Origin of the sequence: Desulfobacter sp., from assembly GCA_028768525.1 — a bacterium.
In the GTDB taxonomy this organism is placed as follows: Bacteria; Desulfobacterota; Desulfobacteria; order Desulfobacterales; family Desulfobacteraceae; genus Desulfobacter.
In genome coordinates this window covers 2,899,386-2,957,056 of the sequence record CP054837.1, presented here as the reverse complement: position 1 = coordinate 2,957,056, position 57,671 = coordinate 2,899,386, and the positions used below count along the sequence as shown (strand labels likewise).

The 57,671-nt window shown below is 54.6% G+C and carries 42 protein-coding genes and 1 tRNA gene (2 of these 43 cut by a window edge); 12 read left to right on the top strand and 31 right to left on the bottom strand.

Translation table 11 applies throughout. The annotated features are described in order from the left end of the window. From HUN04_13395 to carA, 8 genes are all read right to left on the bottom strand, one after another. A protein-coding gene (locus HUN04_13395; protein ID WDP90633.1) for a hypothetical protein crosses the window boundary here: on the bottom strand, positions 1–66 show its 5' portion. It extends 918 nt beyond the left edge of the window; the window shows 66 of its 984 coding nt (coding positions 1–66); its start codon is at positions 64–66; its stop codon lies off the left edge, out of view. Between the two features lie 407 nt (positions 67–473). Then, positions 474–2,687, bottom strand: coding sequence for a cache domain-containing protein (locus HUN04_13390; GenBank protein WDP90632.1), 2,214 nt, complete (start codon positions 2,685–2,687; stop codon positions 474–476). A gap of 166 nt (positions 2,688–2,853) precedes the next feature. Further along, positions 2,854–3,045, bottom strand: coding sequence for a hypothetical protein (locus tag HUN04_13385; GenBank protein WDP90631.1), 192 nt, complete (start codon positions 3,043–3,045; stop codon positions 2,854–2,856). A 286-nt stretch (positions 3,046–3,331) separates the two neighbouring features. Then, positions 3,332–5,443, bottom strand: coding sequence for an acetate--CoA ligase family protein (locus tag HUN04_13380; protein ID WDP90630.1), 2,112 nt, complete (start codon positions 5,441–5,443; stop codon positions 3,332–3,334). A gap of 35 nt (positions 5,444–5,478) precedes the next feature. After that, positions 5,479–6,474 (bottom strand): radical SAM protein, encoded by a 996-nt coding sequence (locus HUN04_13375; GenBank protein WDP90629.1) that lies wholly within the window; start codon positions 6,472–6,474, stop codon positions 5,479–5,481. 1 nt (position 6,475) lies between these two features. Then, positions 6,476–7,912, bottom strand: coding sequence for an amidophosphoribosyltransferase (locus HUN04_13370; GenBank protein ID WDP90628.1), 1,437 nt, complete (start codon positions 7,910–7,912; stop codon positions 6,476–6,478). 36 nt (positions 7,913–7,948) lie between these two features. Continuing rightward, a complete protein-coding gene (gene carB, locus HUN04_13365; GenBank protein ID WDP90627.1) occupies positions 7,949–11,179 on the bottom strand; it encodes a carbamoyl-phosphate synthase large subunit in 3,231 nt (1,076 codons plus the stop codon). Next, complete coding sequence (gene carA / locus HUN04_13360; protein ID WDP90626.1) at positions 11,166–12,308, bottom strand: glutamine-hydrolyzing carbamoyl-phosphate synthase small subunit; 1,143 nt, start codon at positions 12,306–12,308, stop codon at positions 11,166–11,168. The genes carB and carA overlap by 14 nt, the downstream gene beginning before the upstream one ends. Before the next feature lie 257 nt (positions 12,309–12,565). Between carA and glnE the strand changes: the two genes are divergently transcribed. Both glnE and HUN04_13350 read left to right on the top strand, forming a co-directional pair. Beyond that, complete coding sequence (gene glnE / locus HUN04_13355) at positions 12,566–15,481, top strand: bifunctional [glutamate--ammonia ligase]-adenylyl-L-tyrosine phosphorylase/[glutamate--ammonia-ligase] adenylyltransferase (GenBank protein ID WDP90625.1); 2,916 nt, start codon at positions 12,566–12,568, stop codon at positions 15,479–15,481. Positions 15,482–15,555: 74 nt separating this feature from the next. Next, entirely contained in the window at positions 15,556–17,844 is a 2,289-nt protein-coding gene (locus tag HUN04_13350) for a response regulator (GenBank protein WDP90624.1), read from the top strand. 169 nt (positions 17,845–18,013) lie between these two features. Here the strand turns inward: HUN04_13350 and HUN04_13345 are convergent. The 7 genes from HUN04_13345 to HUN04_13315 all read right to left on the bottom strand — a co-directional run bounded on the left by HUN04_13345 (position 18,014) and on the right by HUN04_13315 (position 25,157). Then, positions 18,014–18,088, bottom strand: a tRNA-Val gene (locus HUN04_13345). Positions 18,089–18,190: 102 nt separating this feature from the next. Further along, on the bottom strand, positions 18,191–19,840 hold the full coding sequence (locus HUN04_13340) for an acyl-CoA synthetase (GenBank protein ID WDP90623.1): 1,650 nt from the start codon (positions 19,838–19,840) through the stop codon (positions 18,191–18,193). Between the two features lie 171 nt (positions 19,841–20,011). After that, positions 20,012–21,421: a sigma 54-interacting transcriptional regulator gene (locus HUN04_13335; GenBank protein ID WDP90622.1), complete on the bottom strand. Its 1,410-nt coding sequence runs from the start codon at positions 21,419–21,421 to the stop codon at positions 20,012–20,014. A 79-nt stretch (positions 21,422–21,500) separates the two neighbouring features. Next, complete coding sequence (locus HUN04_13330) at positions 21,501–22,784, bottom strand: TRAP transporter large permease subunit (GenBank protein ID WDP90621.1); 1,284 nt, start codon at positions 22,782–22,784, stop codon at positions 21,501–21,503. Beyond that, positions 22,781–23,263: a TRAP transporter small permease gene (locus tag HUN04_13325; protein WDP90620.1), complete on the bottom strand. Its 483-nt coding sequence runs from the start codon at positions 23,261–23,263 to the stop codon at positions 22,781–22,783. Before HUN04_13325 ends, HUN04_13330 begins: the two co-directional genes overlap by 4 nt. A 4-nt stretch (positions 23,264–23,267) precedes the next feature. Then, positions 23,268–24,290 (bottom strand): TRAP transporter substrate-binding protein DctP, encoded by a 1,023-nt coding sequence (dctP, locus tag HUN04_13320; GenBank protein WDP90619.1) that lies wholly within the window; start codon positions 24,288–24,290, stop codon positions 23,268–23,270. Positions 24,291–24,341: 51 nt separating this feature from the next. Further along, positions 24,342–25,157: a hypothetical protein gene (locus tag HUN04_13315; protein WDP93285.1), complete on the bottom strand. Its 816-nt coding sequence runs from the start codon at positions 25,155–25,157 to the stop codon at positions 24,342–24,344. A gap of 304 nt (positions 25,158–25,461) precedes the next feature. On the opposite strand from HUN04_13315, the gene HUN04_13310 reads away from it, so the two are divergent. The 5 genes from HUN04_13310 to HUN04_13290 all read left to right on the top strand — a co-directional run bounded on the left by HUN04_13310 (position 25,462) and on the right by HUN04_13290 (position 29,352). Further along, positions 25,462–26,952, top strand: a complete 1,491-nt coding sequence (locus tag HUN04_13310) for a serine protease (GenBank protein WDP93284.1) — start codon at positions 25,462–25,464, stop codon at positions 26,950–26,952. Next, complete coding sequence (locus tag HUN04_13305; GenBank protein ID WDP90618.1) at positions 26,952–27,437, top strand: serine protease; 486 nt, start codon at positions 26,952–26,954, stop codon at positions 27,435–27,437. Before HUN04_13310 ends, HUN04_13305 begins: the two co-directional genes overlap by 1 nt. 26 nt (positions 27,438–27,463) lie before the next feature. Further along, positions 27,464–28,447, top strand: a complete 984-nt coding sequence (gene floA / locus HUN04_13300; GenBank protein WDP90617.1) for a flotillin-like protein FloA — start codon at positions 27,464–27,466, stop codon at positions 28,445–28,447. Between the two features lie 11 nt (positions 28,448–28,458). Further along, entirely contained in the window at positions 28,459–28,980 is a 522-nt protein-coding gene (locus tag HUN04_13295) for a hypothetical protein (protein ID WDP90616.1), read from the top strand. Positions 28,981–29,103: 123 nt separating this feature from the next. Continuing rightward, on the top strand, positions 29,104–29,352 hold the full coding sequence (locus HUN04_13290) for a hypothetical protein (GenBank protein WDP90615.1): 249 nt from the start codon (positions 29,104–29,106) through the stop codon (positions 29,350–29,352). Positions 29,353–29,694: 342 nt separating this feature from the next. Here HUN04_13290 and HUN04_13285 read toward each other — a convergent pair whose 3' ends face one another. The 9 genes from HUN04_13285 to HUN04_13245 all read right to left on the bottom strand — a co-directional run bounded on the left by HUN04_13285 (position 29,695) and on the right by HUN04_13245 (position 44,128). Further along, entirely contained in the window at positions 29,695–33,009 is a 3,315-nt protein-coding gene (locus HUN04_13285) for an AAA family ATPase (GenBank protein WDP90614.1), read from the bottom strand. A gap of 25 nt (positions 33,010–33,034) precedes the next feature. After that, positions 33,035–34,006: an SPFH domain-containing protein gene (locus HUN04_13280; GenBank protein ID WDP90613.1), complete on the bottom strand. Its 972-nt coding sequence runs from the start codon at positions 34,004–34,006 to the stop codon at positions 33,035–33,037. Positions 34,007–34,215: 209 nt separating this feature from the next. Then, complete coding sequence (locus HUN04_13275; GenBank protein WDP90612.1) at positions 34,216–36,666, bottom strand: PAS domain S-box protein; 2,451 nt, start codon at positions 36,664–36,666, stop codon at positions 34,216–34,218. An 82-nt stretch (positions 36,667–36,748) separates the two neighbouring features. Continuing rightward, positions 36,749–38,944, bottom strand: coding sequence for a transporter substrate-binding domain-containing protein (locus HUN04_13270; GenBank protein WDP90611.1), 2,196 nt, complete (start codon positions 38,942–38,944; stop codon positions 36,749–36,751). A 42-nt stretch (positions 38,945–38,986) separates the two neighbouring features. Next, the gene (nadA, locus tag HUN04_13265) at positions 38,987–40,033 is read right to left on the bottom strand and encodes a quinolinate synthase NadA (protein ID WDP90610.1); all 1,047 of its coding nucleotides are present in this window, start codon (positions 40,031–40,033) and stop codon (positions 38,987–38,989) included. Positions 40,034–40,037: 4 nt separating this feature from the next. After that, entirely contained in the window at positions 40,038–40,637 is a 600-nt protein-coding gene (metW, locus tag HUN04_13260) for a methionine biosynthesis protein MetW (GenBank protein ID WDP93283.1), read from the bottom strand. A gap of 8 nt (positions 40,638–40,645) precedes the next feature. After that, positions 40,646–41,806 (bottom strand): homoserine O-acetyltransferase, encoded by a 1,161-nt coding sequence (locus tag HUN04_13255; GenBank protein ID WDP90609.1) that lies wholly within the window; start codon positions 41,804–41,806, stop codon positions 40,646–40,648. A 36-nt stretch (positions 41,807–41,842) separates the two neighbouring features. Then, positions 41,843–43,105 (bottom strand): O-acetylhomoserine aminocarboxypropyltransferase/cysteine synthase, encoded by a 1,263-nt coding sequence (locus HUN04_13250; GenBank protein ID WDP90608.1) that lies wholly within the window; start codon positions 43,103–43,105, stop codon positions 41,843–41,845. A gap of 201 nt (positions 43,106–43,306) precedes the next feature. After that, positions 43,307–44,128 carry a crotonase/enoyl-CoA hydratase family protein gene (locus tag HUN04_13245; GenBank protein ID WDP90607.1) on the bottom strand — a complete coding sequence of 274 codons (822 nt, stop codon included), beginning with the start codon at positions 44,126–44,128 and terminating at the stop codon, positions 43,307–43,309. Positions 44,129–44,399: 271 nt separating this feature from the next. On the opposite strand from HUN04_13245, the gene HUN04_13240 reads away from it, so the two are divergent. The 5 genes from HUN04_13240 (at position 44,400) to HUN04_13220 (ending at position 49,252) form a co-directional block, all read left to right on the top strand. Continuing rightward, positions 44,400–44,906: a hypothetical protein gene (locus HUN04_13240; GenBank protein ID WDP90606.1), complete on the top strand. Its 507-nt coding sequence runs from the start codon at positions 44,400–44,402 to the stop codon at positions 44,904–44,906. A gap of 122 nt (positions 44,907–45,028) precedes the next feature. Beyond that, a complete protein-coding gene (locus tag HUN04_13235; protein ID WDP90605.1) occupies positions 45,029–45,661 on the top strand; it encodes a DUF4126 domain-containing protein in 633 nt (210 codons plus the stop codon). A gap of 115 nt (positions 45,662–45,776) precedes the next feature. After that, the gene (locus tag HUN04_13230) at positions 45,777–46,814 is read left to right on the top strand and encodes a 23S rRNA (adenine(2503)-C(2))-methyltransferase RlmN (protein WDP90604.1); all 1,038 of its coding nucleotides are present in this window, start codon (positions 45,777–45,779) and stop codon (positions 46,812–46,814) included. A 15-nt stretch (positions 46,815–46,829) separates the two neighbouring features. Further along, a complete protein-coding gene (locus HUN04_13225) occupies positions 46,830–48,074 on the top strand; it encodes a diguanylate cyclase (GenBank protein WDP90603.1) in 1,245 nt (414 codons plus the stop codon). A 143-nt stretch (positions 48,075–48,217) separates the two neighbouring features. Continuing rightward, positions 48,218–49,252: a GGDEF domain-containing protein gene (locus tag HUN04_13220; protein WDP90602.1), complete on the top strand. Its 1,035-nt coding sequence runs from the start codon at positions 48,218–48,220 to the stop codon at positions 49,250–49,252. 6 nt (positions 49,253–49,258) lie between these two features. Here HUN04_13220 and HUN04_13215 read toward each other — a convergent pair whose 3' ends face one another. The 7 genes from HUN04_13215 to fabG form a co-directional block, all read right to left on the bottom strand. Then, positions 49,259–50,188, bottom strand: coding sequence for a glyoxylate/hydroxypyruvate reductase A (locus HUN04_13215; protein ID WDP90601.1), 930 nt, complete (start codon positions 50,186–50,188; stop codon positions 49,259–49,261). 17 nt (positions 50,189–50,205) lie between these two features. Continuing rightward, on the bottom strand, positions 50,206–50,550 hold the full coding sequence (locus HUN04_13210) for a DsrE family protein (GenBank protein WDP90600.1): 345 nt from the start codon (positions 50,548–50,550) through the stop codon (positions 50,206–50,208). An 18-nt stretch (positions 50,551–50,568) separates the two neighbouring features. Continuing rightward, a complete protein-coding gene (locus HUN04_13205) occupies positions 50,569–52,440 on the bottom strand; it encodes a GNAT family N-acetyltransferase (GenBank protein WDP90599.1) in 1,872 nt (623 codons plus the stop codon). A gap of 5 nt (positions 52,441–52,445) precedes the next feature. Then, complete coding sequence (locus tag HUN04_13200; GenBank protein ID WDP90598.1) at positions 52,446–53,318, bottom strand: hypothetical protein; 873 nt, start codon at positions 53,316–53,318, stop codon at positions 52,446–52,448. Continuing rightward, positions 53,311–55,044 (bottom strand): YcaO-like family protein, encoded by a 1,734-nt coding sequence (locus tag HUN04_13195; protein WDP90597.1) that lies wholly within the window; start codon positions 55,042–55,044, stop codon positions 53,311–53,313. The genes HUN04_13200 and HUN04_13195 overlap by 8 nt, the downstream gene beginning before the upstream one ends. 92 nt (positions 55,045–55,136) lie before the next feature. After that, positions 55,137–57,434: a PAS domain S-box protein gene (locus tag HUN04_13190; protein ID WDP90596.1), complete on the bottom strand. Its 2,298-nt coding sequence runs from the start codon at positions 57,432–57,434 to the stop codon at positions 55,137–55,139. 186 nt (positions 57,435–57,620) lie between these two features. After that, positions 57,621–57,671, bottom strand: the end of a protein-coding gene (gene fabG, locus HUN04_13185; protein WDP90595.1) for a 3-oxoacyl-ACP reductase FabG. It continues 696 nt past the right edge of the window; 51 of the gene's 747 nt are visible here — the last part of the coding sequence; the start codon falls outside the window, past its right edge; the stop codon is at positions 57,621–57,623.

The window sequence follows — 57,671 nt, the reverse complement described above, 5'->3', positions numbered from 1 at the left end:
AAGTTCACCAGAAAAGGATAAAGATGGCAAAATCAGTAATGCAATTAAATAAATCCGTAGCTTCATATAAACTCCTACTCTTTTATTATAACGACATAAAGTATTTATTATCAGAACAATTCTCTTGAATATCCGATATTGACGGAAAAACTGGTCGATGTCTCCCTGTGCAAATTCAAATAGAGTGATAAAGCACCTCTTTTAGCGAAAAGCAAGAGTAAATTTTATGCCCTGTTAAATTTATTTCCTGAAGATAACAAAAAGCCATATTCTACATTACTATTCTTAGTTTTCCAGAAAGCCAATCGATGGAATACACGCATTTTCATATTGCTTATTGTAATTTTAAAATGGCAGGTCAATTTGTTTAAACCTCCCCGTTCAAGGCCGGCGTTTAGGTATTCCTATCCCTTCTTTTGTTCCGATGCTTAACTGCGTTATCCCCGAAAACGGCAGCGTTTGGGCGCCTGACTTCAATTGTCCGAATCCGTGAGCGCCCCCAGGGGCATGGTCAGTTTAATGCGGGTGCCGGTTTCCGGAGCCGAAGAAATCACAAGGGAGGCACCCACAATTTTAGCCCTGTAGTTCATGATACGCAGCCCCATGCCCTTTGCCCCGTTATTCGGGGCGATGCCGGAGCCGTTGTCCCCAATGCAGAATTCAAGCTGGTTCTCCCTGAGGGCCATGGTAATACGGATTTTATCGGCATGGCCGTGGCGGATGGCATTGCGCACCGCCTCCCCGGCGATGTGGTAGAGGTTGATTACGGCCATGTGGTTGGTCACCTTGATGCCTTCCTGGATATCGAGGCGGCAGTCCACATCGTGGATCATCCGGGTATTGGTGACCAGGTCCTCAAGGGCGGCCTCCAGCCCCTGGTTGAAGTAAACCGGGCAGAGCCCCCTGGCCAGCCGCCGGGTTTTGGCGATGGCTTCTTTTATCAGTTCGGTGATGTTGACCGACAACCGTTCCACCTCCGGAAGTTGGTCGCCGGCTTTGCGTTTGAGCACCTTGACCAGGCCTTCAATGCCGATGAGGTGGGGGCAGAGATCGTCGTGGAGATCGTTGCCGATGGCCTGGCGCTCCTTTTCGCCGGTCTCCATGATGGCCTTTTCCAGCCGCTTCACCTCGGAGATGTCCCTGTGGATGATCACCGAACCCAGGGGATCGCCGTTGCGGTTCCGGTAGACCGACCCCCGTGTGGTCACATCGATGAGCCGGCCGTCCTTGGCCTTGCGCTTGGTCTCAAGCCTGGGGATTATTTTTCCGTCAAGGATGGACCGGATCCCTTCCATGGTCTCTTTCCAGTGGGCCCTGGGAACAAAGTGGTCCATCTTGCTGCCCAAACTGTCTTCCAGGGTATAGCCGAAGACCTTGGTAAAGGCCGGGTTCATATAGGTGACCTTCCCGTTCATGTCGTAGACCACGATGGGATCGGGCACCGATTCCATCACGGACCGGTATTTTTCCTCGCTTTCGGTGAGGGCCTCCTGGACCTGCCGCCGTTCGTTGATTTCCGTATTCAATTCACGGTCGTAGGCGTCCAGCCGGTCCATGAAGGAATTATAATAAAATGCCAGCTGGCCCACCTCATCCCTGGAGGCCATGGAAACCCCTCGGTTTTTGAACCCCCCGGCAATGTCCTGTTTAAACCGTGTCATGAGGGAGTGCAGCGGCTTGGTAATGGTTTCGCTCAAAAAGGCCGTAATGGGGATGAATAGTACCAGGGCGGCCATGCCCACCAGCACAATGATCTGTTTGATGGCATAAAGGGGGGAGCGGATTTCATCCATATAGGAGGATGAGGCCACAATCCACTCATACTCGGGAATATAGTTGAAAAAGACCAGTTTTTCCCGGTACCGGATTTCGCCGGGGTTTTTCCATGAATATATGAGCTTTCCGTTTTTTTTCTCCAGCATCTCCCTGAAAAAATGCCCGGAAAACCGTTTGTCGGTAAATACGTTGACGCCTGTCAGTTCCGGATGGATGATGATATCCCCGTTTGTGTTTATGACATATGCATACCCGGTTTTCCCGAATGTCAGGCTTAAAATCCCTTCCTTGAAATCGTTGATTTCCACCAGCTTTAGGAATTCCTTCCGATAGGAGGATACCGTGATCATCCAGTTCCATGGCTTGAAATAATTCAGGTACAGGGCTTTTGGGCGTGGGGCCGGATCCCCGGGATTTTGCCATTCATATTCAATGTACCCGTTTTTAATGGCGATCATCTCCTGGACAAACTGGTGGTCAGAGATGTCCAGCCCCTCCAGTGATTTTTTAGGGTGACGGACAATACTGCCGTAACCGTCTAGAATACAGATATACCCGGTGGTACCGATACTCTGGCTTAGAATGATATCTGCGGCCCGGTCCATGGCCTCTGATTCACTTATTTTTCCCTGGCGGGACCTTTCGTAAAGGTGCTGGATAATCTCATAATTCTTTTCCGCGACGCCCCTGAGCCGGTTTTTTATGGATACGGAAACTGCTGTTTTTACAGAGTTGTAAATGGCTGATGTGGAATTTTTAAGCTCGCTTTCAATACTGCTTTCGACATTCTGCCGCACAATGGAATAGATGATAAGGCTGGATAGGCTCATGATCACCATAAAGCAGGATGAGTAGATAAATAAAAGTTTGTAGCGGATGGGAAAATTTTTGATCAGATCAAAGGGATTCATGCCGGCTCCTGTCTGATTTTATACAGTATAAAACAACGGGATTGCAGCGGGGCAGATGCCTTGCTGCCAGGAAACAGTTTCAGAAAGTCTTTAATTTGTCAATGGAATAAACGTCATAGAATTACCAATAGGCAGAATGGTGGGTATGGCGGTCTGAACCGCTAAGCTATTTGTTACGGTATTTTCTTTTTCCCAGGCCGGCCAGCCCGATCAAACTGAACCCGAAGACAAGCATGATTGAAGCAGGATTTGTATTTGATAAATTCAGAGGGCCTGAATCAAAAAAATAAACCGGAGTCGCAATGGAAATACCGGAAAATCCAATTATCATGGCTAACAGCAAGATGAAGTACTTCATGTTTTCGCTCCATATTTAAAAAAAGGGGCAGGCGTTTGATCTCTGGTTATCTGCATTAAGTTGTATTTTATATGGGCAGCAATAATAGTGCCAGTTATAGATATCCTTGACCGGCCCGGATCGAGCACTGGAAAAAGAATGCCATAGCAAAAAAATGTTATAAAAACTCGTAAAAATTACCGTTGATTTGTACAAAAAAGTGATACGAAATATCGCGGATAGGCATGGACCGCAGGAACTGCCTTCCCCATTCGTCGGGCAGTTCCTTGAATAGATATCGCAGAGGTTATTCCATAAAGGAGATATTATACTTTTTCCATATATCCAGGGCGATGCGCAGGGGTTTCATCATGGGCACCGTATAGGTGTGCAGCTTTTTATCCGCCATATAGGTCCGGCACCGGTCCACATATTCCGAAAACCCCCTGGGCGAGATAATCAACGGTTTGGTAAGCTCCTGTTTCAGCTCCACCAGGCGTTCGGGCAGGTATTCGGAGAGCAGGGGAACCTGGAGGTAAACGGCGGCGATAATGACATCGGTGTTGGGGTCCCGGTCCACGATGCGGATGGATTCCAGGAGACGGTCGTCCCGGCAGTTGCCGAAAAGGTCGATGGGATTGTTGCCGACGTTTTTAAGGATCTTGCCCTTTAGGGGCGCCTGTTCCGGTTTGAGGTCCTTGGCAATGAGATCCTGCATCTGCTGCCTGGTTTCTGGTGCGAATTCGGCCAATGCCATGCCCTCTTCCGTGACCTGGTCGGCCAAAAGGATGCCGGCCCCGCCGCCCACGCTGACCACGGCGATGCGGGTGCCGTCGGTTTTGGGCTGGCTGGTGAGAATGGAGAGAACATTGACAATGATTTTGGGATCTTCGGTGAGTTCTTCCACCAGGTAGAACCCGGCCTGGTCACAGCAGGCCTTGAAGGCCTCGTGGGATCCGGCCATGGAGGCCGTATGGGAGAGGGCTGCCTGGGCCCCGCCCCCCATGCCCCCCTTGATGATGAGCACCGGTTTTTTCTTGGCCACCTCTTTGCCGACGTTCATGAGCTTGAGGCCGTCGGCCACCCCTTCAAGGTAAATGGCGATGATTTTGATCCTGGGGTCATTGCCCATGTGGGAGAGAATTTCAGGAACCCCTGCGCTGGCGGCATTGCCGATGGATACCCATTTGCCCAGGTTCTGGTTGTCCGCCCCGAACATTTCAAGGAGCTCCAGGCCGATACCACCGCTCTGGGAGATCACCCCCACGCAGTTGGAGGGGGTGGGGGGAACCGAGCGCTGTACCGGGATGTAATTGGTATTCAGGCCGGAAAAATTGTCGATGACCCCCATGCAGTTGGGGCCGATAAAGGCCACCTTGTATGTTTCGCTGAGATGGGTCAGTTTCTCTTCCAGGTCGCTCCGGCCCATTTCCGCAAAACCGTCGGAAAAGATGATGGCACCTTTGCCCCCCAGCCTGCAGAAGTCCTCGAAAATGGCCACGGTCCGTTCAGAACTGACGGCAAATACGCAGACTTCCGGGACTTCGGGCAGGTCCTGGAGCGAGGGATAGCAGGTCAGGCCGTGGATGGTTTTCAGTTTGGGATGGACCGGATAAAGCTTTTTTATCCCCATGCAGTTTTTCAGGATGACTCCGCCCTGGGTGCCGGGCCGCGATGCGCCGATGACGGCCACGGATTCGGCGTTGAAAATGGCATCAACGCTTTTCTGTTTCCAGCCGGCCACCGCCTCGGAGAGGGGGCGTTCATGTTCCGGGTCCCGGATGAGCCTGGCGTCCACCACCGCATACCCTTTTTCATAAACAATCACGGGATTGAGGTCCAATTCGCTGATGTCCGGGTGCTGGGCCATGAGCCGCGATACATTGACGGCCAGGTCGATGACGGCGGCCTTGTCATAATTCTGGCCGCGGAAACCGTCAAGCACCCGCCCTGCCCTGGTGTTTTTCAGCATCCGTTCCACCTCACCGGCGGATAATACGCCGATACCCATGGCTGCATCTGAAAAAAGTTCCACAAAGATGCCGCCGATGCCGATCATGGTGATGGCGCCGAATCCCGGGTCCTGTTTGGCCCCCACCAGCAGCTCAAAGCCCTTGTCCACCATTTTCTGGACCAGGAGCCCTTCCCTGTCTCTTTCCGAGAAACCGCCCATTTTATTTTCCAGTTTCCGGCAGGCAGCCTCCACTTCCTCAGGGCTTTTCAGGTTGAGGAATACTGTGCCCTCATCTGATTTATGGATGATTTTTTTGGATACGGGTTTGACCACTGCCGGGTATCCCATCTCCCATGCCGCGCCCAGGGCATCGGAGATGGAATAGACCTCTTTTCCGGCGGACCGGATGTGGTATTGGCTGAGCAGTTCCGCACTTTCCTTGAAATTGAGCTGGTGGGCAGTCATGGTCGTATCCTTTCAGAGCGGTTGAGATGGAAAATTTAAGGAGTGATCTCCTCTTTGAGCATGCAGCAGGCGATTTTATGGCGGGGTCGGCCCTGGTCGTCATGGGCCAGGTTCCCCGGCTGGATCATTTTGTTCATGACGCAACCTTCGGGAATATCCAGGGCAAAGAGATCCTGCTCGTTGATTTTCGGCCGCTGGATCAGGCGGTTCTCCTGTATTTCAAAGGAATGGAGGGGAAAATCCTCGCAGATGGGGCATTGGTAGACCCGCCCGTTGGGGAAGATAAAGTGGTTGCGGGCCACATTGGCGGCACATTGAAACACCTCACCCGGTTCCAGGAATACCTTGGGGTAGGTGACAATGATGCCGTTTTCTGCAATCTCTTCGGCCACCGCCGGAATGGTGGTCATCCAGGTCTTTTTATCCACCTGGTGCCTGGCATCGGAATCCTTGGATTCCCCTCGGATGCCCACCACCTGGATGAAGAATCGGTCAAGGCCTAGGTTTTTCACCAGGCCGGGCATGCGGTCCAGTTCATGGATGTTTTTTTCAGACACCGTATAGATCATGGAGCAGGAAAATCCCCTGGATTTGCACTGCCCGATCCCCTCCATTACGGCATCCCAGCATCCCTGCCCCCGGATGGCGTCGTTGGTTTCCCTTGTGGCGCCGTCCAGGGAGAAGGAAATGAAATCCACATCATCCGGGCTGATTTTGTCCAGGATATTATGGAAGAGAAAGCCGTTGGTGTCGATGGTGATGGATTTGAACCCCATGGACTTTGCCGTTTTTATTGCCGGCGCCAGGTCCGGGTGGAGGGTGGGTTCTCCCCCCAGAAAGATCAGATTGGTCCGTGGGGCATCCTGGGCAAATATGTTCAGCCAGTTTTTAATGGTGGCTAAATCAAGGGTGATGTCCCCGTGCTGCGCCCGGTTGATGTAGCAATGGGCGCAGCGCAGGTTGCATTTTGTCAGAATGTGGAAGAAGAGGTTTGAACTCTCCTTTGAGAAGGCAACGGTCTGTTTGCGCATTTTATCCCATGCATTGTTTGGTGAAATTGGGGTCAAAGGGGACAGGATAGGAACCGTCAAAGCAGGCCTTGCAGAAGTTGCATTCCGGATTTTCCACGCCTGAAGCCTCCAGCATTCCTTCGATGGAAAGGTAATGCAGGGAGTCCAGTTCCAGGTATTCAGTCAGGTCGTCCAGGGGCATCCTGGAGGCGATGAGTTCCCCTTTGGAAGAGAAATCAATGCCGTAATAACAGGGGAATTTATGGGGGGGGCAGGAGATCCGCATGTGGATCTTTTTGGCCCCCAGTTCCCTCAGGGCCCGGACGCGGGTCTTGGCCGTGGTTCCCCGGATGATGGAATCCTCGATGATGATGATGTCCTTGCCTTTGATCAACTCCCGCACGGGGTTGAGCTTTACCCTTACGGCAAAATCCCTCATGCTCTGGGTGGGCTGGATAAAGCTGCGGCCCACATAGTGGTTCCGGATCATGCCCATTTCAAAGGGGATGCCCGATTCGGCGGCATAGCCGATGGCGGCATAATTGCCCGAGTCCGGAAAGGGCATGACCAGGTCGGCGTCCACGTGGGATTCCTGGGCCAGGCGCCGGCCGTGGGCCTTTCTCATTTCATAGACATTTTTGCCGTCAATGGTGGAATCGGGCCGGGCAAAATAGATGTATTCAAAGATGCACAGGGATTTGTTGGGCGCGGCTTTGGGGTGCATGAAACTGGTGATCCCGTCTTCGTTGATGATGACGATCTCCCCGGGTTCCAGTTCCCGGATGAACTCCGCCTGGATCAGGTCGAAGGCGCAGGTTTCCGACGCCAGAACATAGTGGCCGTTGAGCTTGCCCAGTGCCAGGGGGCGGAATCCGTTGGGGTCTTTCATGCCGATGATCTCTCCCTTGCAGGTGAGCAGGATCATGGAATAGGCGCCCTCGATTTTAGCGGCAGCCTTGATTACGGCGTTTTTGATATCCCCTTTCACCAGGTTTTTAATGAAGAGGTGGAGGAAGACTTCCGAATCCATGGTGGTCTGGAAAATGGATCCCTGTTCCTCCAGCTCCTCCCGGATGAGGTGGGCGTTGACCAGGTTCCCGTTGTGGGCCAGGGCGTAGGAACGGTGGCGGTGGTTGACCTCGAATGGCTGGGCATTGGCCAGGCAGGAGTCCCCTGTGGTGGAGTAGCGGACATGGCCGATGGCCGAGCCCCCTTCAATTCGCTCCAGGTCCGCCATGTCGAATATGTCCGGCACCAGGCCCATGCCCTTGTGGGAGAAGATCCTGTCGTTGATCCCTCTGTTAACGGAGATGCCGGCGCTTTCCTGGCCCCGGTGCTGGAGGGCGTAGAGCCCGAAATAGGTTATTTTTGCCGCTTCCGGGTGCTTGTAGAGGCCGAATACGCCGCATTCGTCCTTGGGCCGTTCACTGGGGGTGAGTAAATGATCGCTTGTATCCATGTTTAATTTTCCCGATCTTGAATTGATTGATTTCAATTATCCGATCTTATTCTCCTTATGGTAATGCTGGATGGGGTTGACGGAAAGGCTTTCCCGCTTCATGGCCTGGATGGCCGAGCAGATGGCCTTGGTGCCGTCGGTGGTGGTGGCATAGGGGATTTTGTACTTGATGGCCGCACGGCGGATTTCATACCCGTCCCGCTGGGTCTGGCTGGAAGCACCGGTGTTGAGGATGAGCTGGATCTCATTGTTTTTCACCGCATCCACAACATGGGGCCGTCCTGCCGACACTTTTTTGACCACATTGGCCGGTACGTCGTTTTCCGCCAGGAACTGGGCGGTTCCCCGGGTGGCCATGATGGTGAAGCCCATTTCATGGAAACTCCTGGCCACGGGCAGGGCGGCATCTTTGTCCTTGTCCTGGACGGAGATGAACACCGTGCCTTCCTTGGGCAGCCGTTGTCCTGCGGCGAACTGCGCCTTGGCCACGGCGGCGCCCAGGTCCTTGTCAATGCCCATGACCTCGCCTGTGGATTTCATTTCAGGGCCCAGAACGGGATCCACATTGGCAAACCGGTCAAAGGGCATGACCGCTTCTTTTACGCAGTAATATGGGGGAATCACCTCACGGGTCAGGCCCAGTTCCTTGAGGGTCTTGCCCAGCATGACCTTGGTGGCCAGCTTGGCCAGGGGCACGCCAATGGATTTGGAGACAAAGGGAATGGTCCGGGAGGCCCTGGGGTTGACCTCAATGATGTACACCGTATCGTTCATGATGCCGAACTGGATGTTCATCAGGCCTTTGACCTTCAGTTCCTTGGCAATGGCCCGGGCTGCTTCCGCCATTTCATCAATGTGGTGCTGGGCAATGGAGTAAGGGGGCAGGACGCAGGCGGAGTCGCCGGAGTGGATGCCGGCCTCCTCAATATGCTCCATCATGCCGCCGATGATGGTGTCTTCGCCGTCGGAGATGGCGTCCACATCAAGCTCAAAAGCCTCTTCCAGGAATTTATCAATGAGTACCGGCTTGTCCGGTGAGGCCTGGACCGCCAGGTCAAAATATTCTTCCAGGTCGGCTTCATCGTAGACGATCTTCATGGCCCGGCCGCCCAGGACAAATGAGGGCCTGACCATGACGGGGTATCCGATGTCCCGGGCCACGTTGCGCGCCTCTTTATAGGAATGGGCGATGCCGTTTTCCGGCTGGCGCAGGCCCAGCTTTTCCAGCATGGCCTGGAACAGGTCCCTGTCCTCTGCCCGGTCAATGCTTTCCGGGCTGGTGCCGATGATGGGGACGCCGGCCTTCTGAAGATCAGTGGCCAGGTTCAGGGGGGTCTGGCCGCCGAACTGGACAATGACGCCGAATGGTTTCTCTTTCTCCACGATGTGAAGGACATCCTCCCGGGTCAGGGGCTCGAAGTAGAGCTTGTCCGAGGTGTCATAGTCTGTGGATACGGTCTCCGGGTTGGAGTTGACCATGATGGATTCCACCCCCTCTTCCCTCAGGGCGAAGGAGGCGTGGACGCAGCAGTAGTCAAACTCAATGCCCTGGCCGATACGGTTGGGGCCGCCGCCAAGGATGATGACTTTCTTTTTATCTTCCACCCGGGCCTCGCACTCGGTTTCATAGGTGGAGTAATAGTAGGGCGTGGATGCCCTGAATTCTGCGGCACAGGTATCCACCAGCTTGTACACGGGGACGATGCCAAGGTCTTTTCGGTTCTGTTCGATCTGCTTGTCCGTGAGGCCGGAAAGCGCTGCCAGCTGCTTGTCTGAGAATCCGTATTTTTTGGCCTGCTCAAAAAGATCCCGGGGCAGGTGCTTGCCGGCCAGCTTCAGCTGCTTTTCCAGGTCCACGATCTGTTTGAACTGATAGAGGAACCAGGGATCAATGGCTGTCAGCTCATGGATCATGGTGATGGGCATGCCGTGTTCAATGGCGTATTTAATATAGAACAGCCGCTGGGAGTTGGGGGTGGAGAGCATGTATTCAAGGTCATTGCCGGCGACAGATCCGGGTTCGGGATCCTTGCCGTCGGCGCCAAAACCGGCCCTGCCGATTTCAAGGGAGCGCATGCCCTTCTGGAAGGCTTCCTTAAAGGTCCGGCCGATGGCCATGGTTTCGCCCACCGACTTCATGGCCGTGGTCAGAATGTCATCGGTTTCCGGGAATTTTTCAAAGGTCCATCTTGGGATTTTCAAGACGCAATAGTCGATGGAGGGCTCAAAGCAGGCCATGGTTTCGCCGGTGATGTCGTTGGGGATTTCGTCCAGGGTATAGCCCACGGCCAGTTTTGCCGCAATTTTGGCAATGGGAAATCCTGTGGCCTTGGAGGCCAGGGCCGATGAACGGGAGACCCTGGGGTTCATTTCAACAACAATGATATCCCCGTTTTCCGGGTTCACGGCAAACTGGACATTGGAGCCGCCGGTATCCACCCCGATTTCCCGGATAATGGCGATGGAGGCATCCCTCAGTTTCTGGTATTCCTTGTCCGACAGGGTCTGGGCCGGGGCCACGGTGATGGAATCTCCGGTGTGCACCCCCATGGCGTCGATGTTCTCAATGGAACAGATGATGACCACGTTGTCGGCATGGTCCCGCATCACCTCCAGCTCGTACTCCTTCCAGCCCAGGACCGATTCCTCCAGCATGACCTGGGTGATCAGGGAGGCGTCCAGGCCGGCCTTGGCCAGCTTGGCCAGTTCTTCGGAGTTATAGGCCACGCCGCCCCCGGTGCCGCCCAGGGTGAAACTGGGCCGTACGATGATGGGAAAGCCGATGCGCTTGGAGACTTCCTCCACCTCGTACATGGTGGTGGCAAACCCGCTTTTGGGAATCCGCAGGCCGATCTTATTCATGGCGTCCCGGAAAAGTTCCCGGTCTTCGGCCTTGTTGATGGCATCAATGGAGGCGCCGATGAGTTCGATGTTGTATTTTTCAAAGATGCCGGTTTTTGCCGCATCAATGGTGGTATTCAATGCGGTCTGGCCGCCCAGGGTGGGCAGAACGGCGTCGGGCCGCTCTTTTTCGATGATTTTGCACAGGGTTTCCGGTGTCACCGGCTCAATGTAGACCCGGTCCGCGGTTTCGGGGTCGGTCATGATGGTGGCGGGGTTGGAATTGATGAGCACCACCTCGAATCCCTCTTCCTTCAGGGCCTTACAGGCCTGGGTGCCGGAATAGTCAAACTCGCAGGCCTGGCTGATAATGATCGGACCTGCACCAATGATCAGGATTTTCTGGATATCGTTACGCTTTGGCATTTTCCATCACTTTTGCAAACTGGTTAAAAAGATAGGCCGCATCGTGGGGGCCGGGGGAGGCCTCGGGGTGGTACTGGACGGCAAAGGCCCGGATGGAATCGTTTTTTAATCCTTCCAGGGAATCTTCGTTCAAATTGATGTGGGTAAGGGCCGAGGCCTCTTTGTCCAGGCTGGTGAGGTCCACTGCAAACCCGTGGTTCTGGGAGGTGATTTCCACCTTTCCCGTATCCATGTTTTTCACGGGCTGGTTGCCGCCCCGGTGGCCGAATTTGATTTTCATGGTCTTTCCGCCCATGGCCAGGCCCAGAAGCTGCATCCCCAGGCAGATGCCGAAGATGGGGGCATGGCCCAGCAGTTCTTTAATGGTGGACACGGCATAGGTCAGGGGTTCGGGGTCCCCCGGGCCGTTGGAAAGGAAAATGCCGTCGGGCTTCAGGGCTTTGACGGTTTCAGCGGATGTGGTTGCCGGTACCACCAGGACCTCGCATCCGGCCTGTTCCAGGCACCGGATGATGTTGTACTTGATGCCGAAGTCCAGGGCCACCACAGAATATTTCTTGCCCCGGTGCCGCCAGATCAGCGGATCGTTGAGTTTGTCGATATCCACATAGTCGGGCTGGTTGTACTTCCAGAAGTAGGGCTTTTTGGTGGTGACATAGCCCACCAGGTCGGAGCCCTCCATGGAGGGGATGGCCTTGGCCTTGGCCACCAGGGAATCGGGATCCAGGTCTGTGGTGGAAATCACCGCCCGCATGGCCCCGGATTTTCTGATATGCCGGGTCAGGGCCCGGGTATCCAGGTCTTCAATGCCCAGAACATGGGATTTGATCAAGTAGTCTGCCAGGGTGCCCTTGGATCTAAAATTGCTCGGGAATTCCTGGTACTCTTTAATGATAAAGGCTGCCACCTGAATCCGGTCGGATTCGGTATCCTCGGGGCAGACCCCGTAATTGCCGATAAGGGGATAGGTCATGGTGACCATCTGGCCGTAGTAGGATGGGTCTGTCAGGATTTCCTGGTACCCGGTCATACTGGTGTTGAAGACCACTTCTCCGGATGCTTCCCCCGGTCCTGTAAAACTCTTGCAGGGGAAGGTTCTGCCATCTTCCAGGGCTAGTAATGCTTTCATAATGGATTTTTACCTGTCCGTGCTCTGGGTTGATATAAACGCGTTGTCTTTATACAAATCGAACCTGTCTTGATACCATAAAAAGGCCCTGATTTTCAAGCCCGGATTTGTTTCTGCCGCCGGATACAGGTATGGGAAAATACGGACAGATTCTCCGGCGAACGGTCCCAGCCCTTACCGATATTGATTGATTTGGAACTGAACTATGGGGTATATCATCCAAAGTTGCTATAATTTTGGAAAAATAAGGCCATGCCATGACCCCAACATCCCTGACACCTGTTATCCGTTCAACTTTTCCGGATCTTGCCCCGGACCTTGAAGCCCTTTTAATCCAAAGGCTTGAAGCCTTTTATGCCGCAGTGGACGCCCGCCATGCCGGGAAGCCGGTGTGGGGCAGTGCAGGATTCTTGAAGCTGATGCTTTTCAGCGAGTTTGCCGCAGAACAGATGGCCCGGGACCCGGAGATGGCGGCCTGCCTTGCTGAATCAGGGGACCTGGAACGGGCCTATTCTCCGGCTACCCTGGAGAGCAGGCTCAGGGGAAAACTCGGGGAAAAGAAGGAGCCGGCAGAGGTAAAAGAGATACTTTTCCGGTTTAAATTGTATGAACTCATCCGTATTGCCTGGCGGGACCTGAGCGGCGCCGCCGGCCTGGAAGAAACCATGGCGGATCTCTCCGGACTGGCCTCTGCCTGCATATCCGCGGGTATGGATTATTTATACACGGCCATGTGCCGTCGCCTGGGAACGCCCACGGATGCCCAGGGGAATTTCCAGCAGATCATTGTGCTGGGCATGGGCAAGCTCGGCGCCGGAGAGCTGAATTTTTCTTCAGATATCGACCTGATTTTTGCCTATCCCCAGGAGGGATATACCAACGGGGAGAGCCCCGTTTCAAATGATGAATTCTTTACAAAACTCTGCCGTGAATTTTTAAAACTCTTTAAGTCCGGGCCCGGCGCACATTTTTACCGGGTGGATACACGGCTGAGGCCCTTCGGCGACAGCGGGCCCCTGGTCATGAGTGCGGCGGCCTTTGAAGAGTACTACCAGTCCCAGGGCAGGGAGTGGGAACGCTACGCCATGATCAAGGCCCGGCCCGTGGCCGGAGACCTGGCCGCCGGGGAGGCGCTGCTCGGTGACTTGAAACCCTTTATTTACAGGCGGTACTTTGACTACGGGTCCTTTGATTCCTTCAGGGACATGAAGCACCGGATCACCCTCCAGGTGAAAAGCGCAAAGCTGAAAAACAATATCAAATTGGGGGCCGGGGGGATCCGTGAAATCGAGTTCTTCGGCCAGCTTTTCCAGCTCATCAGGGGCGGTGTGGAACCGGACCTGCAGGTCCGGCCCATCCTCAGGGTACTGGACCTGCTGCTTGATCAAAAATGTATCAATGCCAAAACCTGTGAGGAATTAAAGTCTGCCTATTGTTTCCTGAGGATGGTGGAAAACCGGCTCCAGGAATACCAGGACCGCCAGACCCATGATATTCCGGAAGATCCGGTTCAGCGACAGGTACTGGCCTTCTCTGCCGGGTTTGCATCGGTTGAGGCCTTCTATTCAGAACTCGGCCGGGTGCTGGGCCTTGTACACGGCCATTTCTCCCAGCTTCTGGTGGAAGAGGACCATGACGAGGGGGAAGACCGCAACAACCAGGACCTGAGCCGGATCTGGGAAAATATCAATGATCCCCAGTTTCTGGGCGATGCCATCTCCATTGCCGGCTACGAGGATCCCGGCCAGGTTTTAAGCCTGCTGCGCTCCCTGGCCGGCCACCCCAATACCCAGCGCCTCTCCCCGGGGGGGCGGAAAAAACTGGCCAGGCTGGTGCCCCGCCTGGTGAAAAAGGCCGGCCGGGCCTCGGATGCCCAGGCTGTACTCAACCGGCTTCTGGACCTGGTGGTTACCATTGAGCGCCGCACCACTTACCTTGGCCTGCTCATCGAAAACAAGGGGGCATTGGATACCCTTGTGGTACTGGCCCGGAAAAGCCCCTGGATCATCAATTTTCTGAGCCGCCACCCTGCCCTGCTGGACGAACTCATGCATCCGGCAACCCTGTACGCCCCGCCCAAGCGGGATGCCCTGGAAAAGGAGATGGCCCGGCGCATGGAACGGACCCCCAAGGGGGATGTTGAATTCCTGCTGGAGGAACTCAATATGTTCCGGCAGATCAACACCCTGAGGGTGGCGGCCGCCGATGTCAGCGGCAACTATCCGCTGATGAAAGTCAGCGACCATCTTACCTGGATTGCCGAAACCGTTCTGGTCCAGGTGCTGGCGTCGGCCCTGGATATTGTTACGGCCAAGTACGGACTTCCTGAAGGGATACCGGATTCAGGCATCAGCGGGTGCCGGTTTGCCGTTGTGGCCTACGGCAAGGTCGGGGGCCTGGAAATGGGGTACAAGTCAGACCTGGACCTGGTTTTTCTCTTTGATGCGGAGCCCGGCTATACCCAGGGCGGTGACCGGTCCATTGACACAGTCCGGTTCTACTCCAACCTGGGCCAGCGGGTGATCCACGCCCTGACCATGCATACCGCCGCCGGCACCCTTTACGGGGCGGACATGCGCCTGCGGCCCGGCGGCGATTCCGGGACCATTGTTTCCCATGTGGAGGCCTTTGAGGACTACCTGGAGAACCAGGCCTGGACCTGGGAGCACCAGGCCCTGATCCGGGCCCGCCCCGTGGCAGGAGATCCTGCCCTGTTCAAACGCTTTGAGAAAATCCGGCATAAGGTGCTTACCCGAAGTCGGGAGCCGGATACCCTGCAAAAAGAGGTGGGGGAGATGCGGGAAAGGATGCGGAAGCAGCGGCTTGAGTACGAACCGGGTGTTTTCGACTTGAAGCAGGGCCGTGGGGGGATTGTGGATATTGAATTTCTCGTGCAGTACCTGACCCTCCGCCACGCCCATGCCCATCCCGATGTGGCGGTATGGACCGACAATATCCGGCTTATGGAAGGGCTGAGTGTGGAGGGGCTGATTTCAGCCGGAGAGAGCCAGATGCTGCAGGAGGCCTATGTGGCCATGCGCCGGGTGATGCACCGGTTGACCTTGCAGGAAAGGCCGCTGACGGTTGACGATGGGCAGTTCAGGGAAACCACCGAAGCCGTGGCCGGGTATTACGATGCATACCTTCGCCGGGAGCAGGAAGCCTCAGGTTAAAGTCTATGTTTTTTTAGGTGCTTATGGTATGGTTCCGTGCTGAGATATGAACCCGTTTTCCAGGAAAGGGGCGCGTGGTGACCATAAAAGCAAAATTCGTTTTTGTTTTGCTCTTCTTTTTCGTATTTTTCGGGGCGGCGACCCTGGCGGTCAATACCTATATTTTCCTTCCCAGTTTCCAGTCCATCGAAGGTGACGAGGCAGTGAAAAATGCCAAACGGGTCAGCCGGGCAGTGGCCAGGGAAATTCATCATCTGGATTCCCTGCTCCACGACTGGTCGGCCTGGGATGAAACCTACACCTTCATCACATCAGGCGCCGGGGAGTATATAGAAACGAATCTGCCCTTAAGCACCTTTAAAGATAATGCGGTCAACCTGATTTATTTCATAGACACCAACAGAAAGGTTGTTTACGGCAGGGCCGTTGAACTGGATACCGGCCGGGATATTGTGCCCCGGCTTTTCCCCGGTCCGAGCTTCCCGGAAAATCATCCGGCACTCAATTATCGTACAGAGGGTATGGCGCTTTTCCGCTCCGGCCTGTCAGGCATTTATACCACCTCCCGCGGCCCCATGATCCTGGCCGCCCGTCCCATCCTGAACAATCATAACCAGGGGCCTGTGCGGGGGACGGCTGTGATGGGCCGCTTGATCACCCCTGCCCTGCTTGCCCTGCTCAGGGAGCAGACCCAGGTGGATTTTGTCCTGCTCCCCCCCGGTTCGTCCGAGGCCCGGCCTGTTCTGGCGGACACCGGGGAACAGGCGTCCCGGCGGGTTGTAAGGGATAAAGAGGACCGCATGGTGTATGTGTATGAAGCCTATCCGGGCATTGAAGGCGATACCGCCTTTGTGATTAAATCCAGGATTCCGGACAAAATTTCTGCCAGGGGCAGGAACGCCATGGCCACTTCCCTTGCTTATATTCTCCTGGCCGGGGCCGGGGCTGTGGTGGTGGGCCTTCTTTTTTTGAAGCGGCAGGTCTTTATCCCCCTGAGGCGGCTTGTATCCAAAACCGGTCGGATGGGTCCTGGAACCGGAAAAAAAATGCCTGTGATCCCTTCAGAAAAAAATGAGATAAAGCTGCTGGAAACCACCTTGGACGATATGTTCCGGCGGCTGAACCGCCAGGCCGATGAATTGAAGATGACCAACCGGGAACTAAAAGAGGAAATTGAACGGCGCCAGTGGGAGGAAGAAGAAAAAATCCGGGTGCAGAATCTTGTGGCGGAGCAGAAAAAATACGCCCTGGTGGGCCAGATTGCTGGAAAAATGGCCCATGATTTCAACAATGTCCTTGCCGTGATCATGGGCAGTGCCGAACTGCTTATCGAAGATTTCGACAATATGGATGTTAAACGCACAATGCGGTTGATTTTCGACCAGTCCCAACGGGGGAAAAATCTGACAAAAAACCTGGTGGCCTTTGCCAAGGACCGTTCCCCCAAGCCTGAATTTTTCAACCTCAACGGGAAAATTGAGCAGGTGGTCCGCCTCATGGGAAAGGATGCGGACAAGGTGGTTTTCAGGTTTGAGGCGGAAGAGGCTCTTCCCGAATTGTTCGCAGATCCCGGGATGATTGAGCATGCCCTTGTCAATCTGGTTCAGAATGCACTCCACGCCGTTGAGTTGACCGGGGAGCCTGAAATCCGGATACGGACCTTTAATGACAGGGGCATGATTTGTGTCGAGGTGGCAGATAACGGCTGCGGCATCCCCGACGCCTACCTGGACCGCATTTACGATCCGTCCTTTACCTTGAAAGGAAGCAGGGACAAAATAGATGCTTACGGCCCGGATACAAAGGGCACGGGCTACGGCCTGGCCAATGTCAAAAAATATGTGGAACAGCACAGCGGCAATATCCGGGTTCGCTCCGGCGCCGACGGTGGCGCCACTTTTATCCTCTGTTTCCCGGCCATGGAAAAGGAACTCACCGAAGAGGAAAAAGAGGCATTGAACCACAGTGTGCTGCACACAGGAAAACGCATTCTAATTGTGGAAGACGAGAAAGAAATTTCGAGTATCCAGAAACAGATACTGAGCCGCCCCCCTTTCAACCACAGGGTGGATGTGGCACCGGACGGCCGCCGTGCCGAGGAATTGATTGGAAAAAATGCCTATGACGGTATCTGTTTGGATTATATCCTGACCGGCGGAATGAACGGGATGGATGTGTACCGCTTCATCAGGGAAAAGGACAAAACCGTTCCCGTACTGTTTGTCTCAGGGAATATTGAGTTTCTGGAGTCTTTGGCCGGATTGCAAAAAGAGGACCCGAAGGTTCTCCACCTGTCAAAACCCTGCCGGAATAAAATCTACGTGGATACGATAAACAGACTGCTGGATTTTGGAAGCCGTTGAAATCAGAGCGGTGATAAGTGTCAGGTTTCTTAAGGATTTTAAATTGTCTTTAAATTCCTTGGGTTTGCCAACGACTGCAGTAAAAAAGGGGATTTTATGAATGCGAAAATAAACAGGCCATAAAATCAAAAAGGGATTATGGATAAATTCCATAATCCCTTTATTTTTATGGTGGGCGATACTGGGATTGAACCAGTGACTTCTACCGTGTGAAGGTAGCACTCTCCCGCTGAGTTAATCGCCCCTGAGTGTGGTGCATTTTATAAATGATTCTCAGGCCAGAAGCAAGTGTTTTCTTGCACTGCGCAGGATTATTCTGCGCAGGGACATTGCTGCTTCCTGCCGTCTATCGGTCAGCGGAGAAAAGGTCTTTGTATTCCTCCCGCATATCCCGTTTCAGGATTTTACCCGTTGGGGTCTTGGGCAGGGCGTCCACAATCACCACTTTTTTGGGCACCTTGAAGGGGGCCAGGTGTTCGCGGCAAAGGTCGATGATCTCCTGGGCATCTATTGCTTCACCCTTCCGGGGGACCACCACGGCGGCCACGGCCTCCACCCATTTGGCATGGGCCAGGCCGATGACGGCGGTTTCCTCCACCCGCTTGTCCAGGTAGATGGCCTCTTCCACCTCCCTTGTGGAGACGTTTTCCCCGCCGGTTTTGATCATGTCTTTTTTCCGGTCCACCACGGAGATGTAACGGTCGGCATCCTCAATGCCGATATCTCCGGAGTGGAACCAGCCGCCGACCATGGCCTCTTCGGTCTTTTCAGGTTCTTTGAAGTACATGATCATGGCATGGGGGCCTCTGCCGCAGATTTCGCCGGGCTGCCCCGGGTCCGCGACCTGGGCCCCGGTTTCATCTTCCAGCCGGGATTCCATATTCAGCCCTGCCATGCCGGCGGAGCCCAGCTTGTCCATGGCATCCTCGGCCTTGAGGATGGTGTGGTAGGGAGCCAGTTCCGTCTGGCCGTAGTAGTTGTACACCCCTGCCCCGGGCAGCCGCTCAAGGATTTCCTTGAGTACTTCCACGGGCATGATGGAGGCCCCGTAATAACATTTTTTCAGGCAGGAAAGATCGTACTTGTCAAAGTCCGGGTGGCGGAGCAGGCCGATCCACACCGTGGGCGGGGCAAAGAACATATTGGCCCGGTATTGGTCGATGGTTTTCAGGATGGTGTCGATTTCAGGCGTAACCAGGATATTGGTGCCCCCCAGCCAGAAAACCGGATTCATGAATACGTCCCGCTGGGCGCAGTGGTAGATGGGCAGTGCATTGACGTTGATGTCGGAGGCCTCGTAGTTGCCGTCGATGATGGCGCCCATGTACTGGGCCATGAGGGCCTGGTTGGAAATGATGACCCCCTTGGGCAGGGATTCGGTGCCCGAAGTATAGGTCATCTGGCAGGGATCCTCAATGCGAAGGATGGCCTGGGGCTCGGTGTCCGGATAGGCCCGGTACCAGGTTTTAAAATCTTTGAACCGGTCCGAGGGCGGCGCCGTACCGGCCATGTCATCGGACCAGATAAAGGACTGAACCGTGCCCATGTCGTCAATCACCCCTTCAACTAAACTGTAAAGGGCGTCTTCCACAATGAAAACCCGGCTCTCTGAATGGTCGATGCAATAGGTGACGTCCTTTCCCTTGAGCAGGTAATTGATGGCCAGGTAGACCGCCCCGATTTTGCAGCACCCCAGCCAGGTCAGGACGTGATCCATGGTGTTATGGGCCAGTATGGCCACCCGGTCGTATTTCTTTACCCCCAGGTCCAGCAGGCCGTTGGCCACCCGGTTGGTCTCCTTTTCCAGTTCTGCGTAGGTCAGGGAGCGCTCTTTGAAGACCAGTGCGGTTTTGTCCGGGTGGTGGTAGGCGCTCCTGCGGATCATGTCGCCGATGACCCAGCGGTTGACCCGGTTGTACCGGTTCATGAGGAAATCAAGGTTTTCTTTGTTCAGGGTTGAAAAACGGGATTTTTCTTCCGACGAAAGTGATGACATGGTTCCTCCTTGCAGATAAGGGGTTGATGATGCATTGACGCAATCATGGAGAGTCAATTCACAAAGCATGCCGGGGCGGGCCGGAGCCGGCAGGACCTTGATTAACGCCGGACCGGTAACCGGGCGTGCCTAGGGGGATTTGTTGAAACGGGTCAAATCTGACCCGTTGGGTCAGGTTTGACCCGGTCGGTTGATACCCAGGTTCCTCATTTTCATGTACAGGGTTTTACGTCCGATGGATAACGCCTCGGCCGTGGTTTTCCTGTTCCACTGGTTTTGGTTCAGTATGTTGGTGATATAGGCTTTTTCAAACCGGTTTAATGCGGTTTTCAGGGATGCATCCCCACGGCCCGGGGAGGGCAGGGCCTGTGACGCTGCCGGCGTGCCGCTGCCCAGAATGTCGAGGTTGTCCAGGCTGATATACCGCTGGAGCGTATTTTCCAGTTCCCGCACATTACCGGGCCAGTCATGGGCCTGGAGGGACGCCATGAGGTGGCCGGGCAGGGCCGTTATCCCGGCCTGGTATTTTTCGAGGAAATGGCTGACCAGCAGGGGGATGTCTTCTTTTCGCTCCCTCAAGGGAGGGAGGTAGAGGGGCAGGATATGGATGCGGTAGAAAAAATCCTCCCGCATTTTTCCCGCCTTTACCAACTGGTTCAGATTCCGGTTGGTGGCGGCAACAATGCGGATGTCCGGGATTTTGACCTGCCGGCCTCCCACGGGCATGTACCCCGCGCCTTCAAGCACCCTGAGCAGTTTCACCTGGAAGTTAAGATCCATTTCTCCCAGCTCGTCCAGAAAAAGCGTGCCGTGGTGGGCCAGGTCCAGAAGGCCGGGGCGGTTTTTAAGCGCCCCGGTAAAGGCCCCCTGGCGGACGCCGAAAAATTCGCTTTCCATGAGGTTGGGGGGGATGGCACCGCAGTGGACCGGGATGAACGGTTTATCCGACCGGTCGCTCATGGTGTGGATGGCCTTGGCGGCCAGTTCTTTACCCGTTCCCGATTCCCCGTAAATAATGACGTTCACGTCTGCGGCAGCCGCCCGGAGGATGAGTTCGTAGACTTCCGCCATGGCCGGGCTTTTGCCCACGATGCCGCAGAACCGCGTGCCTTTGCCCAGTGCCCGTCTCAGTTTTTTATTTTCCCGGTGCAGCAGGGCCTCCCTGGCCCTCAGGATGGGGGATACATCGATAAAGGAACCCACACTTTTGTCCGTTCCCGGGATCATGGCCACCCTGGCAATGATCTGTTTGTGGCCGCCGCCGCTGTCCTTGAGGGTGAACTCATAGTCCCGTGGCGCGTGTTCGGGGGCGATCCGCCGGGTCCGGTGGTAACGGATCATTTTTTCCCTGTCCTCGGGAAAGGCCACGATCCGGGTCCAGGGCATTTTTCCTTCGATGTCGCCCCGGGCGTATCCGCTCATCCGGGAAAACTCATCGTTGGCCAGGGAGATGGTCATATCGGCCTCGGAGATAATGGTGCCGGCGCCGGCGTTGTCGAATACGGCCCGGTAGCGGTTGAGTTCCCTTTCCAGGGCACGGGCGGTTGCCTGCGGGGTCTGATGAACCAAGCTGCCTGACATTGTACACCTCCTTTTCCGAAGGGAAATCGGGACATCTTTTTCCCCGGGCTCCGGATGGGGCTAAAAAGAGGCCGGGGAACTAGAGAGAAATCAAAAACAGGCTCAGGGCAGGCCAGTAGGTGATAATGAGCACGGAGAGGAGCAGTACGAACATGAAGGGAATGGTGGCCTTGTATATATCTACAATGGGTTTGTTAAACCTGTAACCTGCAATGAAAAGATTCATGCCCACGGGCGGGGTGAAATACCCGATCTGCATATTGGCCAGAAAGATAATGCCCAGGTGGACGGGATGGACCCCGTACTCTGCTGCCACAGGCAGCATCAGGGGGACCATGATGATGATGGCCGAGAAAATGTCCAGCATGGCCCCGAGCAGCAGCAGGAAGATATTGAGCAGGATGAGAAAGACCAGCTTGCTGGACACAAAGGTCTGGCAGAGGCTAAAGAGCCGCATGGGGGCTTCGGCGTCGATGAGGTAGTTGGTCAGGGCCAGGGAAACCCCCAGGATCAGCAGGATGCCCCCCACCATGATCATGGACTCCCGGATAATTCCGGGCAGCCGGGAGAGGGGGATTTCTTTGTATATCATCACCTCCACCACCAAAACATACATGGCGGTGACGGCGGCGGCTTCGGACACGGCAAAATAGCCCGAGTAAATGCCGAAAAAGACAAACAGGGGCAGGGGAATTTCCCAGATGGCTTCCCTGAAGGCGGCCCGGCAGGCCCTGAATTCAAATTTGGTCAGGGGCAGGGGATGTTTACGGTTGGTCCAGATACTCCAGGCCGACAGCATGAAGATCATGAGCAGGGCCGGGAAAATACCGGCCAGAAAGAGGGACTCAATGGAGATATCCGCCCCTTCACTCATCTGCTGGGCAATGATCCCGTATAGGATCAGGGGCAGGGACGGGGGCAGCAGCAGCCCCAGGCTGCCCGATGTGGTGACCAGCCCCAGGCTGAAATCATCACCATAGCCCGCCTCTTTCAGGGCCGGATAGAGCAGGGCCCCCATGGCCACGATGGTGACGCCGGAAGCTCCCGTAAAGGCCGTGAACAGGGCGCAGACCACAAAGGCCACAATGGCCAGTCCCCCGGGCATCCATCCCAGGAAAGCCTGGGTCAGCCGTACCAGCCGCTTTGAGGTATTGCTTTCCCCCAGGATGTAACCGGCAAAGGTAAACAGGGGGAGGGCCAGCAGAATGGGGGTGTCGGCGATCCGGTAGAGCTCGATGGCCATGACCGACAGGTCGATTTCAGAATGGTAAAATCCCAGCATGGCCCCGGCAATGATAACCGAGAAGAGCGGGGCGCCTAAAAAGGCAGCAAGGATGAGTATGCCGATAATGGTATAGGTCATGGTTTGGAATTGAATAATTGGCGGCTGTGGTTAATGAAAAAGAGGGTGTACCGGATGCAGATGACGGCAAAGGCCCCGGGGATGATGACCTCGCAGACCCAGGCCGGGACATTGGCAAAGGCGGTCATGCCGTCGGCTTTTTCCATGGCGACAAAGCGGAGGCTGTGCCAGGTCATCAGCCCGGTGACGCCGGCGGTGAACAGATATACAGCCAGGCTGGTAAAGCGTTTTACCCCTTTGGGAAGGTATCTGGAAATAACGTCGATGCTGATGTGGTTGCCGGTTCTCGATGCGCACATGGCGCCGATGAGGCCCAGCCAGAGCACCAGCACCCGGACCAGGGGGTCGGCCCAGACAATGCCGGCATCAAAGAAATTCCTTAAGCAAATCTGGAGTACGGCCGTAAAGATCATGGCCAGGAGCAGGAACACCAGCACCCCGTCTTCGATTTTCTGTAAAATGGATATCAGCCGGCGCATGGGATTATTGGGCAGCGCCTGTATTTTCCGGGTTGGTTTTATGGTACTCCGAGAGCAGGGCGTCAAGCCGTTCCACCGCTTCCTTGGGCAGGGCGCCGGAGGAGACCATGTTTTCAGACGCTGTTTCCGCCCGAAGCTGCCACTCTTTCAGCAGGTCCTCGCCCGGGGTGATGAATTTAATGCCCTGCTTTTTCAATGCATCAATGGCCTTGGCATCATCCTCCCGGTTCTGGCGGTCGATTTCCCTGAAGGCCCGGGTCATGACATCCCTGACGATTTCCTGGTCTTTGGCGGAAATCCGTTTGAATTTTTTCTTGTCAACGGCCAGGGCGGCATGGAGGTAGAGCAGCGGGATATTGGTCACATATTTGATCTGGGTGTGCCACTGGAGCACAATGGCCCCCACCGGCGATGTGCCCACGGTGTCGATGAGCCCGGACTGCAGGCTGGTGCGGACATCGGCCAGGGGCAGCGGGATGGGGGAAACCCCGAAGCTTTTCACGGCCGCCTGGCTGAAACTGTCGTTGTCCGGTATCCATACCTTTCGTTTCTGCAGGTCTTCAACGCTTTCAATGGGCTCTTTGGACATGATATAGGCAAAGCCGCCGCCGCTGAGCCCGAAGGTGACAAAGCCCGCCTTTTCCAGCCCCTCGGTGATGAAGGTATCCATGTGCTGCCGGACATAATCCACCTCTTCCTGGGACTTGAATTTCATGGGCTGGGCATAGATCTGGTTGGCCGGGAAAAAGGGGGTGAGGCTGCCGGCCACCACGGCACCGCCCTGGAGTTGGCCGATGCGGATTTTTCTGAGTACGGCCTTGTCGTTGCCCATGACCCCGCCGGGGTAGAATTTGAATTTCACCCGGTTATCGGTTTTTTCTGCCACCTCTTTGGCGCCGGCCCTCATCTTTTCCATCCACATGGATCCTTCCGGTGAGATGGTGGCGATTTTAAGGGTAAGGGCAAATGCCGGAGCAGATAAAATAACCAGGATGGATACGGCGATGGGGATGAGTCTTTTCAACATATTTGTCTCTCTTAAAGGTTAAAAATAATCAGATTAGAAATAATCAGGCCATCAAAAATAGTCGTCGGCCTCCGCCAGCAACTGCCGGGCCTGCTGCTGGGCATAGGTGTTGATCAGGGTGTAGCCGGGGATGTCCGGATCGGTGGCCATGACCTCTTTGAGCAGCCGGTCGTGCAGGGGACGGTCGAACATCATCTTTGCGTACAGTTTGGCATAAATGACCTTGGTCATGAGATTTTTGCCCCTGGACAGCGAGATGGCCTTTTCAAAATAGGCTCTGCCCTGCTCGGGTTTTCCCCCCAGGGCCGGGGGCAGGAAGGTGGCCAGGGTTCCCAGGTAAAGATAGGCAGCCCCGTCCCTGTAAGTGTCATCCAGCTTCACCACCTGTTTCATGATGGTTTCAATGCGGGAGATATCGGCCAGGGCGTTGAAGTCGTCCTTGTTGGCCATGATCCATGAGGCCCAGGAATTGCCCAGCCCGAAGAGATAGGGCAGGTCGTCCTCATCCATCTCCTCCACAACGGCTTTGAATTGTTCAAAATCCATCTCTTTGAGGCCGCAGGCCCTGTCCTCGGCACTGCAGACGGCATCCAGGGCATAGCCCATGGCCTTGTCCGCCATTTTTTTGGACCGTTCTTTGTCCGTGACAAATACATCGGCATAGGCGGTGTACAGCCGCGCCCCTGCAGCGAGTATCTCTTCGGAGCCGGGATCCTGGGAAATCAGGCTGTCCACCATGAGCAGGTAGGCCGGGGCCCCGTCCTTGACCATCTCGAGGTCATTGTTATTCATGATGCTGGAAGAAAGATGGGACATCATGTCCTGCTTGATTGAACACCCCTGGGCGGCAAACAGGGCCGTGAGCATCGTGATCCAGAAGATGATTGAATAGGTTTGATTGCCGGTGAAGGGCTTTCCGGTGCCGGGCTGCATAAGAATTATGTCCTTAAAAATTACGGATGTCGGGTTGAGAAATCCTTGGGCAAAATAATATTAACAAGGCTGAAAATCAGCTGGTAAAAATTAGCTTTTTTTGCCTAAAAATGCAACCGGATTCAGCGGGGCGGCCTGGTATCGTAAAAATATAGGGCATTATTGGGGTTGAATTCCTAACAATCGTGGTATAATGCCTAAAGTATTCTTTCTTTTTTAGGAAATGATAAGGGACATGATGGTTTCCATAAAAAAAATTCTTGTATTGATCTGCCTGGCGTTTTTCCTTTCCGGATTTTTCTCCGGGCCGGCGGCAGCGCCACCTTCTCCGCACCTGTACATCATACCGGTCTCCGGGACGGTTGAGCCGGGAATGGCCGCCTATATCCGGCGGGCATTGAAATCCGTTGAAGAAGACAAGACCGCTGTGCTGGTCTTTAAGCTGGACACCTTCGGCGGACGGGTGGATGCCGCCTTTGAGATTGTGGAGGCCCTGTCCGGCGTCCCAAAGGAGAGGACCGTGGCCTATGTGGAAAAAAAAGCCATCTCCGCCGGCGCCCTCATTGCCCTGTCCGCCGGCACCCTGATCATGAAGGAGAATACCCTGATCGGGGACTGCGCCCCCATTATTCAGACCGGGGACGGCCATAAAGAGGCCGGTGAGAAGACACAAACCGTTCTCAGGGCACAGTTCCGGACCCTGGCCAAACGGAACGGCTACCCCGAGGTGCTGGCCGAGGCCATGGTGACCAAGTCCATGGAGGTCTACCGGGTGGATCTGGCGGGTGAAACCCGGTATATGGACAAGACCGCCTACGGGGATCTCACCGATGCAGAGAAGAAAAGCGTCACCCGGAAGAAAACCATTGTAAAGGCCGGCGAACTGCTGACCATGGATGATAAAGAGGCCCTGACCCTTGGGTTTTCGCGGCAGAGCGTACAAAATATTGATGAGGCCATGGATTTTCTGGGTTACGGGGCGTATGGAAAAACCGAGGTTGCCGAAACCTGGTCCGAGGACCTGGTCCGGGCCATGCAGCCCTTTCTGCCCATCCTCATGATCATCGGCATCGGTGCCCTGTACACGGAAATCAAGGCCCCGGGATTCGGGCTGCCCGGCATCATCGGTATCCTTTGCCTGGGCATGGTATTTTTTAACCAGTATATGGCGGGCCTGGCGGATTATACCGAGCTGCTGATTTTCCTCATCGGCTTTCTCCTTCTGGGGGTGGAGGTATTTGTCCTGCCCGGATTCGGCATTGCAGGGATCACTGCCATTCTGGTCATTGCCGTGGGCCTGGTCCTCTCTTTTCAGGGGTTTGTGCTGCCCGACCCCACCCTGCCATGGGAGGGGCGGCTTATGGTGAAAAATGTCGGCCTGGTGATGGGTGCCGCCCTGGCCGCCCTGGCGGTGTCTTTTTCTATGATCCGTTATGTGCTGCCCCTGCTTTCAGCCGTGGTGAAAGGCCCCTATCTGGACGCCACTTTGCAGGATTCCCATGCTGACTCCAAAGCAATTGCCGGCATATCCCCGGGCAATACCGGGGTGGCCCTCACCCAGTTGCGGCCTTCGGGCAAGATCCGCATCCGGGACGGGGAAGCGGAAAGGAAAGTCGATGCCATCACCCGGGGCGATTTTATTGATCCGGGTGCCCATGTCCGGGTGGCCGAGGTCTCCCGGAACCAGGTTATTGTAGAACAGGTTAATCTAGAAAAAGAGGACGGATAATGAAAGCCTGGCTGTTTCCAATTATATTGCAGGCCGTCGGCGCACTGGTGGTGGTGGCCGAGGTGTTCATCCCCTCCATGGGGATGCTGACGGTGATTGCCCTGGGGGTGCTTGGGTATTCCCTGTACCTGGCCTTTACAACCATTTCCCCCGGCGCTTTTTATATTCTCATGGGATGCGACATCCTGGTGCTGCCCCTGGTGTTTCTGGCCGGGATGAAGATCCTGGCAGCGTCGCCCCTGGCGCTTAAAAAGGAATTGTCGGCAGATGAAGGGGTGATGTCCCAGTCCCCGGATCTGGCCGCCCATTTAAATAAAACCGGCCGCACCCTGACGGCCCTGCGGCCGGCGGGTACCGCCCTGATCGACAATGTCCGGCTGGATGTGGTGGCGGACGGAGAGTTCATTGAGGCAGGCGTCCCGGTACGGGTGGCAGAGGTTACCGGTAACAGGATTGTGGTAGAACGAAACGAAAAAGACCAATAAAAATTTCAATATTAAAGAGGTGACTTATGCAGCTTATGTACATTTTGTTCATCATCGCGGGCATTATCGGCCTGGTTCTGGTGTATTTTGCATTTTCCTACATCGGCCTGTGGATCCAGGCCCTTGTTTCCGGCGCCAAGGTGGGGCTGTTCAATATTATTTTCATGCGGTTCAGAAAGGTGCCGCCCAAGCTGATTGTGGAGTCAAAGATCATGGCCGTAAAGGCGGGGATTAATATCCCCACGGACAGTTTGGAATCTCACTTTTTGGCCGGAGGGGATGTCTCCCGGGTGGTAAAAGCCCTTATCGCGGCGGACAAGGCCAATATAGAGCTGTCTTTCAACCGTACTGCCGCCATTGACCTGGCCGGCCGGGATGTGTTGGAGGCGGTTCAGATGTCGGTCAACCCCAAGGTGATTGAAACGCCCCTTGTGGCGGCCATGGCCAAGGACGGCATCCAGCTCAAGGCCATTTCCAGGGTGACGGTCCGGGCCAATATCGACCGCCTGGTGGGCGGCGCCGGCGAGGAAACCATCCTGGCACGGGTGGGGGAAGGCATCGTCACCACCATCGGTTCTGCCACCACCCACAAGGAGGTGCTGGAAAACCCGGACACCATTTCCAAGACCGTCCTGACCAAGGGGCTGGATGCGGGCACTGCCTATGAGATCCTTTCCATCGATATCGCCGACGTGGATGTGGGCAAGAACATCGGGGCCGAGCTTGAGACGGATCGGGCCGAGGCGGATAAGAAGATTGCCCAGGCCAAGGCCGAGGAAAAGCGGGCCATGGCATTTGCCCAGGAACAGGAGATGAAGGCCCGGGTCCAGGAGATGCGGGCAAAGGTGGTGGAGGCCGAATCCAAGGTGCCCCTGGCCATGGCCGACGCTTTCCGAAGCGGCAACCTGGGCATAATGGACTATTACAAGATGCAGAATATTTCCGCCGACACCAAGATGAGGGACAAGATCGCCACCCCGGAATCATCCGGGCCTGAACCCCAGAAATAAAGGAAGGGATCATGGAATTTGACGACCTGATTACCCTTATCCTGTTTCTTGCCTTTTTTGTCCTGCCCTCAATACTCAGGGGGCTGGGCAAGAAAAAAAAGAAGCCGGTCCGGCCTAAAAAAGCCAAAAAGAAGCGGTTTCCCCTGTTCGGCAAGTTAGGGGAAGCCCTCAGGGAGTTTTCCCGGGAACTGGAAAGGCAGGCCCTGGAGGCCAAGCGGAAGGCCGAAGCTGAAAAGAGCGGCAGGGTTTGGGAAGAGATGGCGGAAGAGGAAATCGAGATTGTTTTGCCCGAAGACCGCCCTGCAACAGTTCCGGCAGAAAAAAGAGCCGCTGAACCCTATATTGCCGAACCGGTTGCAAGCCCCAGAAAAAAGCCTGCTAAGCCGGCGTCGGCACCTGCTGCCGCCGGGCCTGGGGCGGCCGCCATTGAAGGCCTGCCCACCTTCCAGGGGGCCCTGCCCCGGAATCCCCTCCAGCAGGCCGTGGTCTGGTCCGAGATCCTCGGCAAACCAGTGGCATTAAGAGACGATTAAGATTGGCCTTTTCCGGGTGCCTGGCCCGTACAAACACCGGGGCGGGCATCCCGGAAGCGGCTGCCGCTCCCCGGTATGCCCGCCCCTCAGTGCCCTAATAAGCCCATTTATAAAATTCTGCTCATGGGAATACACTGGAAAATAAAATTATTAAGTGTCTGGGCCATTATAATTATTGGCGAACTGGCGGGCTTTTTTCTGATAATCGCCGGGTTAAAAAGAAAGTCACTTGGTGGCCCTGTATTTAAGGTAAAGCATCTTTTTCAACGCCATCCCGTTAAAGAACATTCTGGGATGCAATTAATTCTTGAAGGTGTTGGTGTTATGCTTTCAGGGCTTCTTTTATATTATACTTTTTTTATATGGTCTTGAAATGTGGGGCCGGTGTTCGGATTTGGGTGGCGTCGATCGATTCACCCATCCATCTCAGCGATAGGTTTTTATTATGTTTGATCTTTTTTTACCGATCTCCTTTGCTTTGTTTGCCGTCTTTTTTTTACTGCTTGCCAAGAGCAAAACAAACAATGAAAAATTAATAGAGAATCATGGAGCAGAGTTTGCCGATACCGTTAATAAGTATCTTAAGATCTGTGGAATTCTGTTATTGTGCTGTTCATTTCTCTGGATGCTCATGGATTAGGCGAATGTTTTTTTCGCTTAATGGATGAATAAGACTATCAAACGCCAGAACAGCACGGGGGTTACCACATAGGTTTATCCCTCCATATACTTGTTAAAAATCTGTTCATGGGAAATGTATTTTTCCCGGTTATCGTCCTGGAGGTAGCGGCGGATGGCGTTGACCCGGAGGAGGATTTCCCGTTCGGCCCGCTGACGCATTTGTTTTTTGGTCTGAATGATTTCCTCTTTGAGGTCCGGGGTGCTTTTTTCCGCGTAATACTTTTCCTTTTTGTAGGAGATCCTTTTTTCGATCAGGTCTTCCCTCATGTTGTTGTGGGTGTCGTCCAGGGTGAGGACTTCGGGCATGAGGTCGGCAAAATGGGTGACGGCGATGATGTCCTTTTGCCGCTGCCAGTAGCCGATGAGGAACTCCGGCTCCAGGTCCTTGTAGTTCTGCAGGGGCATGTACATCCGCCTCAGGTAGAGCAGGACCTTTTCGGTTTTTTTCCGGTGGCCGCCGATGATGACGGAGCCGCCGACCTCGTCTTTTCTGACGCCCTTGGTCCAGGGGGCGCCGGTGATGCCGAAGTCAATGCACAGGGGGATGCGCAGGAGGGCCGAGAGGGTGTTGAGGGCCAGGGCATAGCCCGCCGAGGGACCGCCCACGTTGTAGGAGGCGGAGAGCAGTTGGTGGTGGAGGGAGTAGCGTTTGAGAAAATCCCCGAAAAGCCAGGGAATGCTGATGTCCGGGGTCAGTTCCTGGATGTAGTTTTTCACCATGGTCAGGGCTTCCTGGGCCGACTGTTTGGTCATCTGCACGGCCATATCCAACTGGGCCGCGTTGGGGGAGGATGAGGAGACGGCGCCGGTGACGATGATGGGCTGGCTTTCCACCCGGCCGGTGAGGCTGGTGGCGATGGGCAACAGCATCCCTGTCATGTCGTTGGCGCCCACACCGATAATGAAGCCCACCTGGGGCTCCTTGCTCAGCTCGGTTTCAAGGAATTCGTTGAGCTGGACACTGCCTTTTCTCACCGGGCTCTGGGAGATCTCCCGCCGGGCCGATTCCAGGTGGGTTTCCACCAGGGGATAATCTTTTTCCGTTTCCACATGGGCCACTGATTCCAGAACCTGGTCATAGTGGGTGACAAAATTCTGCAGGTCGTTCTTGATATTGGATTTTAGCAGGGGCGGTGCCTTGACCGCATCCAGGATGCCCAGGATGGTCTTGAAGTTGAGTTTCACAAAATCGCATTTTTCGGTTTCCGTACTTGTGTCCAGGTCTCTCAGCTTCTGGACCACTTTGTATTCGGTGGAGCACAGCGCAATGGCCTTTTCCGTGAAAGAGGTATAGTCGGCCGGGGTGTTGCAGATGCCCTGGGCCGTCTCAATGATTTTTTCCACCTCGAATTCCCTGGAATGGGGCACATTTTCGAATTGCTTTTTGATGATGTCAAAGATGTCCTTCTGCCGCATGTGGCCGGAAATTTCCAGGGTTTTCAATCGCTTGGACCGGATCAGTGCCGGGTCCAGGATATCCAGGCGGTTGGTGGTGAGCACGGTGAAGACCTTGTTCAGGGGGATTTCACCGTCGATAATGTTCAGGAATTTATTGGTCAGGGCGTCCGAGGGCTGGCCGCCGGTGCCGCTGCGCTTGGGGGCCAGGGCGTCGCCTTCGTCAAAGAAAATAACGGTGGGGGCGACCATTTTGGCGATGTCGTAGACCTTTTCCAGGTTGGAGACGGCACCGTGGACCGGGCTGGAGGGGTCCTGGAGGGCCGAGGGCGAGGTGGCGATGTCATGGACCTTGAGGTTGGAGGAGAGCCAGGTCCGCACCAAAAAGGTTTTACCGGAGCCCGGGGGGCCTGTGAGGACCACGCCCTTGTCTTCGCTGACCCCGTAGTTGAAGCAGTTGTTGGCCATTTCTGAGAACTTGTCCTTGATGCCCCCCACATATTCGTCCCAGGATACATCCCGGTCCATTCGGTCCACCACCTTGGAATAGAGTTCTCCGTATACGTTTTTCGCCACCAGCTGGAAGGCGGAGCGAATCAAAATGCTGTTATCCAGAAAGTCCAGGATGAAATCCCCCCGGATATTGATGATGGATTCCACCAGCTTTCTGACGTAGGCCGGACTGATTTTCAGACTTCTTTCCTTGAAAATGGCGTAGATTTTTTCTGCGGCCTGGTCAAGCTCTTCGGAGTCCGGGGAGTATTGGGTGGGGATCTGGTGGCGGTTGATCTCCAGGAAGATGATCCGTTTTAGGTTGTCCTTGTTCATCCAGAATTTGGAGATGTCCACGATGCATCCCTTTTCAACGAACCGTCGGTAAATGGCCGAATCAAAGCGGTGGGCCTGGTCCGAGGTGGCAATGAGAAAACAGTCCCGCCGGCCGTCGATTATCTCGTCCAGCACGATATTGGTGGTGTCGATGAGGGTGCGCTGCTGCTTTTCCGAGCCCCCGCCGCCCGGGCTGCTTTCGGATTTGCCGAAGGCGGAATGGGCCTCTTCAATGTGGCGGATGGAGGTGACCTTGGGGTTGCCCATGGCCCGTTTGAAATAGTTGCCCGGCTCTCCGGACAGGGCGGTCTGGTAGTCGTTGGGGGTGATGATGGAGGCGTCCACCATGATGCCCTGCTCTTCGAAATGGGTGAGGTTTTTCATGATCCGTTTTTTGAAGATCCGGCGGAGAATGGGGATGGCGGCCAGGCGGCGGTAGAAGTCCAGTTTCTTTTTCCTGGCAATTTTCATGGCAAATTCCGGGTCCACATCCTCCAGGGAGGCAAAGAGGCTGTGGTCTGCCAGGATTTCTTCCTTTTTCCGCCTCCAGTCCACGGCCGGAATCACTTCATTCCTGAAGACCACCGTTTCCAGGGCCTCCCTCACCGTGGCGCTCTTGCCGCTGCCTGACGTCCCTTCCACCAGCATGATGGGGGCCTTGGGCACGTCCGGATCCTCAATATGCTCTTTGCGGATGTGTGCCCGGTAGATTTTATCGAACATCTCCGCCAGTTCAACCGGTACGTGGAGGTCGGTGAGTTCGCGGTCCAGCACAGCAATGAGGTACTGGTATTCGGCTTTGGTCAGCTCCTTTTCGATGATCCGGTTCCAGGAGGCTCCGGGATTGGTTTCCCCGGAATAGAGGAACCGCTTTTTCCAGTCCCTGAGGATGGCCGGGTTGTTGAGCACGTTCATCTGCTTTTTTTTCCGGCGCATGAAAAAGATAAGATGGCCCAGCTCCTTTATCCCCGCGACGACGGGGTGGGGCGGGCTGTACTGATTCAGGCGGGACCTGACAAATGCCTTGGTATCGTAACTCCAGAAGGAAACCATGGATTCGATTTTCTTAATGGTTTCCTCGGGCAGGGTGATATAGGTTTTCTGCTTTGTAATTCGTTTGGCCATGGGCGTCTCCCCGGTTGCACAAGAATTAAGGTGTTTTTTTCTGGGCGTCGGGTCCTGGTTTCCTTGCTGCCTTATGTCTTTTCCGGATGGACGGCAGGGTAAGGGCCGGGGGACTGGTGCTGCCGTGGAGGACAAATGTCTTCTGGTCGCTCTGGTTCTTTTCGTAGGCCGTGGCCCATTTCTGCTGGGATAGGAATTCAAACAGGGCCGGGTTTACCCCGTCGTTTTCCGCCCCGCCAAGGGCCAGATGCAGGGAACGGATTCCGTCAAGATAGGCTTTGTAAAGCTTTCTGATCCGGTCGGACTCCTGGTCCGCCGCATAATTTTCCGCCTCGGCAATGAGCTGGCGCCGCTTTTTTTCCTCGGTGGCTTCCACCAGCTTGTCGCCGAACCGGGTTTCGTTGAGAACGAAGGAGACCACCGCTATTCCGTATTTGCCTTCCAGGGTGGGGCCGTCCTGGTTGATGGGTCTGTTTTTCAGGGCGTGGAAAATTTTTTCCTTGATTGTTTCTCGGTCGGAGATAAGTTTGTTGACCTCTTCGCCCTGGAGGATATCTTTGGAAATGCCGTCGAAATCCCCCTGGAGCAGGATTTCCGGGGAGAGGTTTTCAATGCCCCATTTTTTCAGGTCCTTTATTTTAAAGGTCATCAGGGCCGATGTCCACAGGGCCACATTCTCTTCTGAGATAATTTTTATGGGGGCTGATGACCCGCCCAGGTACATGTTCTGGTTCATCAGCGGTACCTCTTTTTCAAGTTTTGTGAAAAAGGGGAGCCTGTAATGCCAGCCCACATCGGTGACGGCCTGGCGTTTGCCGCCGAACTGCTCAAGGATGACCGCGTAGTTGAGCTTGACCTTGTAGATCACCTGGGTGGAATAGATCACAGCGGCCAGGGAATAGCACAGCGCGATGATGACAAGGATAAATGCGGTGCGCCTTGCCATGGTGATGACCCGTGCCCGCTGGAGAAAAACCTGAGACGTTTGTTCACTCATACCTGCTCCTTTCCCGGAATAAAGGATCAAAGTTATGTAAATAAAAAATTAAACACGATTTCGTGGAACTGCACGTACCGGCTCAACGGGAAACTAAACAAATTGTAGGTGGAATCTGAGGCTGACAGAAAGTATACATTAATCGGGCCGGGCCGTCAAAAAAATTATCAGCGAAACCGTCCGGAAGCCACAGTTGCCGGGACCGGCGGTCAGGCCGGCGGTGTGGGTTCCAGGGGAAGCTTTATGGTGAATACGGTGCCCCTGTCCGGTTTTGAATCCACCGTCATCTCACCTTTATGCTCATCGACAATGATGAAATAGGACACCGAAAGCCCTAAGCCTGTGCCGGAACCAAGGCCCTTGGTGGTAAAAAAGGGTTCAAAGATTTTTTTACGTACCCGGCTGTCCATGCCCGGGCCGTTATCGGCGATCCTGACCACGGCCCGGTCTGCGTCCATGGACAGCGTAAGGGTGATACAGGGGGCGGGACCGGCCGGCCGGGATGACATCGCTTCCGACGCATTTTTAAAAATATTGAGCAGTACCTGCTGGATTTTGCTTTTTTCACACATCACAGGGGGCAGCTGCTGGTAGCTTTTTTGAATGGCAATGGTCCTGAAATCGTGTTTCTTTTTCAGGTCGAAATCGTTGTTTGCCAGTTCCAGGGTGTCATCCAGGACCCGGGACAGGTCATGGGGCCGTTTGACAGAATCTCCCTTGCGGGCAAAGGACAGCATGTTGCTGACAATTTTCGAGGCCCTGTCGCCGGCTTCGCGGATATTTTTGATCAGGTCCGGGATCCCGCGCTGCTGTGCATAATCCCTGAGCGCATCCATGGAAATGCCTGCTGCATCGGCCGCTTTCCGGTTGGCCGGCAGGTCCTTTGTAACCCGGTTGCTCAGTACCTGGGCATTCTGGAGCATACCGGCCAGGGGGTTGTTTATTTCATGGGCCATGCCTGCGGCAAGTCCCCCCAGTGACATCATTTTTTCCGTCTGCATCATGACCTCTTCAGTTTTTTTCCGGTCGGTCAGATCCAGAATCACCCCTCTGATGCCGACGGGGTCGTCATGTGAAAGAATGCAGCTGGCATAAAATACGACGGGCACCCGCGTATTGTCCTTTCGCTTTAATTCGTATTCCCCCTGGCCCGGTTCCCTGGAGGAGAGGATGTATGTCATGTCCCGCCTGATCCTGTCGTGGTCCCGGGAGCTGAACAGGTCCAGGGCGGTCAGCCCTTGTTTTAAATCCTCCCGGGTAAAGCCGGTGAGTTTTATTCCCTGCTCGTTGGAGTAGGTGACAATGCCGTCACGGTCAAGTTCAAAAATCGTCTGTGGCAATAGGTTTGACAGATCCCTGAATCTTTTTTCGCTGGTTTCCAGGCGGAGGAAAGAGGTCAGCAGTTCCTGGTTCTTTTTTTCCACGGTTTCCCTGGATTCGGCCAGGGAGTTTTTAATATCGTTGACCCGGTCGATAAGCCCAAGGGAGATCAAAAGCACATTGCACAAAATGCCGACCTGCACACTGTAGGGAAGGTAGAGGCTGTCCGGCAGGATACCGTTTTTGTGCAGGGCGATGGAAAGTCCCCCGAACAGGGGCGCCGACCAGGCAGCTGCAAAGATAAATGCCTGCCTTGTTTTTTTGAATATGCAAACCCCCATGGCGGCCAGGATCATTATTATCTGAAGAATGATGATATTGACACCGGTATCCAGGATGGCAGACCTGTCCAGGAAAAAGACGGCGAGTCCGGGCAGCCCGGTCATAAAGGTGGTCAGCTTGAACAGCCGGTGGAGTCTCGGGGCATGCTTTTGGGTTTGGAGAAAATCCATGGTGAACAGGCCCAGGAATACAAAACAAAAATTGCCGGTAAAGATATCAAGCAGATTATTTAGACGTGGCAGGCCCGGCCAGAGATATTCAAAAGCAAACCCGAACCAGATCATTTCGTAAAGGGTCACAAACAGGATAAAGCCGGCATAGTAAAAATAAATCCGCTCCCGGACAAAAAGCATGAACAAGAGATTATAGGCGGCCATGATCAGCAGCGCACCCAGAAAAAGCCCTGCCGCCAGCTGCAGTCGCCTGTCTTGTTTGAAAAAATGATCTCGGTCGGCCAGGGTAAGGGATGAATTTATCACTCCGCTGCTGGAAAGGCGGATGTAATAGGTGGCGCCTTCTTCATCCGGTGAAATGGGGAAAATAAACTGCCGGTGGGCATTGGGGCGCTGGCGGAAGGGAAGCATATCTCCGGTGACCGTTTTCTGAAACGGGCCCTGCCGGGTTCGGGCATAAAATTCGACGTGGTCCAGGTGCGGGTAGCCAAGGGCGAGAAACCAGTCTTTATTATTTTGATTTGCCTTGGCAATGGTCAGCTTGATCCAGAGGGCGTTTCGGGTATATCCATAGTTTGTTTTTCCGCTTTTATTCAAATGGAATTGTTGATCGGTTGAGGGCAACACGACCTCATGGATGGTTAACGCACCGGTATTGTCTTCAAGGACATGGGTTCGGGATTGAACGGCCAGTTCTCCCCGGTCACCGGGATGGATGAAAATCCGGGCGCAGGAAAGGTCTGCGGATAACAGGATCAAGGCGATCATCAATGCCGGGCATATCAGCCTGCGGCTGTCTGTGTAAGCCATAGCTGCTGCGTTCACTTTCCTTTTCGAGTTTTTTAATTAAGTATCGGAAACTTTTTGACCTGTCAATATGCGGTCCACGGTTTGAAGACCCCCTCTCCTATTCGAGGGATTCAACCCTGTTCCGGCCGTTGGATTTGGCTAAATACAGGGCATGGTCGGCCCGGGATATCATGGCGTGGATATCATCCCCCGTTTTAAATCCGGTAACCCCGAAGCTGGCGGTTTGCGTGCCTGCCGCATCAAATTGGGTCCGGCTGATTTTCCCGCAGATTCCCCGGGCCATGAGTACGGCGTTACGGAGGTCGGTTTCAGGGCAGATGATGAGGAATTCCTCCCCGCCCCACCGGCCCGCGATGTCCGATGTCCGGATATTGGTTTTTAACAGGCGGGAAAAGGAGATGAGCACCTTGTCCCCCACCGGGTGGCCGTAGGTATCGTTGATGGCTTTGAAATAGTCAATGTCCAGAATGATCAAGGCGAGGTCGTGGGCGTAGCGGAGGGTCCGCCGGCGTTCAGCTTCAAAGGCATCTTCAATATACCGCCGGTTGTACAGCCCGGTGAGGCTGTCCCGGGTGGAAATGTATTCCAGTTCTCTGGTTTTTTCTTTCAGCTTTTTGTTGGCCGATGCTATTTCCCGGTTGAGCCTGGCCAGCTTCCGGTTCCAGAAGAGGATGAAAAGGAATACCAGGCCGGCCCCGCCGGCCAGGCGCCACAGCAGTTTATAGTCGATCCGGTAACCGCTTTCAATGGACATCCACTTGTCTTCAATGGGTTTAAGCTCGCTGTTGCCCAGTGACCGGACGGCCTTGGACATGATGGAATGCAGGGGGCTGCCGTTTGCGGCTACGGCAATCCGCAGATCTTCCTTGATACCGGCGTGCCCGGCAACCTTGAGGTTGGTCAGTCCTTTTTTCCGGATATAGTAGGATGCCACAGGAAGGCTTAAAATACCGGCATCCAGCCGTCCTGCTGAAATCAATTCCAGGCATTCCTCAATGGTGGATACCGGTATATAATTGAGTTTCGGGTGGCTGGCGATTATTTTGTTGAAAATATTCGAGGAGGGGACCATGCCTGTTCTCATTTTGTCCAGGTCCGGGATGCCGGCGATAAAGGGGCTGTTTTCCCTGGCGATGATGGCGACATCGTAGGTGCTGACGGTACTTGTAAATTCCATGGTCCGGTCTTGCCCGGCCGTTTTGCTGATCATGGGCACAAGGTCGCAGCCGCCCTCCTTAAGCCGCCGGCTGCCCATGTTGAACCTGTCCACGGTCAGCGGGGTGAATTCAACCCCCAGCCGTTCGCTGAATATTTCGGTAAGGTCGGGCAAAATCCCCAAGGGCTGCCCTTCTCCCCGGACATCTGAATAGGGCATATGATCCCGGGCAATGCAATAGGTCAGCCGTTTTTTTTGGGCCAGCCATGACCGTTCCTCCGGGGTGAGTCCCACATCTTCGGCATTGATGCTGCGGCCGGTCCTTGAAAACCATTTTTCTTTCAAGTCCACCATTTCGGAATGGGGAATGTCAGACAGGGCCTTGTCCAAAATGGAAAAGAGAACCGGGTTGGTCTTGAGTACGGCAAAGTGCATGGAGGATTCTTTCTGCAGTTCTCTGTTGTTTATCCATCCGGACAGGGCCAGGTCGGTAAACCCGAATTTGGCCATCATATACACGGCAATGCCCTCCTGCTCAACCGTGGCGTCTGCCTTGCCCTGGTCCACGTACTCCAGGGTCTGCCGGGTATTTTCCACCTCAAGGATATGCACCCCGGGGAAGTGGGCTTTAAAAAATTCAACCGTGGACCATCCCCTGGGGATGGCAAGGATTTTCCCCTCCAGATCGTTGAGGGTATGGATGTCCCGGGTGTCGGACCGGTATATCAATACATATTTTGAATGATAATAGGGGGATGAAAAATGGGCGATTTTTTGTCGTTCCGGGGTGATGCTCAGGGAATGGATGAGGTCAATTTCACCTTCATAGAACATTTGGGTGAGTTCATCCCAGGTATGGCCGTTGACATAGGTGAATTTCAGTCCGGTTTTCCGGGCCAGTAATTCCATGAGGTCAATGCCGAACCCGGCGGGTTTCCCTTCCATGACAAAGTCAAAGGGAGGCCAGTCAAATTCGTTGGATACCCGGATTTCCCTGCCGGAGTCTATGAACGCCTTTTCCTCTTTTGTGTAATTGCGGGGAAACTCACGGGCCGAAACACTTGCTGATGTCCAGAGCGCAATAAGGCAGAGGATGGCCTGTAAAACCGCTGTGATCCCAAATCCGCTTTTTGCCACTATTATCTCCCTGAAGCGCCGGTGCTGAATTTGGATGCGATATTATAAATTCAGCATGTTTTCCAGTCCGATGGACGCCTCTTTTTTAATTCTGTTTTCCACGGTTACCACATTGGCCTTTCCAATGTTTTCCAGGGTGTGGAGAAGGTTTCTGAGATTGATCTGGTGCATGTGGGGGCAGAAGGCGTCGTAAAGGGGCAGGATGCGTTTGTCCGGATATTCGGCAGCCAGCCGGGTGATCAGATTGATTTCAGTGCCGATGGCAATGGTGGCATCGGCAGGGGCTTCGGCCACATATCTGGCAATGAAACTGGTGGAACCGCTGGCATCTGCCAGGGCGGTTACTTCATGGCTGCACTCCGGGTGAACCACCACCCTGGCGTCCGGTGCCGTTTTCCTGATGTTCATGATTTGATCCGGGGTAAACCGGGTGTGGACCTGGCAGTGGCCGTTCCAGAGAATCACCTTTGCCTTTTGAACATCTGCTTTGGTATTGCCGCCCAGGGGGAGCGACGGATCCCACACCAGGATGCTGCTTTCAGGAATGTCCATGCCCAGAGCCGTATTCCGGCCCAGGTATTCGTCCGGGAAAAAGAAAATTTTTCCCCGCTGCGCAAAGGCCCACTCAAAGGCCCTGGCGGCATTGGCCGCTGTGCATACGGTGCCGCCGTGGCGCCCGCACATAGCCTTGACCGCCGCATTGGAATTGATATAGGCCACGGGCATCATGGCCCCCTCCCCCAAAAGGGCGGCGGCCTCCTGCCAAGCCGTTTCAATTTTGCCGGCTTCGCCCATTTCCGCCAGCCAGCATCCGGCACCGGTGTCCGGGATCTGGACAATCTGGTTTTCATTGGCCAGGATGGCGGCGCTTTCGGCCATGAAGTGGACTCCGCAGAAGAGGATGTATTTTGCCTTTTCATCCCGGGCCGCCCGCCGGGCCAGCCCAAAGGAATCGCCCCGGTGGTCCCCCAGATCCACAATATCCTTTCTCTGAAAGTGGTGGGTGAGGATCACCAGTTCATTGCCCAGTTCATGTTTGATCTGGGTAATTCTGTTTTTGATTTCCCTGTTTCCGAAATCCGTATCCATTGTGCTATTCCTTTCCGATTAAAAAAATCCCGTAGGTGGCAAAAAGGTTGGGCAGGAGATAGACCCGCCTGCCTGCGGCGTGCTGGTTTTTGGTATTGATGGCGGCCTGTTTCAGTATTTTAAACCCGGTCTGCCGGGCAAACCCCTTAAAGTCGTTGAGGCTGAGCACCCGGATATTGGGGGTATTGTGCCATTCATGGGGCAGTTCCGGGGTGACCGGGGCCCGGCCGGTGGTGGCCAGCTGGTAGCGTACACTGATATGGCCGAAGTTGGGAAAACTGACCACGCATTTTCCGGCCACCCTGAGCATCTCTCTGATCAGGGTTGAGGGATCATATACCTGCTGCAGGGTCTGGGAGCAGATGGCGTAGTCAAAGGCATTGTCCGGGTAGTCCGCAAGTTCTTCATTAATATCTCCCTGGAGGACGGAAATCCCTTTTTCAATGCATTTGACCACCCGCTCCTCTTTTTGTTCAATGCCCCGTTCGATGACCTGCTTTTGGGTTTTCAGCCAGTGGAGCAGGTCCCCCTCGCCGCAGCCCAGGCCCAGTACCCTGGATCCCGGATCAATCCACGAGGCAATGATTTTTAGATCGTATCTCAATGGTGCCGTCATGGGGCCACGCTCCTTAAAAATCCTGAAATCAGGGTATTCAGCCGCTGGTCAGGCAGCAGGAATGCGTCATGTCCCCATTGGGCGTCGATTTCACAGAAACTGACGTCCAGGCTGTTTTTTTTCATGGCCTTGACCATCTCCTTGGACTGGTAGGTGGGGTAGAGCCAGTCCGAGGTGTAGGAGGCCACCAAAAATCTGGCCCGTGCCTTTGAGAAGGCCTTGACCAGAGAGCCCCTGCCGTGTTCCCTGGCCAGGTCGAAATAATCGGCGGCCTTGGTGATGTACAAAAATGAGTTGGCGTCAAACCGCTCGATGAATTTATTGCCCTGGTACTGGAGATAGGATTCCACCTGGAACTCGGCCCCGAACTCGAATTTCAGGGCGCTGCGGTTCTGCAGCCGCCTGCCGAACTTGTGGCGCATGGATTCGTCGGACAGATAGGTGATATGGCCGATCATCCGGGCGATGGCAAGGCCCATGTCCGGTTTCTTTTCATCGTCGTAGTCGCCGTTGTTCCAATGGGGGTCGGCCATGATGGACTGGCGGGCCACCTCGTTAAAGGCAATGGAAAGGGCAGAATGGCGGCAGGTGGTTGCCAGGGGAATGGCCGATTTCACCATCTCCGGATACCGAACCGCCCATTCCAGCACCTGCATCCCGCCCACGGAACCGCCGATGGCCGAAAGGAGCCTGTCAATGCCCAGGTGGTCCAAGAGGGCCTTCTGGGCCCGGACCATATCCCCTATGGTGATCATGGGAAAGTCCATGGCAAAGGGCCGGTTGGTTTCCGGGTTTACGGAGGCGGGGCCGGTGGAGCCCATGCAGGATCCCAGGATGTTGGAGCAGATGACAAAATACCTGTCCGTGTCAATGGCCTTTCCCGGCCCCACCATGATGTCCCACCACCCCGGCTTGGGGTCGTCGGCGGAGTAGTATCCGGCCATGTGGGCATCGCCGGTGAGGGCGTGGAGAACCAGGATGACATTGGATTTATCCTTGTTCAGGGTGCCGCAGGTTTCATAGGCAAGGGTCACCGGCCCGATGGACGCCCCGCTTTCCAGGGCCATGGGCCTTGCGCTGTCGGCAAAGGTGAAATACTGCCGTTGAACAATGCCCACGGTGGCACCGCTCTGATCTTGTCCTGTATATTCGCTCATGCTGGCGTCCGATAAATTCTGTCCGATGGGGTCCTATCAGGTATGGTTCAAGGCCTGGTTCAGGTCCCTGCAGATATCGTCGGGATGCTCGATTCCCGTGGAGAAGCGGATGAGGCAGGGATCGGCCAGCCGGTCCTTCTGTTCCTGGGGAAAATTGACATACTGGGATGAATAGGGATGGATGACCAGGCTTTTGCAGTCTCCCAGGTTGGCCAGGTTCAGGATCATTTTCAGGTTGTCGATGAAGCTGAAACAGGCGGCCTGGTCCCTGAGGCCGAAGGCCAGCATGGAGCCGAAACCCTTGCCCTTGAACTGTGTTGCCGCCGTCCCGTGGCAGGGGTGGTCCTCAAATCCCGGGTAATTTACCCAGCTGACCCTGGGGTGGGCATTTAAAAACCGGGCGACTGCCATGGCGTTCTTCATGTGGCGTTCCATGCGCACCCCCAGGGTGGACAGGCCGATGTCCGTTAAAAAGGAGTGGAAGGGGGCCGGGGTGGTGCCGAAGTTGACATGGTATTCTTTGAACATCCGGTTGGTAAAGCTCAGGGAAGAATCCTTTCCGGCAAAGGGGGCAAAATCTGAGAATTTCTCCGTTTCCCAGTCAAAGCGGCCGGCATCCACCACCACCCCGCCCAGGGAGGCACCGTGGCCGGAAAAATACTTGGTGGTGGAGTGCATGACAATGTCCGCCCCCAGTTCCAGCGGGCGGCAGAGCCAGGGAGAGGCCAGGGTGTTGTCCACCAGCAGCGGGATGCCGTTGTCGTGGGCAATATCGGCAATCTTTGCAATGTCGGGAATTTCCATGCCCGGGTTGGTGATGGTTTCCATATAGACAAACCGGGTCTTTCCATTGATGGCGGCGGCCACCTCCTCCGGCTTGGTGGGATCGGCAAAGCGTGCCTTGATCCCGTATTTGCTGAAAATATTTGTGAACAGCCCGAAGGTGGACATGAACAGGGCGGAGGAGGCCACCAGTTCGTCTCCGGCCCGAAGCAGGGTGAGACAGGCATTGTTGATGGCGGCCATGCCCGAAGAGGTCACCACGGCCGCTTTCCCGGACTCCAGGACGGCCAGTTTCTTTTCCAGGTGGCGGCTTGTGGGGTTGGACAGCCGCATGTAAATGTGGTCCTGGGTCTGCCCGGCAAAGGTTTGGCTCAGGGATTCTGCCGTCGGGTGGATATTGGCTGCAGACTGGTAAATGGGCACTGTGGTCGCGCCTTCCCAGGCATTGCGGTCAATGCCCTCATGGATGGCCCGGGTTTCAAATTCCAAATTGTCCGAAAAATCCTTATTGCTCATTACCCTCACCTCAAAATTAAAAGCAAATTTTGACTATCACACCGTGGTGTTTTTTTGTCAATAATTATCGAACCCTAAAAAAACATATAAATACCAGAGGATAGCGATAATCCAAAGTTCATAATTTCGCATTGTGTTTTTGGGGTCAGGACACGGTTTGTTAATGGGCAAGGCGCCCCGGAATGCCGGGGCGCATCCGGTTTATTTACCGGTAAATTTGGGGGGGCGTTTTTCCATGAAGGCAGTCACCGCTTCGGTGAGATCATTGGAAGGCACGATATTGGTGCTGACGGATGCCACATAATTGAGGCCGTCGTCAATGCTTTTGCCCACGCCGTAGTTGAGTACGTCTTTGGAGGCCTGGACCGCAATGGGTGAATTGTCCGCAATCTCCTGGGCAAGGGCCTGCGCCCCTTCAAACAATGCCGCCTTGGTCGGAAAAACATCGTTGACCAGAAGGATTTCCTTGGCCCGCTGGGCGTTGATGGTTTTGGCGGAAAAAGCCAGTTCCCTGGCATGCCCCTGGCCCACGATGAGGGGGATGCGCTGGAGTACGCCCACATCGGCCACGAATCCCACGGCCGCTTCCTTCAGGCAGAATCCTGCATCTTCGGCGCAGAGCCTGATATCACAGGCCGTCGCCATATCCAGGCCGGCCCCGATACAATGGCCGTGGATGGCGGCGATCACGGGTTTTTTGCACCATTCGATGCAGCTTATCCCGTCCTGCAGCTTTTTGATTTTTGGCAGCAGCTGCCACTTAATCCCGCCCTTCTGGTCGGCTTCCATGAGTTCGGGGATTTCCGGCATCATGCCCACAAGGTCGATGCCGGCTGAAAAGCAGGGGCCTTCGCCTGCAATGACAATGGCCCGGATTTCGTCGTCCCGGTCAAGGTCGGCAAATATCTCAATGGGTTCCTTCCATGCCGCCGGCCCCATGGCGTTTTTCTTTTCGGGGCGGTTCAGGAATACCCAGGCCACGGCGCCTTTTTTTTCAACCCGGTAGAATTCGTATTCAGACATCGGTTTCTCCTTTTTAGTTAGAGGCCAATAGAATCGAGAGGCATGGTAGCAGGTTGCGGGGGGCAGTTCAATGGATTATCCCTATAAGACTCACACATTTAGATAAATTGGGCTCATATCATATTTCCGGGGCAATATTTTTCTTCTTGAATTCCGGTCATGGATCAGGATAATTCCAGTTATTTCCGGGTAACCAAAGCGGGAGTTTCAGGACGGCTGTATTGGCGTTAACATTTTCAGCCTTTAGGTTGGCTGGGTTGTGAGTCTTGATATGAAAACTAAATTCTGTACAATTCTGAACGGTCTTAAAAGCCCTCAAAATGTGGGGATGATTTTGAGGAGCCATGTTGCTTATGGCGGGGCGGAAGTCATATTCACCGGCCTGGATCATCCATGGACATTTAAAAAAGGGACCCAGGCGTTTTCCAGAAAACTGGAAAATCAGTGCAAGATTCTCCACATACCCGACCCATTCGATGCTTTGAAGTGGTGCACAGACAACAACTACAAGTCCATTGCCGTTGAGATTGCGGAAAATTCGGTTTTTCTGGACGAATTTTTATTTCCGGATTATGCGGCTATCATTATTGGAAATGAAAAATGCGGTCTTGGTCCCCGATTCATGGAGAACTGCGATCATATTATAACCATAAAGCAGATTGGCGAGGTTGGAAGTCTTAATGTTGCTGTTTCAGCCTCAACGGCGATGTATGAGTTTAACCGCAGTGCTGCCTGTGTGAATAAAATCGTGGGGAATGAATATCAAACAGGAAGATAAAAATCTGGAAATTATAAAATAACTATGATTTTTCTGCGGGTTCCGGTGTATATTTATTTAAGTGTCTGAACGGAAAGCTGAGGTTTTCAGCCGGGCATTGTTGATGAATCCAAGGAGGATCTATGGAAGATTATGAACAGATCGTAAAGACCATCGCTATCACCATGGGGGCCGGCTGGGCAAGCGGGATCAACCTTTATGCCACGGTCCTGGTACTGGGCCTTTTGGGGGCAACGGAGAATATTGTCCTGCCCCAGTCCCTTGAAGTGCTCATGAATCCCCTGGTTATCGGCGCCGCCGGATTCATGTATATGGCCGAATTTTTTGCGGACAAGACCCCGGGGGTGGACACGGGATGGGACACCATCCATACCTTTATCCGGATTCCGGCCGGCGTGATGCTGGCCGCCGGCGCCGTGGGGGATGTGAACCCGGCTGTGGCGGTTGCCGCAGGAATCATGGGCGGGGGAATGGCTGCGGGCAGCCACTTTACCAAGGCCGGGACCCGGCTGATCATCAATGCATCGCCTGAACCCTTTTCCAACTGGACGGCATCCGTGGTGGAGGATGTGGCCGTGATCGGCGGGATCTGGACGGCCCTGAATTATCCTCTGGTTTTCCTGGGGCTTTTGGTTGTCTTTATCCTGCTGGCCCTCTGGCTGCTGCCCAAAATCTGGAAGGGGATTAAAAAGCTCTTTGCCGCTTTGGGGCGCCTGTTCGGTAAAGCGCCCAAAGAAGGTGAAAAGACCGGATAATATGGCCGGTAATCATCATGCCATGTGGATGGCCGGCTCTGTAGTGTGTTTAAAATAACGGGGCGGGCATCCGAACTTTAAGTGCGATACCCTTGGTTTTATGATATAAGAGGGCATGGAAAATGAAAGATTAGATCTACTTGCCCTTCCCCTGGAGGGGCTGCACCATATATTGAAAGAAAGATTCGGCAAAGGCCTGTTCCATGCCGAAGCCATTTACAGGGAAGTGTTCAAACAGGGCCATCCCGATGTATTGTCTGCCCCGGAATTTAAAGGCTCCCCGAAACTTGCCAGGGCGCTGGCGGGCATATTGTGCGTTGAGCCCGGAGAGGTGGTCAAAACCTTTGAAGAAGAGAACCTGACCAAATTCATCACCCGGCTCTCCGACGGCCTCAAGGTTGAATCCGTCATTATTCCCATGACCCGTCACAACACCCTCTGTGTTTCCAGCCAGGTGGGCTGCAAAATGGGCTGCGCATTCTGCGAAACGGCAAAGCTGGGGTTCAAGCGCAGCCTCACCGTATCGGAGATCGTGGGCCAGGTCTGGAACGCCCGGCACACCCTGGGCCATGATATCAAGAATATCGTCTTCATGGGCATGGGCGAACCCTTTGATAATTTTGATGCGGTGATGACGGCGGTGAAGGTGATCAACGCCCAGAAGGGCTTTGACATTGCCCTGCGCCACATCACCATCTCTACGGCCGGCCTGGTGCCGGGCATAGAGCGGCTGGCCGCCATGGACCTGCCCAATATCCGCCTGGCCATATCCGTCAACGGGCCGGATGATGCTGTCCGGTCAAAACTCATGCCCGTGAACAACCGGTGGCCCCTGTCGGAACTGAAAGAGAGCCTGATGAACTATCCCCTTCCCAAACGGGGGGTATTTCTTTTTGAATATATACTGATCAAAGGGGTGAACGATGCTCCTGAAGACGCCCGGAAACTGGCTGAGTTCATCCACCCCCTGCCCGTCCGCCTCAACCTTATTCCCTACAATCCCATAGAGGCATTTGCCCATGACTCCCCCTGTGATGAGGATATGCATGAATTTGCCGATATCCTTACTCAAAAAGGGGTATTTGTCATTAAACGGTGGAGCAAAGGCCGGTCTGTTTCTGCGGGCTGCGGTCAACTGGGCAAGCATCTATAGGCCGTACAAGCAATCATGCTGAAGCATTTGTTCCAAAATCAAATAAGAGGGCTGTATTTTATCGTCACCCTGGGTATCGTCGGCTGGACCATCATACTCGCAGGACTTTATTTTTGGGCGGTGACATCTGAGTCGGCCCACCATGATAAGCTTATCTCGCTTAAAGCGGCTGCCCTTGGCCGGCAGACCCAATGCCTTCGCCGCTGGGTTGGCGGACATGGCGGCATATACGTGGAGGTGGGAGATGATGTGGTGCCGGCGGCCAGTTTATCCGGTTTATCGGAACGGGATATTCAAACCAAAGGCGGCCGCCGGTTGACCTTGCTTAACTCGCCTTCACTTCTCCGTAAAATTTTCAATGAGTTCGAGGGGAATTCCGGCGACCGGATCCGGCTGATTTCGTATGACCCCATTAATCCCATAGGCAAACCCGATCCCTGGGAGAAGTCCAGTTTGGACCTGCTGCAAAAAGGGTCGGGCCAGGTAAGGAAAATGGTTGAAAAAGACGGGGAAAACGTATTCCGGCTTTTATACCCTGTCGAATTGCAGCCCAAATGCCTCCGTTGCCACCATGACTGGAAAACAACGAAACGGAAAGTGGTTGGGGGATTGAGTGTTATTGTCGACAAGACGCCCTATGACCGATCCTATAACAGGCTTATTCAGAAAATGCGTTTAAGATACCTGGGAATCTGGTTCTTTGGGATATTGGGTCAATGCCTTTTCGGGTTTTACGGTGCGAAACTACTCAGGAAAATAGAGTTTACCTCAACCCATGATAAGCTGACCGGGTTGAATAACCGCGGCGCCATCGAGGTCCGGCTCAATGAAGAGATAAAGACCGCCGAGCGGTATAATCAATCTTTGTCTGTACTATTGCTGGATATCGACCATTTTAAACAGGTAAACGACCAATACGGCCACCATATTGGCGACGAGGCCCTTCGCATTGCCGGAAATATCCTTCAACAACGGGTTCGGGTAACCGATATTGCCGGAAGATTCGGCGGTGAGGAATTTCTGATTCTGGCACCCAATACCGGTCTAGACGCGTCCGTGGTACTGGCCGAAAGGATTTTAAAGGAGTTTCGGTTCTCTAGGATTTCCATCGGCAATAAAAACAGCCCCATTTCCATAACGGCCAGTATCGGTATTTCATCCCTTTCACAGGGCCGTGATGATGCCGCAAGCCTGTTAAAAGATGCGGACGCAGCACTTTACAGGGCCAAAGAACAGGGCCGGGACCGCTTCAGTCTTTGATATTGATGGAAGGGGTTACCGGGCAACCCGAAAGGGGACCCTTCTGATCGTTTTCAGATACTTGTTTCTTTTTGTGTGATTCTTGACTTGGCCGGATATTTGTGGAAAAGATGACGTAGTTAACTATTTAATTGGAACCACCTATGACTTATACGGAAAATGCTCCCCAGGCAGGGGAGTTTTTAAGGATGACCCTGGGCTTTCTGGCCAAATACAACCTGGCGGCCACACCGGTGAATTATACGGTATGGTATGAATATGTCTCCGGAAGGAATCTGAAACTCAAGCGGGCCATGGACCGGATCATTGACAATAACCTGCCCCTGAACAACAGGAATATAGAAACCCTGTACCAGAAGTTCATCACCGACGGGGACCGTATCGTCATTTCCCGGCTTCTGACCAAGGTCAACCTCATGCTTCGGGAGATCACCTCCCATGTACTGGAGACCGAAGGCGATCTGGCCGGCCACGGCCAGGCCCTGGACGGCATGGCCCGGCAGCTCAACGAGATACATGATTTTGAAGGGGTGCGGCAAATTATAGACGGGATGCTGGACACCACCAAGGCCATCATTAAATCCGGCTCCCGGCTCCAGAACCGGATGAAGGTCTCCTCCGAAGACCTCAAACAGCTTCACAAGGAACTGGAAGCCTCCCAGAAGGAGGCAAGGACCGACGCCCTCACAGGGCTTGCCAACCGGCGGGGCCTAGAAAAACGCCTTGAGCTGGAACGGATACGGGCCCGGCAGAATAATGTCGTATTTTCAGTCATCATGGCGGATATCGATTATTTTAAAAAGGTCAACGACACCTACGGCCACCTGGTGGGGGACAGTCTGCTCAAGGGGTTTGCAGCCATCCTCACAAGCCGGGTCCGGCGCAATGACATGGTGGCCCGGTACGGGGGGGAGGAGTTCCTTATCCTGCTGCCGGAAACCAATGTGGAAGGCGCCTATGCCGTTGCCGAAAAAATACGGGCCGCCCTGGCCCAGAAAGAGTGGAAGGTCAAGGACTCAGGCAAGCGTATCGGCCAGATCAGGGCTTCCATGGGGATTTCTCAATATTTGATGAGCGAGACCGGCGACCAGGTCATCCAGCGGGCGGACGCCGCACTTTACCAGGCCAAGGAACAGGGCCGTGACCGGATCATCATCCATTCTGAACTGGTCAACTAGACCGAACTAATATCCTTTTTTCAGATCCACCGGATTGAGCAGCGGGCGGCCTTCCCGCAACCGGTCCAGATTGTCCAGGACCTGGGGGACCACCGATCCCGGATGGGTCTGACTGGAAATATGGGGGGTAATCCTGATTTCGGGGCGGCCCCAGAAGGGGTGGTCTCCGGGCAGGGGTTCGGTGCCGAACACGTCCAGGCATGCCCCGGAAAGCATGCCCCGGTCCAAAGCCTCCGTCAGATCCTCTTCCTTTAAATGGCCGCCCCGGCCCACGTTGATGAGGTAGGCTCCCCGGGGGAGCTGGCTGAAATGGTCCAGATTAAGGATATGCCGGGTGGCGGGGGTTAAGGGAAGGAGGCAGACAAGAATCCGGCTTTTGCTTAGAAAATCCCTAAGATGTGCCTCTCCGTGGAATGTTTCAATCCCGGGAACCAGGCCGGGGCTGTTTTTCCAGCCGAAAACCGGAAATCCTTCCCCTTTAAGCTTTATGGCGGCTGCGCTGCCCAATTGGCCCATGCCCATGATGCCCACGGGGAAATCTTTTTTATCCCGGGGGGCCAGGGGATGCCATTCCTGCCTGTGCTGAAATTTTCTGTATCGGTCAAACTCCCTGAAATGGGAGAGGACCGCCAGAGTCAGGTATTCGGACATGTCCCTGACCAGGAGCCGGTCAACCAGGCGGACGATGGGCGTCCCCGAAGGCAGGTCAGGGTCGGAAAGCAGGTGGTCCACCCCGGCGCCCATGGAGGAGATGCAGCCAAGATTTGGGTATCGGTTCAGTTCACCGGGGGGATGATACCAGGTCAGGGCCATCTCGACATCTTCTTTGGGATGGTCATGGGGCCAGATCCGGATGTCCAGCTCAGGGGCGGCATCGCGCAAGGCGTCGACCCAGCGGCTGGGGGTGATGGCGGGGCAGATGAGGGTAAGGGCCATGGCCGGGTTCCTTTGGATCAGATGGTGAGCAGGGCCTCTTCCTCTTTTAATATCTCCGTCAGGGGCAGGCCCATGTATTTGACGTCGACTCCCAGCGCTTCAATGGCCTTGGTGGCGCCCAGCTGGTCGGTGCATGCCTTGCAGGCAAGGACCTCCACCCCCTTTTCAATGGCATCCTTGATCATGGTTTGAATTTCCTTGTCCTGGGCCGCCAGCTCGGCTGTGGCCCCCCAGATGATAAGGGTGACCTCTTCCCACCAGCCGTGGACCAGGCTGTTCACCGTGTACATGAACACCATCTTCTCTGCCGTGGTTTTATTGTCGTTGGTCCAGAGCAGGTATAAATGTTTTTTTTCAGCCATCTCTCCTCCTTTGGGTATCTATTTGGGATTGGTTTTGGTCAAATCAATGCTCAGGGCATAGGCCCCGCCTTCCAGCTTCGCGGTGAGGGGGTATGCCCCTTTTTCAAATACCTTGATCATGGCCCGGTTGGAGGAAAGGACATCCGCGGTCATCTTAACTGCCCCCCGTTCTTTGGCCAGCTGGGAGAGCATCTGGTACAAAAAGCTGGCGATTCCGTGCCCCTGGTAGTCTTCGTCCACGACAAAGGCAATGTCGTAAAAGGGATTGTCCGGGTATTTGGCAATCCTGGCCTCGGCGATGAGGGTCTGGTTGCCCGGCTCCCCCACCAGCCCGACAACGGATACCACATCCCGGTAGTCCACGTTGACATATGCCTGCATTTTGGCATGGGGCATGGTTTTGATGGGGGAAAAATACCGGTAATAGATGGCCTTGTCCGAGAACCGGTAAAAGAGCCTGCGCATCTGTTCCTCGTCCGAGGGCTTGATGGCCCTGAAGCGGACCTTGAGATCGTTTTTAAAGGTCTGGATGGTTTCGATTTCCTTGGGATAGAAATGGGCGGAATCCGCCAGGAACATCTGGTCCTGGTAGAGGAGCTTTTCCTTTTTGGCTCCGTCCACCAGCCCGGGCCGGTCCTCGGGGTGGGCGATTTCGATGAGGGCCTGGGCCCTCTCCCTCAGGGTCCGCCCCTTGAGGTTGGCCACCCCGTATTCCGTGACCACCAGGTCAACGGATTCCGGTACACTGAGCTGTTCCGGGGTGTCTTCCAGAAAAAGCCGGATATTGGCTTTGCCCTCACGGTTCCGGCTGGGCAGGGCCATGATGGTATACCCGCCCTGGGAGATTTCCGCCCCGTTGAGGATGTCCACGATCTGGCCGGGGCCTGCGGAAATATTGGCGGAGCTGGAGTGCAGGGCCACCCGGCCCGAAAGATCCACCCGGCGCACCGGCAGCACCATGACGAATTTGTGGTTCCGGCCGATTTCCATGGGGTTGAACACCTTGTCGATACCCTGGAATTCCACCATGGGGTTCTTGTGCAGCCAGTTCATGAGTTTCTTGGAACCCAGGGCGTAGGTGGTCAGGGAACGCCCCCGGAACATGCCCTTTTTCCGGTTGGTCACGGCCCCGCTTTCGGCCAGTTCCATGAGGGCATCGGTGAAAAATGGGGTGTGGATGCCCAGGTCCTTTTTCTTGGAGAGATACTTGGGCAGGGCCTCGTAGATGGGGCCGTAGGTAAAGGCGATGCAGGAGCCGTCCTCAATGATGGAAGCGGCATTTTCGGCAATTTTGTCAAACACCGGCTCCAGCGGGTATCTGGGGAAATAGAAGGGCGGGGATTCCGCCTCCACCATCATATCGAATTCATTGATGTGGACAAAGGTATCCCCCAGGGTGAAGGGGATGTGTTCGTTGATCTCAGCCACCACCAGATCGGCATGCTTCATGGCGCGCCTGGCCACATCCACACCCAGCCCCAGGCTGCAGTATCCGGTGTCATTGGGCGGGGAGACCTGGATAAATGCCACATCAATGGGGATCAGCCCGTCCTTCATCAAAGAGGGGATGGTGGAGAACCGGGAGGGGATCATGTCCACCCGGCCGGCGGTGATGGCCTCGGCAGAGACCCAGCCTGAAAAAAATGTGCGCAGCCGGTAGCGGTGGGATTCAAGGGCCTTGTAGGAGATGGCGTCCCCGAAGCTGAGCAGCTGGATCAGGGTCAGGTCTTCCAGGTTGTGCACCTTGGAGTCCATGAGGGCGTTGACCAGGGTTCTGGGCTCTGCCGTTCCCGTGCCGATGAAAATATGCATGCCGGGTTCTATTTTTTGGAGTACCGCATCCGTGGACACGGTTTTATTCTTCCAGGTAGGGGCTTTCTTTTTGAACATATCAGCTAATTATCCTTGAGTGTCAGTGTATAAAATTTATTGTAAACCAGGGTAAGGCATAGGGCCAGTACAACGGAGGAGAGGCCGATGAGGACATTTATGTAGGCCGGGGCAGTGAGTGAGAGGCGGATGAGCAGGGTGGCCAGGGCAAAGCCCGAATTCCTGAACACGGCAGGGAACCGGGGCAGAAAGGCCTGGGCCAGGAGTACCATGAGAATATCGGAAAATATCAAAACGGTGTAAAAGGACTGGAAAAAGTGGAATCCCGGCTGGCCGCTTGCCTTTAGTCCTGTGTTGGCAATGCCCATGGTGCAGAAGACGATCACCATGCACAGGGCAACGTTTTTTTTGGCTGCAATGAACCGGTCCAGGGAGGGGCCGGGCTTCAGGGCCTTGTCCAGCCGCTCCTGCATGGCTGAATAGACCCCCAGCAGTGCGAAGATGGTCACCGCCCCGAATCCGTAGGACAGGATATGCCATAGTACCTCGTTGTGGTGGCTCAGGGAGATGGGCTCGGGGAGTACGGCCAGTTCCTTGAAGGCGTTACGGAGAAAAATCAGGGCCAGGATCTCAAATTGTTTGCCCAGGGCCCTGGACATGGACCCGGGCAGCGCAAAAATCATGCTCAGGATCTCAATGACCAGGACCAGAAGAAAGGCCAGGTTTATGGCCATATAATGGCTCACCGGCACCTGGGCGGCCAGGGGCTGGGCCAGCCATCCCCGGCGGTTGGCCTCAATTACGGCCAGGGCCGCCAGGAAAATGAGTATGAGTACCGCAGATACCCGCTTATGGGTGGACTCCCTGTGCCAGAAGGCATTAAAGGTGTCAAACCATAGGGCGCCATGGCTTAGGCATTTATCCAGGGGCCTAACCATCTGCCGTCAGCTTTTCTATGTTGTCCCTGGCAAATTCAATGGTGGGGTCCACCTCCAGGGCCATTTCATAGTATTTTACGGCCAGGGAAATATCTTCAAGCTCCCTGTAGCAGGAACCGATGTTGGCAAAGTTGATGGCCAGGGTGGGATCCACCTCCAGGGCCTTTTCAAAATATTCAATGGCCGGTTCGAATTTTTTTGACATAAAACAGCAGGCCCCGGCCGTGTTGTAGATATCCGGCCGCTGGTCGTCCACCTTTATTCCCCTGGTGCAGATATCCAGGGCCCTGTCGTATTCTTCCAAATCCTTGAGCAGAGCGGCCATGTGGGAGCAGATATCCGGCAGGTTCAGCCGGGCAGGTTCCCGATCCAAAGCGGCTTCGAATTCTTTAAGCGCCTCTTCCTGCTCGAAAACGGCGTTGTGCATCAGCCCCTTGTAAAAGCTGGTGTAGTATTTCCCGGGCAGGGCCTGCTCCAGTTCCTCCAGCTTGTCCAGGGCGGTGACGGGATCAAAATTTTCCGTGATGAGCCGGGCGGCGAACATGCCCACGCTGGCGGCATCGGCCCGTTCCCTGAAATGGGCGCCGGGGATGATGGAGTAAAAGGCCGGGATTTCAAGGCCGTCATGCATGGTGCTCAGGGACAGTACATGGTAGCCCCGATCCCCAAGGGTGCTGATGAGATTTTCCACTTCTTCCTTCATATTGTCCGAAGAGAGGTTGGGCAAATCCGATGCATCCACCATTGTTTTGGGATGGGTGATGAATTGGGCGTCACTGATATCGGTGAATTTGGGCAGTCCCGAGGCCACATAGTTGGAACCGGTGTTGAAATCCCCGGCCAACTGGGCCACCTCGGTGAGGGCCCGGCTCATGGCTTTTTCAGGGTCAGGGGAGGTGCCGGCGGTCCAGACGATTTCGCTCATATTTCCAAAGGTGGCGGGATCCCAGGCCAGGACCGCCACCGTGGGGATGCCCGTGTCCAGGGAAAAGTCCGTGGCATAGACCTCAATGCCTTCTTTTTTGTATTTTTCCAGCATTTCCACAACCAGGGGATCTTTAAATGAATCCAGGCGGATGCCGGGGACATCCAGCTTGCCGTGGCTGACCAGGGAGGAGGTGTGGCGTTCCACCAGCTCGCAGATGCCCTGGGTCAGGGCCTCCTCCGTGCAGTTGCCGGCGCTGGGGCCGTTGAATTCGTTGATCATGTAGAACCAGTTAAAGGGGATGTTTACCTCTTTTTTGGCCGTGAGATCATAGCCCTTGGTCCACTGAAGGGGCAGGCGGCTGTAAATTTCTTTTACCTTAAGGGCATCTTCTTGGTTGTCGTGGACGGACTTGACGATCTGCCCGTAATCCAGGGCGTCCTCACCCAGCTCCGCCGGGGTGGCGTAGAAGAAGTTCTTTTCTTTTGCGGCAAAGGAGAAAAAACTGAATCGTTCCACCAGTTCCATCACGGCACTGGCCTCTGCCTGGGCAGGCGTACCGCCTTTGCCCATCTGCTTGTTGGTGCCGGTCACCCGTTTGGCATCCACCCCGCATTCGCTGAAGAATACCGGGATATCCAGACGCCCCTTGTCGATGCGCCGGGTCCGGCTCAGGATATCCAGATCCAGTGCCGCGGATTTTTCACGAAACCTGCGGACGGTCTCTTCGGGTGATATGATTTTATCCTGGTCAAAGGTATAGCCTTTTTCTGCGTCATTCAATTCTATTTTATAGCCCATGGGGGATCTCACCTTTCAATCTATGTGTCAAATAAAGGAGTCCCGTTATAGCATGATTTTCAATGCGTTGCACCACATTGATTAAGTGTGCGTTAAACCCGGACGGGAAGCTTGATGGTGAATTTTGTGCCCGCCCCCGGAACCGATTCGACTTCCATGGCTCCCTTATGGTCCTCCACGACAATGAAATAGGCGACGGACAGCCCCAGCCCACTGCCTTTGTCCACCCCCTTGGTGGTGAAAAAAGGGTCAAATACCCGTTTCCGGGTTTCTTCTTTCATTCCGGGGCCGTTGTCTTCCACCTCAATGCAGAGGTCCTTTTCTTCTTGGAAAATACGAAGAATAATCTTCGGGTGCTCAGTCCCTGCTGAAGTCAGGGCCTGGGAGGCGTTTTTTATGAGGTTGAACAGGACCTGGCGGATCTTGCTCTCTTCGCAGGCCACCGGCGGAAGGTCCGGGGCGTATTCCCTGACCACCTCCACCTGTTTGAAATCATAATTTTTTTTCAGATCATAATCGTTCTGTGCAAGAGAAAGGGTGTTGTTCACCAGATCCGCCGCCACGCATTCCTTTCTGGCGGCATTGCCCTTGCGCACAAAGCTGAGCATGTTTTCAATGATGCCGGCAGCCCGGTTTCCTGTATCTGTGATGTTTTTCAGGTGCTGAAGTATCTTCCTCTCATCCATGAAGGCCCTGATGCCGGCCATGGTAATTCCGATTTTTTCTGCGGCGCGGGTGTTGGCCGGTATGTCCTGCCTTGTCAGCCGGTTGTGAATGACCTGGGCACTTTGTATCATCCCGGCCAGGGGGTTGTTGATTTCATGGGCCATGCCGGCGGCCAATCCCCCCACGGACATCATTTTCTCCGACTGGATGATCAGTTCCCGGGTTTTCTGCTGTTCCGTGATATCGGTCACCAGGGTGGCCATGCCGGTGACCCGCCCCTCGCAGTCCTTAAGGAGCGTATTATACCAGGAGCAGTTAATGCGTTCCCCTGTTTTCTTTATGTTTTCGTTAACATTTTTCTCTCCGCCGACACCTGAGAGGATCCGATGAAAGATTCCCTGGACTTCGGGCAGCACCTCCTCGGGAATAATGAGTTCCGCGCCGGTTTTGCCCATGGCTTCCTGCCGGGTATAACCGAAAATGGTTTCCGCGGCCGGATTCCATTCCGTCACCCTGAATTCTTCGTCCCATAAAATGGCCCCCACAGGGGTATTGTTCAAATGGACTGAGAGTTGCTGTTCGCTTTTTCTCAATGCCTCTTCCGCCTGTATCCGCCTGAATATATTGATCAGCAGGGCGGCAATGGTAAGCAGAAGAATGGAGATCAGCAACCCCAGGGTCATCAGTTCCTCTTTATATTCCCGGAAAACGGAATAGGGCCGGTTGACAATGAGGCAGGGGGAAGGCAGGTCTTTTTCTCTGAGGCCGAACCGCTCCAATTCCATATGGTCGAATACATAGCGGTTGGCGCCCCTTTGCAGCACCGGGATCCGGTCCGGACTTTCGCCGTTCAGGATTCGCCGCCCCATCTGTGCCATGGATCTGCCCTGGTAATAGCCGGAGATCACCTCTCCGCCGATTACCCCTTTATTGATATTGAATTCAAGCAGGCAGTATACCGGCACCTTACTGGCACCGGCAATCATTTTACCCGTTGTTTCATAGGTGAAATACCGCCCGTCTTTGTCGGAAAAATAGACCCCCATCAGTACAATTGTCCCTTTTTCCAGCCCGGCGATCCGGGCCTGGAGGTCTGCCATGGAAAGGTTGGGGGAATAGGTCAGCCTGACCCTGTCTGAGACTGGGGTCAGGGCGTTTTCAATATCTTTTTGCCAGGCCCTGCCCGTGGACAGGTAGTCGTTGACGATGTATAATTCCCGGGTCCCGGGGTGAAGCCTCAGGGCGGTTTCAACGGTTTCCCTTGCTGAGAAGATTTCCGCCACCCCGGTTACCCCTTTTTTCCCGGCCAGAATGTCGTCCCTGAAATTGTTGACCCCGCAAAATACCACCGGAACCCCCGGAAATAGAGTGTCCCGGTGCTTCATGAGAAAGTCGAAGGCATTGTTGTCCGAGGAGAGTATGAGGGAAAACTGATAGTTTTGGTATTTTTGCTCCAGAAATGTTTTATAGGAGTGAAAATATTCAGGGGAATGGAATTGTTTGGAATCCATATTGGCGATATGGAGGACAAGGTTATTGTTTTCCGGTTCAAGCTCATCTTCAACAGCCCTGACAATGTCCTTCACCCACGTCATCCGCTGGTTGTAGGAATTGAGCAGCAGCACATGGCCGGGGGAAAGGCCGCCGGTGCCTGCCCGCGAAATAACTGGGAAAAACAGGTAAATCAAAACAATGATGAACAGGAATCTGGTATGGACCATCATATGTCCCAAAAATAATGAGGATCGTCATTCCCCAAGGAAGGAGACCCGTTTTATGCGAAACCATGTGACAGCGGAAAATCAGTATCTCAATTTATATCAGATCCAGGGGCAAATCAAATGATAATTTTTCAGCCCGCCCGGGCCGGGCAGGCTGAAAATCAAGGCTGGAAAGAACCGGATGAAGGCTTAGCAGATGCCGCCGTTTATGCCCAGCACCTGGCCGGTGATGTAGCCCGC

Excerpts from the sequence above, each read along its gene's own strand:
- HUN04_13385 (WDP90631.1), bottom strand. The coding sequence starts at position 3,045 with ATGAAGTACTTCATCTTGCTGTTAGCCATGATAATTGGATTTTCCGGT.
- HUN04_13375 (WDP90629.1), bottom strand. The coding sequence starts at position 6,474 with ATGCGCAAACAGACCGTTGCCTTCTCAAAGGAGAGTTCAAACCTCTTC.
- HUN04_13305 (WDP90618.1), top strand. The coding sequence starts at position 26,952 with ATGAAAGCCTGGCTGTTTCCAATTATATTGCAGGCCGTCGGCGCACTG.
- HUN04_13195 (WDP90597.1), bottom strand. The coding sequence starts at position 55,044 with ATGGGCTATAAAATAGAATTGAATGACGCAGAAAAAGGCTATACCTTT.
- HUN04_13315 (WDP93285.1), bottom strand. The coding sequence starts at position 25,157 with ATGCTCACGGCCCTGTTTGCCGCCCAGGGGTGTTCAATCAAGCAGGAC.
- HUN04_13390 (WDP90632.1), bottom strand. The coding sequence starts at position 2,687 with ATGAATCCCTTTGATCTGATCAAAAATTTTCCCATCCGCTACAAACTT.
- HUN04_13240 (WDP90606.1), top strand. The coding sequence starts at position 44,400 with ATGAAAACTAAATTCTGTACAATTCTGAACGGTCTTAAAAGCCCTCAA.
- HUN04_13200 (WDP90598.1), bottom strand. The coding sequence starts at position 53,318 with ATGGTTAGGCCCCTGGATAAATGCCTAAGCCATGGCGCCCTATGGTTT.
- HUN04_13380 (WDP90630.1), bottom strand. The coding sequence starts at position 5,443 with ATGACTGCCCACCAGCTCAATTTCAAGGAAAGTGCGGAACTGCTCAGC.
- HUN04_13335 (WDP90622.1), bottom strand. The coding sequence starts at position 21,421 with ATGTCAGGCAGCTTGGTTCATCAGACCCCGCAGGCAACCGCCCGTGCC.
- HUN04_13235 (WDP90605.1), top strand. The coding sequence starts at position 45,029 with ATGGAAGATTATGAACAGATCGTAAAGACCATCGCTATCACCATGGGG.
- dctP (WDP90619.1), bottom strand. The coding sequence starts at position 24,290 with ATGTTGAAAAGACTCATCCCCATCGCCGTATCCATCCTGGTTATTTTA.
- HUN04_13340 (WDP90623.1), bottom strand. The coding sequence starts at position 19,840 with ATGTCATCACTTTCGTCGGAAGAAAAATCCCGTTTTTCAACCCTGAAC.
- HUN04_13205 (WDP90599.1), bottom strand. The coding sequence starts at position 52,440 with ATGTTCAAAAAGAAAGCCCCTACCTGGAAGAATAAAACCGTGTCCACG.
- HUN04_13190 (WDP90596.1), bottom strand. The coding sequence starts at position 57,434 with ATGATGGTCCATACCAGATTCCTGTTCATCATTGTTTTGATTTACCTG.
- HUN04_13225 (WDP90603.1), top strand. The coding sequence starts at position 46,830 with ATGCTGAAGCATTTGTTCCAAAATCAAATAAGAGGGCTGTATTTTATC.
- HUN04_13215 (WDP90601.1), bottom strand. The coding sequence starts at position 50,188 with ATGGCCCTTACCCTCATCTGCCCCGCCATCACCCCCAGCCGCTGGGTC.
- HUN04_13255 (WDP90609.1), bottom strand. The coding sequence starts at position 41,806 with ATGAGCGAATATACAGGACAAGATCAGAGCGGTGCCACCGTGGGCATT.
- floA (WDP90617.1), top strand. The coding sequence starts at position 27,464 with ATGCAGCTTATGTACATTTTGTTCATCATCGCGGGCATTATCGGCCTG.
- HUN04_13295 (WDP90616.1), top strand. The coding sequence starts at position 28,459 with ATGGAATTTGACGACCTGATTACCCTTATCCTGTTTCTTGCCTTTTTT.
- HUN04_13210 (WDP90600.1), bottom strand. The coding sequence starts at position 50,550 with ATGGCTGAAAAAAAACATTTATACCTGCTCTGGACCAACGACAATAAA.
- carB (WDP90627.1), bottom strand. The coding sequence starts at position 11,179 with ATGCCAAAGCGTAACGATATCCAGAAAATCCTGATCATTGGTGCAGGT.
- glnE (WDP90625.1), top strand. The coding sequence starts at position 12,566 with ATGACCCCAACATCCCTGACACCTGTTATCCGTTCAACTTTTCCGGAT.
- HUN04_13220 (WDP90602.1), top strand. The coding sequence starts at position 48,218 with ATGACTTATACGGAAAATGCTCCCCAGGCAGGGGAGTTTTTAAGGATG.
- HUN04_13330 (WDP90621.1), bottom strand. The coding sequence starts at position 22,784 with ATGACCTATACCATTATCGGCATACTCATCCTTGCTGCCTTTTTAGGC.
- HUN04_13290 (WDP90615.1), top strand. The coding sequence starts at position 29,104 with ATGGGAATACACTGGAAAATAAAATTATTAAGTGTCTGGGCCATTATA.
- HUN04_13310 (WDP93284.1), top strand. The coding sequence starts at position 25,462 with ATGGTTTCCATAAAAAAAATTCTTGTATTGATCTGCCTGGCGTTTTTC.
- HUN04_13250 (WDP90608.1), bottom strand. The coding sequence starts at position 43,105 with ATGAGCAATAAGGATTTTTCGGACAATTTGGAATTTGAAACCCGGGCC.
- nadA (WDP90610.1), bottom strand. The coding sequence starts at position 40,033 with ATGGATACGGATTTCGGAAACAGGGAAATCAAAAACAGAATTACCCAG.
- HUN04_13325 (WDP90620.1), bottom strand. The coding sequence starts at position 23,263 with ATGCGCCGGCTGATATCCATTTTACAGAAAATCGAAGACGGGGTGCTG.
- HUN04_13280 (WDP90613.1), bottom strand. The coding sequence starts at position 34,006 with ATGAGTGAACAAACGTCTCAGGTTTTTCTCCAGCGGGCACGGGTCATC.
- HUN04_13285 (WDP90614.1), bottom strand. The coding sequence starts at position 33,009 with ATGGCCAAACGAATTACAAAGCAGAAAACCTATATCACCCTGCCCGAG.
- HUN04_13370 (WDP90628.1), bottom strand. The coding sequence starts at position 7,912 with ATGGATACAAGCGATCATTTACTCACCCCCAGTGAACGGCCCAAGGAC.
- HUN04_13230 (WDP90604.1), top strand. The coding sequence starts at position 45,777 with ATGGAAAATGAAAGATTAGATCTACTTGCCCTTCCCCTGGAGGGGCTG.
- carA (WDP90626.1), bottom strand. The coding sequence starts at position 12,308 with ATGAAAGCATTACTAGCCCTGGAAGATGGCAGAACCTTCCCCTGCAAG.
- HUN04_13245 (WDP90607.1), bottom strand. The coding sequence starts at position 44,128 with ATGTCTGAATACGAATTCTACCGGGTTGAAAAAAAAGGCGCCGTGGCC.